The organism is Mesorhizobium sp. SARCC-RB16n (assembly GCF_008520305.1).
Lineage (GTDB): Bacteria > Pseudomonadota > Alphaproteobacteria > Rhizobiales > Rhizobiaceae > Mesorhizobium.
The window spans coordinates 165,060-217,074 of record NZ_ML703260.1; the positions used below are offsets into that span (position 1 = coordinate 165,060).

Genomic DNA, 52,015 nt, shown 5'->3' on the forward strand with positions numbered 1-52,015 from the left:
ATAGGGGAATAGGGGAATAGGGGAATAGGGGAAGTCTTCAGTAGCAGCAGACACGTTCAAACTGCATCATCAATGCTACTCCCCTACTCCCCTACTCCCCTATCCCTTCCTATTCCGCTGCCAGCCGATGTCGAGAAGGCCCAGCCGGCCGGTCTCGCGGTCCATGGCGCGGGCGATGTCCTTGCGGGCGGCGCCGATATCGCACAACTGGCGATCGGACAGATCCTCGACGTTCTCATGGGCAAGATTGACCGCGACCCGGGCCTGCCGCAGCCAATCACGGACAGCCGACAGCCAACCCGGCCGGGCGATATATGCGGGGTGAAGAGCGATGTGAGACATGGTGTGATCCGTATTCTCCGGACATCAAATCCGGTTTGATGGTGTTTTGATGCTGCAATCATGCCGGATTGAAAAACAAACGGGAAACGAGTAGTTCTTTTCTCATCGTCAAGTTTTATTTGAGGATTGAGGCTCCATGCATTGCTTCGATCGGGCCGTGCGCTGATGGCAGCCCTCTTGCCGGGAACGCGGGCGCTCAGGACGCTGGAGGCGGCGGCCCGGCACCTCAATTTCACCCGGGCCGCCGACGAGCTCGGCCTGACGCCTGCCGCCGTCAGCCACCAGATCAAGGAAATCGAGGATCAACTCGGCATTGTGCTGTTCACACGCACCAGCCGCACCATCCGGCTGACGGAGGCGGGCACGGTGCTGTACGAGGCGGCGGCCGACACGCTCGACCTGCTTGGCCGGGCGGTGATGCGAGCGCGCAAGTTGGCGCGCGGCACCGAATTCCTGAAGGTGACGCTGGACGCCCAGTTCGCGGCGAAATGGCTGATGCGGCGCGTTGAGAATTTCCGCAAGCAGCGGCCAGGCATCGAACTCAGGTTCGACATCGCCTACGGCTTGCGCGATTTCGATCTCGACGACGTCGATGTCGGCATCCGCTTCGGCGCCGGCAAATATCCGGGGCTCCGCGCGCATCGCCTGTTCGACAACATCATCATTCCCGTGTGCAGTCCGGGCCTCCTGGCGTCGGGACCGCCCCTGCGCGAGCCGCGCGACCTGTTCAACCACACGCTTGCCCATATCGAGTGGGCCCGCCAGGGCGTGACATGGCCGAACTGGCGCATGTGGATGGCGGCGGCCGGCATCAACGATTTCGACGACAGCCGCACCGTCGTCTTCGGCACGTCCACCGATGCTGTCCAGGCCGCGCTCGACGGCAATGCCGTCGCGCTCGCCGATTTCGCCATGGTGGCAAACGACCTGTCCGAGGGCCGGCTGGTGCGGCCCTTCGAACTCAGCATCAGGGTTGCGCCGGAATTCGCCTATTTCCTGGTCTATCCCCAGGCAATGGCCGAGGATCCCCGCATCGTCGCCTTTCGCGAATGGATCCTCGAGGAAGTTGCCAGGACGCGAACGACGGACAAGGTCTGATCTCTTGTTTCATTCTGAACGGAAAACCCCGACGCACCTCTCCTGGCTCTGCGCTCAGGACCGGGCGTTGTGGCCGAAGACCATCCTTGTGTATTTCTTCCACTTCCATTTCAGCTTCTTGTAGAGAAGCGGCTGCTTCTTGCCGGCGACGGAAGTCTGGAAAGCGCCGTTTTCGCTGCCTTGCTCGACAATCGGCCGCTCGAACCACAGCATCTCAACGCCCAGTTTTTCGTCCATCTGCTCGATCTGGTGGTCGATCACGGTGTATATCTTGTGCTGATCGATCCAGGCGCAACGGGCTTCGGCGACCGGACGGGTGATGAGATAGGAATCCGCGCACCTGGCATGCAGTGCCGGGTAGAGCCTCTGACCCCTGCGCAATTTCCAGCTCGGCGTGTAATAGTTGCTGCCATTGCCGAGATAGATGACGGCCTTGCGCGCCGGATTGCCGAGCTCGGCCAGCCCTTGCCGGAATTTGGCGACGAAGTCGCGCGCGAGGAAGACGTCATCCTCGAAGACCAGGCAATAGGGCAGGTCGGTTTCGAGGAAGTCGCGCCAGATGCCGACATGCTTCAGCGCAAGCGAGACCTGCGCAGGGTGGACAAAATCGGGAGCGACCAATTCAGCACGAATCTCCGGGGTGATATCCGTCCGGTCCCAGTCCGTGTAAAAGTAGACCGGTACGCCGCGCCGCTCGAACTCACGCACGATGTGCCGGCGCCGGTCGTCATAGCCCTGCTTGACGTGACAAATCCGACTGAACACCAGGTCGCGTGGAAATCCGGACTCGTCCGCCATCGTCAACGCACCGTCTCAGCTCGCCGCGGCGCCGAACCAGCCGATCACCGCGCCGATGATCAGCAGCACGCCAAGCCAATGGCCACCGTCAATGAGGGTCAGGTCCCAGCCGAAATTCTCGTAGCGATGGTTGACCGACAGCGTCGTGGCCACGAAACCCAGCCAAAGCACGAAGCCGAAGATCAGCCCGGCCAGCCAGGTCGGCTCACCACCCGTCATCGCGCCGACGACCAGGGCCATGATGTAGGCCATCAGCAGCTCGGCGATGAAGGAGATGACGAAGGGCAACGGCGATTTCTTCATCGTCGCCGGATCGAGTTTCGCGGCCTTCAGCCAGGGCTTGCTCAACGCCATGTACCAGGCGGCACCGAACAGCCATGCGACGACGGCGGCGGCAACCACCGCCACCCAGTTCACTGCTGAAAAATCCATGAGTTCCCCCTCTTGTGCGGGTTTTATGCAAACGCCTGTTCGGCGATGGCGTCAAGCAGCCGCCACACGGTCGTACGCTTGACCTCGGCATCCTCGAGCGCCCTCGTCACCGGCACCTGGTAGACACCAAGCGGCTCCAGCCCCGATCGCGGCAGATAGGACCGGCCGGGATCGCCGACCAGGATGTCGGCGCCACGCCGTTTGAGCGCCGAAAACCACGGCATCAGCCGGTCGGCGAAGGGCTTGTCGTAGAAGACGTCGCCAGCCAGGATCACATCCCAACCCGCGTCGGTGCCGATACAGTCCGTACCGAGGAATTCGATCCCGACGCCATTGGCCTCGCTGTTGAGGCGAATCGCAGTGGCGCAGAACGGGTCGATGTCGGCTGCCGTCACGTCCGCGGCACCGGCCTTAGCGGCGGCGATGGCGACGAGGCCGGAGCCCGAGGCGAAGTCGAGCACGCGCCTGCCTCGCACCGTGTCGGGATTGTCGATGACATGACGGGCGAGGCCCTGGCCGCCGGCCCAGGCGAAAGCCCAGAAGGGTGGAGGCAGGCCGATCTCGACCAGTTCGTCCTCCGTCCGCTGCCAGAGATCATGCGCTTCGTCGGCAAGGTGGAGAAGAATCTCAGGCACATGCGGCGGCGCCATCAGCGCCGTGTTGTCGAGGATGAACTGCCTGGCGCTGTTGGGGGTGAGCGCCGTCACGGAGCAGGCGTCAGGCCGCCCATACGGCAGACTTCCTTCCATTCGGCCGGGGTCACCGGCTGCACGGAAAGCCGTCCGAGCCGCACCAGCGCCATCTCGGCAAGTTTTGGATTGGCCTTGACTTCTTCCAGCGTCGGCGGGTTCGGCACGTCCCTGACGGCGCGGACGTCGACGCACTCCCAGCGCGGGTCATCCGACGTGGTGTCGGGATGGGCCAGCGCGCAGACCTCGGCGATGCCGACCACGTTCAGCCCCTCGTTGGAATGATAGAAGAAGCCGAGATCGCCGATCTGCATGGCCTTCATGTTGTTGCGGGCGGCGTAATTGCGCACGCCGTCCCATTGGGTGCCGGCCTTGCCCTTGGCCTTCAGCGCCTCGAAGGAGAAAACCGAGGGTTCGGATTTGAACAGCCAGTAGTTCATTTTTTCTCCTCCTTGCGGCCCAGTCGTCGCGGACGCCCGGAATTAACTAGCCGCCGGCTTGTTGAACGTCCAGTTCCACGGGCGGATTTCGACGCTTTCAAACAGTCCGGCCTTGGCGTAGGGGTCGGCGGCCGACAAAGCCTGCGCGCCCGCCAAATCCGGCGCCTCGACGACCACGAGGCTGCCGTTGGGCTTGCCGTCGGCGTCGAGGAACGGACCGGCAAAGGCCAATTTCTTGTCGCCGTTCAGCCCTTCGAGAAAGGCGACGTGCTCGGGCCGTGCGTCGAGGCGCACCTGCAGGTTCCCCAGCTTGTCCTTGCAAATCAGAGCAAACAGCATGGCTTTTCTCCTGGGTGGTTGATGAGAGTGTGGGGATCAATCGTTGGTTTCGGTCTTCAGCGGCCGCGTCATCAGGGCCGTCACGGCCTGGCCGATGGTGATGGTGCCGTCCAGTATGGCGGCCACGGCGGCGATGATCGGCGCATCGATGTTGCGCTCGGCGGCGATGCGCGCGGCGATTGCCGCGGTCGGCACGCCCTCGGCCAGCGGTAGCCCGGAAAGCGCCTTGCCTTGCCCGAGCGCCAGCCCATAGGCGAAATTGCGTGACTGCGCCGACGAGCAGGTGAGCAGCAGGTCGCCGAGGCCGGAGAGCCCCATGAGCGTCTCGGGTCTGGCGCCGAAGGCGGCACCGATGCGGCGCAGTTCGACGAAGCCGCGCGTGACCATGGCGGCCTGGGCGCTGGCGCCGAGGCCGGCCCCGGTGACCGCGCCGGCGGCGATGGCGAAGACGTTCTTCAAGGCGCCGCCGATCTCGACGCCGATCAGATCGTTGCTCGAATAGCAGCGCAGATTCCCAGCCGAAAAACGGGCGGCAAGGTTGGCCGCAAGCGCCTCGTCGCCGGCAGCCACCACGACCGCCGTCGGCAGGCCGCGGGCGACATCGCTGGCGAAGCTCGGCCCGGACAAGGCGGCGACGGGGTTTAGCGGCAGGATCTCCTCGACGATTGCCGACAGCAAGGCGCCGGTGTCGCGCTCGATGCCCTTGGCGCAGAGCACGAGCGGAATGCCGTCCGGCATATGATCCTTCGCGGCCGCCAGCGTCGCGCGCAACGCTTGCGCCGGCGTCACCGCCAGCACGCAATCGGCCCCAGTGAGCGCTGCCTCGATGTCGCTCGTCGCCTCGATGCCGGGCGCGATGGCGATGCCTGGGAGGTAGCGTGGGTTCTGGCCTTGGGCAATCGAGGCGACGGTTTGCGGGTCGCGCGCGAGCAGCCGCACCGAATGCCCGGCGCGCAGCATGGCCAGCGCCAGCGCCGTGCCCCAGGCGCCGCCGCCGAGCACGGCGACACGCCAGCCGCTTTTGCCTGAACTGCTTGTGCCTTCGCTCTTCGTGGCTCGATCGGTCATGCCTTGGCTCCGCGCCGGCCTGAGCCGACCATTGGCGTCGAGATGCTGTCCAGCGGCCAGCGCGAGCGCGGCACGAAATCGAAGCCGTTCTCTTGCGCCATGCCCTCGCGCAGGCGCTCGATACCGGCCCAGGCGATCATCGCGGCATTGTCGGTGCACAGTTTCAGCGGCGGCGCGACGAAGGTGAAACCGGCGTCAGTGCAGAGCCGCTCCAGCGTCGCCTTGATGACGCGGTTGGCGGCGACGCCGCCGGCGACGACCAGCGCGGGCTTCTTCGTGCCGGGAAATGTTTGGCTGAATCGTGCGAGCGCGCGAGAAACGCGGTCGGCCAGCGCATCGGCGACCGCCGCCTGGAACGAGGCGCAGATGTCGGCAACATCCTGATCGCTCAAGGGCTCGATCGCGGTCGCCGCCTGGCGCACGGCGGTCTTCAAACCGGAAAAGGAAAAATCGGGCTGGGCCGAGCCCTTCATCGGCCGCGGGAAGGCAAAGCGCGATGCATTGCCCGACAGCGCCGCCTTCTCGACATTGGGCCCGCCGGGATAGGGCAGGCCGAGCATCTTGGCGGTCTTGTCGAAGGCTTCGCCGAGCGCGTCGTCGATGGTGGTGGCCCAGCGCTGGTAATCGCCGACACCGCGCACGGCGACGATCTGCGTGTGGCCGCCGGAGACCAGCAGCAAGAGATAGGGAAATTCGACTCCGTCGGTCAGCCGCGCCGTCAAGGCGTGGCCTTCGAGGTGGTTAACGGCGATCAGCGGCTTGCCGGCGGCCGCCGCGATCGCCTTGGCGGTCATCAGTCCGACGATCAGCCCACCGACGAGGCCCGGCCCGGCGGTGGCGGCGATGGCGTCGATATCGGCCAGCGCCACGCCCGAATCGGCGAGCGCAGCCTCAACGATGCCATCCAGCGCCTCGACATGGGCGCGCGCGGCGATCTCGGGCACGACACCGCCGAAGGCGGCATGTTCCTCGATCTGGGAGAGCACGATGTTGGACAGGATTTTCGGCGCGGCATCGCCCTCCAGCGCCACGACGCTGGCGGCGGTCTCGTCGCAACTCGTCTCAATGCCCAGAACGCGGATCAATTCGTCGCCATCTCCAGAGATTGTATGTCAAGGCGTTCCTCGCTAGGAGAGTGCCCGGAAACGCAAAGCCAGCCGGGGGGGTTATCACGGACCGCGCGCCATGCAAACAACCTTGAAAATCGGAACACGCGGCAGCCCGCTGGCATTGGCGCAGGCGCATGAAACACAGGCGCGGCTGACGGCCGCGCATGGCATGCCGGCGGAGGCATTCGAGGTCGTCGTCATCTCGACCAGTGGCGACCGTATCCAGGACCGGCCACTGTCGGAAGCCGGCGGCAAGGGCCTGTTCACCAAGGAAATCGAGGAAGCGCTGCTCGACGGGCGTATCGACATCGCCGTGCATTCGTCGAAGGACATGCCGACGCAATTGCCCGACGGCCTTGAGCTCTCCGCCTTCCTGCCGCGCGAGGACGCGCGCGACGCCTTTGTCGGCAGGGCGGCAAAGACGATCGCGGAACTGCCCAAAGGGGCAAAGGTCGGCTCCTCATCGCTGCGGCGGCAGGCACTGATCCGCCGCATGCGGCCGGATCTCGACGTGGTGATGTTCCGCGGCAACGTGCAGACACGGCTGCGCAAGCTCGACGAAGGCGTCGCCGCCGGCACCATCCTGGCCTATGCCGGGCTGAAGCGGCTGGGCCTGGAGCATGTTGCCACCGATCTGATGCCGCTCGACATCTTCCCGCCGGCGCCAGGCCAGGGGGCGATCGGCATCGAGACCCGTATCGGCAATCGTGACGTAGAGAAGATGCTGGTGGCGATCCACGATGTGGCGACCGGGCAGGCGCTCGCCTGCGAGCGCGCCTTCCTGGCGGCGCTCGACGGCTCCTGCCGCACGCCGATCGCCGGCTATGCCGCGATCGAGGACGGAAAGCTCTCTTTCGCCGGGCTGATTATCTCGCCCGACGGCAAGCAGTCACACACGGTCGAACTGCAAGGGCCGGCACACGATGCCGCCCGCATCGGCGCGGACGCCGCGGGGATGGTTCGCGCCAAGGCCGGTGAAAATTTCTTCGACGGCTGGGCCTGAAAATGCTCCGTGTCCTGGTCACCAGACCGGAACCGGGTGCGTCGCGCACGGCGCGAAAGCTGGAGGAGATGGGTTTTGAGCCTCTTCTCCTGCCCTTGACGGAGACGATGGCATTGCCGGTCGATGCCAAGGCAGTTCCGGACGACGTGGCAGCTGTTGCCATCACCAGCGCCAATGCCGTGCGCCATGCTCCTGGAGATCTGGTAGCGGCGCTTTCCCATCTGCCTTGCCATGCTGTCGGCAAGAGGACCGCAGAGGCCGCGCGCAAAGCCGGTTTTCTGTCGGTGAGCGAGGGCCCCGGCGATGCCGAGGCGCTGGCCGAGGGCATGGCGATCGCGTTTTCCGGTAAAACGATCATCTATCTCTGTGGGCGCGTACGGTTTCCCGCCTTCGAACAGAAGCTGGAAGCAGCTCATGTCCATGTCCATGCCGTCGAGACTTACGACACGCTTGCAGTGAGCTATTCGGACGAAGCGATCCTTCCGCTGATATCGGGCCAAGCCGTCGATGCGGTGCTGCTCTATTCGGCCAAGGCGGCTGCCGCGATGCGGGTCCTGGCCAGCCGACCTGCCATGCAAAAGGCCTTTGAAAAGACGCAGGTTTTTGTCCTTTCCGCGCGCATCGCCACCGCCTTCGGCGCCAGCGCCGGCAAAGCAATCCGCGTCGCCGCACGACCCGACGAGGAGGCGCTGCTGGCGCTTTTGCCGGTGCTGCCCTGAGCCGCGTCATCACACCGCCCCTTTTCACCGCTTGGTGATGTGCTAGACCCTTTCTGAACCATCACGCGCCGCCAGGCGTTGAGACGAAGCGAATTTTGCGGAGCCCATGCATGGTCAAGACGCCGAAGATGCGACACTCGAAAAGCCGCCGCGAGCCGGTGACCATCGATCTCGATCCGGGCGCCGTCTCACGCATCGTCGACGAGGATGCCGCCAAGGATGCGGCCCGGACCGACGAGGCGAAGGCCGAGGAAGCCGCGAACGCCTCGCAGCCGGAGGCTCCGGAAGAGCCGGTGCATGCCGACCAGGCGGACCTTGAACCCTGGGAGCATGCCGATGCCGCCGCAGGGCAGGCCGGGACAGATGCGTCACTGCATGCCGAGGCCAAAGCCGCCGAACCGGAAATGCCTTATCCCGGTTCGGATACTCCACCCAGACAAGCCAAGGCTTCCGATTATAATTTTGAGGACGCAACCGCGAAAACCGCCGAGACCAAGGCGGCTGCCGGAAAAACCGACGCAAGGAGCGAACCGATGGCAGCGCAGCCGAAGCGCGGCGGCCTCAACGGCATTGCCGCCGGCATTATCGGCGGCGTCATCGCGCTGGTCGGCGCTGGTGGCCTGCAATTTGCCGGCCTGCTCGGCGCCCCGGGCTCCGCCCCGGGTGCCTCGCTCGATGGGGTCAATGGCGAGATTGCCTCGCTGAAAAGCGAAATCGCGGACATGAGGGAAGCCGGCAACAACAATGGTGCATCTGCCAAGGTCGATGGACTGTCGTCGGCGCTCGATCAGGTCAAGAGCGATGTCGCGGCGCTGAAATCCGCGGTCGAAAAGGGCGGCGCCGGCGACAATGCCGGGCTCGCCGCGTTGAGCGACAAGGTCAAGCAGATCGAAGCCACGGTGGCGGCGCTCGGCAAGGCCGGCAACGCGGCGCCCGTCGATCTTGGCCGGCTCAATGAAAAAATGGCGGGCCTCGATGCGCTGGTGAAGTCGACGGGCGAGGCCGCGAAGGCGCAGGAGGGCCGGCTCAGCGCGCTGGAGCAGTCGGTGTCGCAGCTTTCCGGCAAGGTCGATGCACAGGCATCGCAGCCGAAGATCGCGCTCGCCATCGCGGCTTCGGCGCTGAAGTCCGCGCTCGACCGCGGTGCGCCGTTTTCGGCCGAACTCGATACGCTGGCCGCGATTTCGCCTGATGCGCCGCAGCTCGCGACATTGCGCCCCTATGCCGAAAAGGGCGTGCCGACCCGCACCGAGATCGCTTCGCAGATGGATGCGGCCGCCAATGCCATGGTCGCCGCCGCCACGCCGGTCGACCAGAATGCCGGCTTCCTGCAGAACCTGATGTCGAGCGCCGAATCGCTGGTCAAGGTCCGGCCAATCGGTGCCGTCGAAGGCGCCGGCGCACCGGAAACCGTGGCGCGCATGGAGGTTGCGGTCACTCAGGGCGATTACGCCAAGGCAATCAGCGAATACAACACATTGCCGGAAGCCGCGAAGGCCGCGGGCGCCGACTTTGCCGGCAAACTGAAGGCGCGCATCGAGGTCGAAACCCAGGTCGACGCGCTGATCTCCGGCGCGATGAAGGCATGAGGGCAACACGATGATCCGCCTGCTCGCCTTCCTCATCGTCGTCTTCTCGCTCGGACTGGGCTTTGCCTGGCTGGCCGACAGGCCCGGCGACATGGTCGTCACCTTCAACGGCTACCAGTACCAGGTGAGCCTGATGGTGGCGGCGGTGGCCGTCGTTGCCGTCGTTGCCGGGGTGATGATCGTCTGGTGGCTCATCAAGTCGCTGTGGAACAGCCCCTACACCATCTCGCGCTATTTCCGCGTGCGCCGCCGCGACCGGGGCTATCAGGCGCTGTCGACCGGCATGATCGCCGCCGGCGCCGGCGACGGAGCGCTGGCCCGCAAGAAGACCAAGGAAGCAGCCAAGCTGATCCGCTCCGACCAGGAGCCGCTGATCCATCTGCTCGAGGCGCAGGCATCGCTGCTCGAAGGCGATCATGAAGGCGCGCGTCAAAAGTTCGAGAGCATGCTAGACGACCCCGAAATGCGGCTGCTCGGCCTGCGCGGGCTTTACCTGGAAGCTGAGCGGCTGGGCGACCGCAATGCCGCCCGGCACTATGCCGGCCGCGCCGCCGCAGTGGCGCCGCAACTGGCCTGGGCGGCCGAATCGACGTTGGAGGAGCTGACCGAGCGCGGCGACTGGGACGGTGCGCTGAAACTGGTCGACGCGCAGAAGTCGACGCGGCAGATCGAGCGCGACGCCGCCAACCGCCGCCGTGCGGTGCTATTGACCGCCAAGGCGCAGTCGCTCGCCGACAGCGATCCCGCGGCTGCCAGGACAGCGGCGATCGAGGCCAACAGACTGCAGCCGGACTTCGCCCCTGCCGCCGTTGCCGCCGCCGCGGCGCTGTTCAAGCAGAACGACGTGCGCAAAGGTTCGAAGATCCTCGAAGCAGCGTGGAAGGCCGAGCCGCATCCCGAGATTGCCGAACTCTACACCCATGCAAGGCCGGGCGACGCCGTGCTTGATCGGCTCAACCGGGCAAAGAAGCTGCAGGAGATGAAGAAGAACCACGCCGAATCGTCGATGACGGTGGCACGTGCCGCGCTCGACGCGCAGGATTTGTCGACCGCTCGCCGCGAGGCCGAAGCCGCGATCCGCATGGACCGCCGCGAGGGCGCCTATCTGCTCCTGGCCGACATCGAGGAGGCCGAGACCGGCGACCAGGGCAAGGTGCGGCAGCTGCTCTCCAAGGCGGTGCGGGCGCCGCGCGATCCGGCCTGGGTCGCCGATGGCGTCATCTCCGAGCGCTGGGCGCCGGTATCGCCGGTCACAGGCAGGCTCGACGCCTTCGAATGGCGGGCGCCGATGGAGCGCCTTGGCCAGCTGATCGACAACCGCGATGAAGAGCCGGATGCCCCGGTGGTGGCCATCGAAGCGCCGGGCAGGCCGGAAAAGCCGGTCGAGGTGATCGACCATGCCGCCCCGGGCAATGAGGCAGCGGCCAAGGACGCCGAAAGCCGCGAGGATCATGTCACCCCGGTCACGGCCGCCGCCTTTGCCGCGGTGCCGGCCGATGCCGAGGCCGTCGAGCCGGCGGAAGAACTGGCGCGCCTGCCGGACGATCCCGGCGTCGATCCGGACGACGAGGCGGAAAAGTCGCCGCGCCGGTTCCGGCTGTTTTGATTTTGGCCATCGTGTGATTTGACTTGGCCATCGGGCCGTTTGGGAATGGATTGATGTTCGAGCGCGTTCTGTCGTTTCTCAGGGATTTGCCGGCCGGCTCCGGCAGCCGCACCAGCACGGACGATCCGCGCGTCGCGGCTTCGGCGCTGCTCTACCATGTGATGAATGCCGACGGCGTGCGCCAGGATGTCGAATGGGAGCGCTTCAAGGCGGTGCTGGCGCAGAGCTATTCGATCAGCGGTGCCGAACTCGAAGCGCTCGCCGCTGCCGGCGAGCGCGCCGACAACGAGGCGATCGACCTCTATGCCTTCACCAGCGTGCTCAAGCGCCATCTCGACGCGGAAGGGCGCAAGGCCTTCATCGGCCTGATGTGGGAGATCGTCTATGCCGATGGCGAGCTGCATGAGCTCGAGGACAATACGGTGTGGCGCGTCGCCGAGCTGATCGGCGTCGAGCGCCACGACCGGGTCGAGGCGCGCCGCAAGGCTGCGGCGCAGGCACCCGGCGCCACCGGAACATCGAGCGACGAGTAGGATTTTCGCCTTTCCATGCACCGCAGAACGAGCCCGAAGCCAAAGATCCTGATCATTCTACATCAGGAGAATTCGAGCCCCGGACGCGTCGGCCACATGCTGCTGGAAGAAGGCTTCGGTCTCGACATCCGCCGCCCGCCGCTTGGCGACGCCTTGCCGGAAACGCTGGATGATCATGCCGGGGCGGTGGTGTTCGGCGGGCCGATGAGCGCCAATGACGAGGACGAGTTCGTCCGCCGCGAGACCAACTGGCTGGAAATCCCGCTCAGGGAAAACCGGCCACTGCTCGGCATCTGCCTTGGCGCGCAGATGCTGGCCAATCATCTCGGCGGCAAGGTCGAGGGCCACGGCGAAGGGCTGGTCGAGATCGGCTGGTATCCGCTGAGGGCAACCGAGGCCGGCAAGAAACTGATGCACTGGCCCGAAATGGTCTACCAGTTCCATCGCGAGGGCTTTTCGCTGCCGGGCGACGCGATGCTGCTGGCCACGAACGAGACTTATCCCAACCAGGCCTTCCGCTATGGCGACAATGCCTGGGGCATCCAGTTCCATGGCGAACTGACCCGGGTGATGATGCAGCGCTGGGTGGTGCGCGGCGCCCACCGCTTCGAGCTGCCCGGGGCGCAGCCCGGCCGCGACCATCTCGGCGGCCGGCTGATCTGGGACATGCATCTGAAGCGCTGGCTCGACGAGTTCTTGCGCATGATTTTTGGCGGGCCGGTGGCGCGGTAAAGTCAAACAACTGCTCTGGACGGTCAAATCTGGCCGACCGGCGGCTTTCGGAGCGTGAAAATTAGTCCGAAAAGCTCACGCTCACGCCGCGCTGCCGAAAATAAGCCTGCATCAACTTGCGGCCCGAGCGGTTGCTCTGCGCCAATTTGGCAGGATCGAACACCGCCTGTTTTATCCCCTCTCGTATCAGCGCTGCCTTGAGCGTCGCAATATGTGCGTCGATGTCGGCATTGTCCGCCCGAAGCGACGCATAGATACTTTCGGTCGCCTCGGCCACAGTGGGTTCGCTCACAGGTGTCGTCCTTTGGTTGGTTGGGCGGGGGTTGGTTGGGCGGGCGGCTTAGCACAGATTCGCAGCTCCGCCGATACCGGTGAGACCGTCAGTTTCGCCCATTGAGGTGGCGAACCCTGCGCAGTTGCGGGAATAGATAGGCCCACAGGCCGGCAACCGCGACGGCGCCGACGCCGCCGACGACCACCGCCGGAACCGTGCCGATCAGCGCCGCCATGGTGCCGGCGCGGAATTCGCCGACCTCGTTGGAGGCGCCGACGAAAACCTGGTTGACGGCGTTGACGCGGCCGCGCACCTCGTCCGGCGTCCACAGCTGGATCAGCGTTTCCCTGATGTAGACGCTGAACATGTCGGTGGCGCCGAGGAAGACCAGAGCGACGATAGACAGCCAGGTGACGGTCGACAGGCCGAACAATACGGTGCAGGCACCGAATGCCGCGACGAAGCCGAGCATGATCTTGCCGGCATTGTCGCGGAGCGGGTGCCCCGCCAGCCAGACCGCAACGCAGATGGCGCCGATGCCGGGCGCCGACCGCAGCAGGCCCAGGCCCCAGGGGCCAAGTTCAAGAATATCGCGCGCATAGACCGGCAGCAGCGCCGAGGCGCCGGACAGGAGCACGGCGAAGAGATCCAGCGAGATGGCGCCAAGCACGATCTTTTCACTCCAGATGTAGCGGAAGCCGGCAAACAGTGTTTCCATCGTCGGCTTGTCGGTGGCGCTTTGCTGGGCGGGTTTGGGAATGGTGAAGATCAGCAGACCGGCCACCAGCATCAACACAGAGGCGACGGCGTATGCGGCTTCAGCCGAGACGCCATAGAGCAGGCCGCCTGCGACCGGGCCGATGATCGTTGCCGTTTGCCAGGCGGACGAGTTCCACGCAATCGCGTTGCCGAAATCTTCCGGCGGCACCAGATTGGCGAACAGTGACGACGAGGCCGGGCCGTAAAAGGCGCGCGCCATGCCGAACAGCGCCAGAACGAGGAAGATAGGCAGCGGACTGACGAGGCCGCGCAGCGTGAAGTACAGGAGAACGAGCGCACAGGTTGCCTCGACCACCGTTGCTAGCGCCATGATCAGGCGGCGGCCGAAGCGGTCGGCGACGACGCCGGTGACCAGCACCAGCAACAGCGAAGGCAGGAACTGGACGATGCCGACAATGCCGAGATCGAAGGGATCTCGCGTCAGATCATAGATCTGCCAGCCGACGGCGACGGAAACGATCATGGTCGCGAATGTGGTGAGAAAGCGCGCCGTCCAGTAGCTGAGGAAGGCTTTGTGCCGGAAAGCCGCGTAGCGCTGCTCCGGCGAGGTTTGTTCTGGTATCATGGAACATGGCCCCGTTGCGATGGCATCGGCTGGCGGGGCACTTCCCGGATGGGCGCTGGTCCGACCAATGGAACTTGGTAAAGTTCGGCGCGGATATGCTTTAAAATCAGGCCTGGATCAAGGGACTTTCGAGCCGCCCCGCTGTTCGCGCGCGGAATTTACCTGCGTAGCGCAGCCGAAATCGCGTCCAGTCCGCCTCTCAGCTCGGCCTCCGTCGGCCAGCCGAAGCCGACACGGAAGAAGCGCTTTTCCATCTCGAACCAGTGGCCGGGCCCGACATAGGTACCGTGGTCTTCCAGCAGCCTGACATAGAACCGGTCGAGGTCGAAGCCGGGCTCGACATTGAGGCGCGGGAAGCCGACGACACCGCCCTCGGGCCGCACCCAGTCGACCAACGGCTCGCGGTCGATCCAGGCCTGGACGATATCACGGCGCTTGCCATTTCGGGCAGCAGCTTTGCCAGAAACGCGTCCCGGCGCTCCAGCATGCCGCGCGCGATGCCTTCGTCGATGACGCTGCCACAGATGCCGATCTGCTCCTTGGCGACAAGGAATTTTTCCTGGAGGGCGGCATCCCTCGTGGTCAGCCAGCCGATGCGGATGCCGGGAATGCCGAAGGCTTTCGACAGCGAGGAGACGCTGATCGCCTTTTTGCTCAGCGAGGCCGCCGAGGGCAGGCGCCGTCCATAGGAGAGGTCGCGATAGGTCTCATCGACCAGCAAATGGCAGTCGCTGGCTTTGGCGAGCGCGACCAGTGCGTCCAATTCGGCACGGCTCATCATTGTGCCGGTCGGGTTGTGCGGGCAAGTGACGCTGATCAGTTTCGTGTTCGACCGCATCGCTGCCTTGACGCGCTCGACGTCGATGGCGAAGCCTTCGTCGAAGGCGAGGTCGACGAAGCTGATGGCGCAGCCGATTGCGCGCGGCGTCTCAATGTTGGTGGCGTAGTTGGGTCTGATGACGACGAGGTGATCGCCGGCTGACAGCAGCGAGGTCGAGATGATGAACAGCGCACCGGCCGCACCGGCGGTGACCAGCACATCGTCGGGCGAAATGCCGGCATCTTGTGCTGCGATCAGGTCGCGCAGCGCCTTGTCGCCGCGATGCTCGCCGTAGAAGAGCGTCAGGTCGGGCAGCGAGAGGCCGATGTCGGAGAGCTTCTGGTCGGCAATCGAGCTTTCGGAGAGATTGTAGCGGATACGGTCATAGCCGTATTCCTCCGGGGCCTCTTTCTCGATCACCATCCTGTTGTAGTTCATGGCTTCCCCCCAAAAAGCTTGTCTGGTTCATCCAAGCCACAAAAGCATGAAGCCTGCCAAGGCGGAATCGCCGGCAGGCTTCAGACAAACATTGGCTCAGATGAAATTGCTCAGGCCGAAACCTTGGCCTTCCTGCCCTTCGACTTGGCAGGCGCCGGGGCGACGGCCTTGCGGCCGAGGCCGATCGACTTTGCCAGTTCCGAGCGCGAAGCGGCGTAGTTGGGGGCAACCATCGGATAGTCCGACGGCAGGCCCCATTTGGCGCGGTAGGCGTCCGGCGTCAGGCCGAAATGCACGCCGAGGTGACGCTTCAGAGATTTGAACTTCTTGCCGTCCTCGAGGCAGATGATGAAATCCGGCGTCACCGACTTCTTCGGGTTGACGGCCGGGACCAGCGGTGCCGCCACCGGGGCGACCGGCTGGCCGAGCCCCCTGATCGAGGCGCTGACGCTGGCGATCAGCTCGGGAAGGCCGGACGCGGGCAGGCGATTCTTCTCGACATAGGCCGATACGATATGGGCTGTCAGTTCGAGAAGGTCGAGGGTCTTGCTGGCGTGGCTATTTTCGTCGGTCAATCTATTTCCTCCATCCATGGCGCATGACCTCGAAAATGGGGCCGTTTTCAAAAGGAATGATGCGCAAAATTAAAGTGCGTCGTCTTTGTGCATCGCGCGCGACGCGATGTAGTGGGGCTGACTTCCTAGTCGGCAAATCTGCACAATGCAATCTATCGGCACGGCATCACACGTCATTTTGAACGACTATACTAAACTGTAATAATATCAGACGATCAGCGCCTTGTCGCGCCATAGACGAAATCCGCCTTCGAAGGCGCGTGTGTTGTCACCGCGCCTGGAGTGGGCGGGCAATTCGTCGAGCTTGTCGACATTGCCGCCACCGATGACGACATAGTCTGGCTGCAGGGCGGCTCGTAGCCGGTTGACGACATCGAAGACATAGCCGCGCCACTTCTTCTTGCCGCGTTTTTCCAGGCCGCGTTCGCCGACATAATCCTCGAAACTCCGTCCTTTTCGGTAGGGAAGATGGGCGAGTTCCATCGGCTGACCGACATTGTCGAAGACCATCGCCGCACCGAGGCCGGTTCCGAGACCGAGGAACAGCATGCGCCCGCCCTCATAGCTGCCGATGGCCTGCATCAGCGCATCATTGACCACCTTGACCGGCTTGCCGAACTCGCCGGCGAAATCGAAGCCGGCCCAGCCCTTGCCGAGATTCATGGGGTCAAGCACCGGCTTGTTGTGACGCACCGGGCCCGGATAGCCCATCGAGATGACGTCATAGGACAGGCCCTCGGCGAGCTTCTTGACTTTGTCGATCATCTGCCGCGGCGTCAGGTCCGGTCCGGAATCGGTCCGACGTTCGGCGCCGCCAGCGCTGGTCAGGATCTTGACGTGCGACCCGCCAATGTCGATCGAAAGGACGACCTGCCCGGGGTCCAACGCAGCCCGCTTCACCGCCTTGGCCATCTTGTCCCCTCCGCTCATGCCACCGGGTCGATCCAGCCGTTGGGCGGACCGAAGCCGGCCATGGCGTCCGCCGGCCCCCATGTCTTCGGCTCGTAGAGATGCGGCGGCGTGGTATCGCCGAGCACCGGACCGACGATGCGCCAGGCCAGTTCGGCCGCGTCCTGACGGGTGAAGAGCTGGCCATTGCCGTTCATCGCGTCGCCGATCAGCCGTTCATAGGGAGGCATGTCGCCCTTGCTGTCGTCGAGCGCCGTCAGTTCCACCTGCTCGCCGATCATGTCGTCGCCGGGCGCCTTGCGCTGGGCGCCGATGGCGATCATCACCTGCGGGTCGATGCGGAAGCGGACGTAATTCTGATCGGCGGGCTTGATCGGATCGAACACGTCGAGTGGCGGCCGCTTCAGCCGCACCACCACCTCGGTGACATGCACCGGCATGTTCTTGCCGGCGCGGATGAAGAACGGCACGTCCTGCCAGCGCCAGGTGTCGACGAAAAAACGCACCGCCGCGAAGGTCTCGACCGGCGAGTTGGGCGCCACGCCGGGCTCGGCGAGATAGCCGGTGAACTGGCCGCGCACGACATCGTTCTTGGTCAAGGTGCGGATGGCGCGCAGGACCTGCACCTTCTCATCGATCAAATCGTCGGCGGAGCGGCCGACCGGCGGCTCCATGGCCAGGAGCAGCAGGATGTTGAGCAGATGGTTCTCGATGACGTCCCTGATACAGCCGACATCGTCATAGAAGCGGCCACGCCCTTCGACGCCGAAATCCTCGGCCATGGTGATCTGCACGCTCTCGACGTAATTGCGGTTCCAGATCGGCTCGAGCAAGGAGTTGGCGAAGCGAAAATAGAGCAGGTTCTGGATCGCTTCCTTGCCGAGATAGTGGTCGATGCGGAAGATCGACTGTTCGTCGAATACCAGGTGCAGCACCCGGTTCAGCCAGCGCGCCGACTGCAGATCGTGGCCGAAGGGCTTTTCCACCATCAGCCGCGCGCCGTGCGCGGTGCCCGATTGCTCCAGCCCTTGCACGACAGTCTCGAACATGGTCGGCGGCACCGCCATGTAGTGCAGCGGCCGCTGCGCGCTGCCGAGTGCCGTCTTCAGCTTCTCGAAGGTGGCCGGATCGCGATAGTCGCCGCTGACATAGCGCAGCAGCGAGGCGAACTTGGCGAACACCTTCTCGTCGATCTTGCCGAGCGCGTTGACGATGCCGTCGCGGGCACGGTCCTGCAATTGCTTCAAATCCCAGGCATCGAAGGCGACGCCGATCACCGGTTCTGTGAGCGTGCCCTTGGCGACCATCTGGTACAGCGCTGGAAATATCTTCTTGTGGGCGAGGTCGCCGGTCGCCCCGAAGAGCACCAGCGTGTCGGACCGTTCCTGGCTCATGCGTGCGTCTCCCCTGTCGCCGTCACTTGCCGTCCTTCGGCTTTTCGATGTGGCCGCCGAAGGCATAGCGCATGGCGGACAACAGCTTGTCGGCGAATTCGGATTCGCCTTGCGAGGAGAAGCGGTCGAACAGGGCGGAGGACAGGACCGGCGCCGGCACGCCAGTGTCGATCGCCGCCTTCAGCGTCCAGCGGCCCTCGCCGGAATCCGAGACCCGGCCGCCGAATTGCGCCAGGCCCGGATCGCTCTTCAGCGCGCCAGCGGTGAGATCGAGCAGCCAGGAGCCGATGACGCTGCCATGCCGCCAGACCTCGGCCACCTGCGGAAGGTCGACGTCGAACTGGTAGTATTGCGGGTTTTCCAGCGGGCTGGTCTCGGCGTCCGCGGTCCGCTGCCGCTTGCCGGCATTGGCCGACTTCAGGATGTTCATGCCTTCTGCATAGGCGGCCATGACGCCATATTCGATGCCGTTGTGCACCATCTTGACGAAGTGGCCGGCGCCGCTCGGTCCGCAATGCAGGTAGCCATAGGGCGCGGTGCCGGCGGTCTTGTCCGGGGCCGGCGCTCCGGTGTCGAGGCCAGGGGCCAACGTGGCAAAGACCGAATCGAGATGCTGCACCGCCACGTCGGGACCGCCGATCATCAGGCAGTAGCCGCGCTCCAGCCCCCAGACACCGCCACTGGTGCCGACATCGACTAGATGGATGCCCTTGCCGGCCAGCTTGGCGGCCTGGTCGACGGCGTCGTGATAGTAGGAATTGCCGCCGTCGATGACGATGTCGCCAGGTTCCATCAGCGCGGCGACCTGGTCGATGATCTTGCCGGTGATCGCCGCCGGCAGCATCAGCCACACGCAGCGCGGCTTGGCGAGCTTGCCGACGAATTCCTCCAGGGATGCCGCCCCCAAGGCGCCGTCGCTGACCAGTGCGGCAACGCTGGCCGGGTTGATGTCGTAGACGACGCATTCGTGGCCGTCGCGCATCAGGCGCCGCACCATGTTGGCGCCCATCCGGCCCAGTCCCATCATTCCGATCTGCATGGTTTCGTCCCTGTTTCCTAGAGATTTGCGGGGGTGTCGAGGAAGGATCTACTGGCTATCCCGATCGCCTGAGATGACGGAGAAGTCGACATTCTCCCAATCGCCGGTTCCGGGCCAGAAAAAAGTGAAGATGAGCGTGCTTCCCTTGGATGGGCTCGCCACAGGCAGGTCTGCAAGATGAATGCCGAAAGCATTTTCCGCTGTCCGGCTCTCATGGGCAGTTGCCCAGTTGTCGATGCTCCAATGGACAGTCGCGGCCGCCAGCAATTCGATACGCAGCGCCTTGCCGGGCGGCAGCGCGCGGATCTTGTTGTTGAAGCGCCAGGTCCTGAACGGCGATACGGTCTTGTCCTCGATGTAGCGCTTTACGCCTTGCGGCGGCATGTCGAAGACGGCGCCGTCGCGCAGCGAGCGCAACAGCTTGATATGTTCGGAATGCGCCCAGACCAGCGGCATGGCGCTGCCCGATGGCTTGCCATGCTGCAGCTCGCGCTCCGAAATATCGGCGCCGTCCCAGACCTGTTCCGGCAGCAGGCCGCCGGGTCCGGCCGACAGTTCAAGCGCATCGAGCAGGCTGGCCGCCATGTCCTTGCGCCCGGCCGCCAGCTCGTAGTGGGCCCGTTCGCCGGCGAGCAGCGGCCACGGCCGGCCTTGGCCGGTGCCGTCGAAGGGCGCGCCATCCTCGTGTTCGCCATAACCGTCGCTGTTATAGCGGTACCAGAGCGGCCCTTGCGCCAGTTCGCAACGCAATTGCGCGTCGATGACCGCGACGGTGTCGACGATGCGGGGATCGTCGGCGGCTCTCAGGCCAAAGCGCACCAGCGCCAGCGCGTCTGGGCTGACGATTTCCTCGGCTGGTCGGTCCGTATCGCCGGGCGGCCGGTTCTTGATCGGGACATAGCCGTCCTTCGGCGAGCCGGCATCGGGGTCGTCGGGCGGCGCGATGCGGACGTAATAGCCGCTGACGTCGGCGGCCTTGCAGATGGCGGTGCCGGTGACATAGGTCCAGCGCTCGACCTGGTCGTTCCAGCCGTCGGCGGTCTCGCGCAGATAGCTTGCCGCATCCTGCTTGCCGCAGGCGTCGAGCAGGTCGGCGCCGGCGAGCAGTGCCGCGATCTCGACGGCCAGCGTGAACGGGCTGTAGCCGGCGTCTTCTTCCCAGCGGTCCTCGCCGGTGACGGGACCATTGCGCACGACATAGGAAGCGGCGCGCTCGATCATCGGCAGGAAGGTCTTGAGCCTGGGGCGCGGCAAGTGGCCAGCGCGATGCAAGGCATCGGCCAGCAGCAAGGGAAAGGCGCATTCGTCCATCTGGATGCCGGGCCAATAGGCGGAGCCGTCGAGCCAGGCGTTCTGCGGCCAATGGCCGTCCGGCTGCTGGATGGAGCGGAGGTATTCCAGGATCTGCAGTGCCGAGGCGGCATCGCCGGCGGCGAGAAAGCCGCCCGCCGTCTCGACCAGGTCGCGCGGCCAGACCAGATGGTAGCCGCCGAGATCGTCGTCGCCCTTGTTGAAGCCCCAGGGGATGGACAGGCTGGCGACCGCCGCGCCCGGTATGGCCGACGACCTGTGGGTGGCCAGCACCGCGGTGGAGACGCGATAGCTGTTCACTCCGGGCGCTCCGGGCGTCCGGTGGCGGTCCAGTGGCAGCAGCCCGGCCTGCCATTTGCGCCATTTTTTGACATAGGATTTCGCCGCCGGTTCAAAACCGTGCTTCAGGCTGGCGAAGGCGTTTTCGGCGGCCTCGTCTGAAGTCGCCCCAAAACCCAGCGCCAGCACGGCCTTTGTGTCGGCGGCGGTGAAGCCGATCTCGCCGGTCAGCGCGACATTGCCGTCATCGGCGCGCCGGCAAGAGGGATCGAGCTTGCCAGTGTGGTTCAGTTGCTGCCAGCCGTCGGAAAAGCCGACATAGCCGGCCGAACAATCCCGCCAGGGCAGCGACGAGGCCAGCGCAAGGCAGGTGCCGCGCCCCGAGGCAAACAGGACCGGCTTTCCCTGGTACTCGCCGACCCAGGCGGTGTTGCCCATACCGGCATTGACCAGATGCGGCGCCAGAAGCGCGTAGACGCGGTAATCGGCCGCAACGCCTACGAGCGGGCTGAAGCAGGTCTCCTGCAGCAGGGTCGGACGCGCCGGATCGGCCACGATGCGCTTCTCGATCCGGTAGGCGCCGTCATCAGCCGTATTGACCAGCCTGTAGGCGGGTACGCCGACCTCGAACGGCTCGATGCCATGTCCGGCATCGCGTTTCTCCTCGGAGAAATATCCATCCTTGCCAGTGACGATCAGGCCGAGGTCGCGCGTGCAGGCGCTGTCGACGCGGGGATAATAGATCTCGTTCAGGATGCCGTGGCTGATCGTGAACCAGACGCGACTAGACGGCGAAAGCGCCGAGCCGACGCCGCTCTTGGCGCTAGAGGTCCAGCGCGCGGGAATTCCCGGTGCGCCGGGCGGCACAGTCGGCGTCACTGCCATGCTTGTTCGCTCTCCTGGCCCGCATGCCTAGCCATCAACCGAAGCCATTTCAACCGGCGCACCGCAAGTTGATCGCCGGCCCTTCGCGGATTGCAGTTGACAGCCCGCCGACCCTGCTGCACCTTTGTCTGATAATAGATAAAAAACAGGTACGCAATCGACGCTCATCAGCAGCAAACCAGCAACACTCGGGAGGAGTATGACATGAAGAAACTGTTCGTTCTGGGCACCCTCGCAGCGGTGCTAGCAGCCGGCACGGCACTCGCCGACACCAGCGGCAAGAAAATCGCATTCTCGAACAATTACGCCGGCAATTCGTGGCGCCAGGCGATGCTCGACAGCTATGGCATCGTCACCAAGAAGGCCGTCGACGACAAGATCGTCGCCGCGGCCGATGTCTTCACCACCGCCGACAAGGAGGTGCCGACGCAGGCCGCCCAGATACAGAACCTGATTCTGCAGGGATATGACGCCATCGTCATCAACGCCGCCTCGCCGGATGCGCTCAATGGTGCCATCAAGCAGGCCTGCGACGCCGGCATCACGGTCGTTTCCTTCGACGGCACGGTGACCGAGCCTTGCGCCTACCGCGTCGTCGTCGACTTCAAGGACATGGGCAAGCAGGAAGTCGAGCACATGGCCAAGTTCCAGCCCAAGGGCGGCAATCTGCTTGAAATCCGCGGCCTGGCCGGCACTTCAATCGACGACGCCATCCATGCCGGTATCCTCGAGGGCGTTGCCGCCCATCCAGAATTCAAGATCGTCGGCTCGGTCACCGGTGACTGGGACCAGACCACGGCGCAGAAGGCGGTGGCGACCATCCTGCCGTCGCTGCCCGACATCGTCGGCGTCGTCGACCAAGGCGGTGACGGCTATGGCGCCGCGCAAGCCTTCGCCGCCGCCAACAAGCCGCGCCCGACCATCATCATGGGCAACCGGCAGGACGAGCTGAAATGGTGGAAGGAACAGAAAGAGAAGGACGGCTACCAGACCTGGTCGGCCTCGATCGCCCCCGGCGTGTCGACGCTCGCTTTCTGGGTGGCACAGCAGGTGCTCGATGGCCGCAAGGACATTCCGCACGATCTGCTGGTGCCGTATCTCGCCTTCACCCAGGACGATTTCGAAGCAGCTCTGCCGAAGATCAAGGAAGGCGGTGTCGCCACCCACGAATATACGCAGGCAGATGCCATCGCGGCCATCAAAGCCAACATCAAGTGAACGTCGCGTTGCCCGGGCATCCCTGAGCGGATATCGTTGAGCATGGCCGCAGGCAACACGGACGTCATCAGACTGGGCGGCGCCGAAAAACAATTCGGCGCCGCCAATGTTGACATCGTAAGACTTGACGCTGCCGAAAAGCATTTCGGCGCCGTCAGGGCGCTGGGCGGGGTGGATTTCCATGTCGGACCCGGCGAATGCGTCGGCCTCGTCGGCCATAACGGCGCCGGCAAGTCGACGCTGATGCATATGGTGGCCGGCACCTTGAAGCCCGACAGTGGGGCGATCGGCGTGCATGGCGGCATCGAGGAGAACTACTCGGTGTCGCGGGCACAGCAGCTCGGCATACGCTGCGTGTTCCAGGAGCTGTCGCTGTGCCCCAATCTCAGCGTGGCCGAGAATACGCGCATCAACCATGCTTCGCTCTCCGGCTTCGGCTGGCGGCGCAAGGCGGCGGGGCTGATCGCCGCCAAGCTGGACGAGATCTTCCCGGACCACGGCATTTCGGCGTGGGATATCGTCGGCGACCTTTCGATCGGCCGCCGCCAGATGGTCGAGGTGGCGCGCGCCTTCACGGTGACACAGGACCGGCTCGACCTGGTCATCCTCGATGAGCCGACCTCTTCGCTCGACGCGCACACCGCCGGCCAGCTGCTGGCCTTCGTGCGCCGCTTCGTCGCCGGCGGCAAGAGCTGCATCCTGATCTCGCACGTGCTGGGTGAGGTGTTGCGGAACGCCGACCGCATCGTGGTGATGCGCGACGGCAAGATGGTGGCGTCGGATGCGGCTGCTGCCTTCGACCGCGACCGGCTGGTGACGGTGATGGGCGGAACAGAAGCGCGCGAGAAGACCGCCGCGAAAGCCGCTGCCGCCAAGCCGGGCAACAGCCCACTGCGCGTCCGGGCGCGGCCCGCCGGGCAGACCGACGGCAAGGACCTTGTCGCGCGCGCGGGCGAGATCATCGGCCTTGCCGGGCTGGCCGGTCACGGGCAGACCGACTTGCTGCTGCGGATATTCGATGCCGCCGCACGCGCCAAGACCGGCATCGAGGTCACTGCACCGGTGGCCCTGGTGGCGGGCGACCGCCAGTCGGATGGTATTTTCCCGCAATGGTCGATTGCGCAGAATATCGGCATCCGTTCGCTTGCGCGTCTGCGCAACGGGTTGCTGATCTCGCCGCGGCGCGAGGCGGAGCTCGCCGATATGTGGAAGAAGAAGATCGGCATCCGCACGCCCGACATGAACAACAACATCTTCTCGCTCTCGGGCGGCAATCAGCAGAAGGCCTTGTTTGCCCGCGCACTGGGCTCCGATGCCGAAATCGTGCTGATGGACGACCCGATGCGGGGCGTCGACATCGGCACCAAGCTGGAGGTCTACGACCTCGTGCGCGAGGAGGCGGGCCGCGGCCGCACCTTCCTCTGGTACACGACCGAAACCGAAGAGCTCGACAATTGCGACCACATCTATGTCTTCAAGAACGGCCGCATCGTCGCCAACCTGACGCGCGACGAGCTGACCGAAGAGAAGATCATCCAGTCCTCCTTCGGCGACGCGGCCTGAGATGACGGCGACGCCAATCGACAATGGCTTCAAGGGATCGGCGGCACGCAATGCGGCGGCGCGGGCGCGGCTGTTGCGCGGCCTGCTGCCGGCGCTATCGCTGGCGCTAGTGTTGCTCGCGATCGCCTGGCTCAACCCGCGCGCCATCAGCTATTTCGGCTTCAGTCTGATGCTGAACCTGGCGATTCCGATCGCGCTGGCGACCATCGCGCAGATGTTCGTCATCGCCGGCAACGAGCTCGACCTCTCGATCGGCACCTTCGTCGGTTTCGTCGGTTGCGTCACCGCGACGTGGCTGAAGGACGCGCCGCTGATCGGTGTCATCATTCTGCTCGGCTCGATCGGCGTCTATGCGCTGCTCGGCGCGCTGATCCATCTGCGCAACCTGCCCTCGATCGTGGTGACACTCGGCATGAGTTTCGTCTGGCAGGGGCTCGCCATCCTCTTCCTGCCCAAGCCGGGCGGCAAGGCGCCGGACTGGCTGCTGGCGATCATGGCGTTCAAGCCGCCCTTCATTCCATTTCCGATCATCGCAGCGCTGCTGATCGCGGCGACCGTGCATTTCGGCCTGATGCGCACCTCTTACGGCGTGATCCTGCGCGGCTCCGGCGGCAATCCGGCGGCGCTGCGGCGCGCCGGCTGGTCGGTGCTCAAGACTAAGATCGTGTTGTTTTCGCTGGCCGGCCTGTTCGGCGTGCTATCGGGCATGGCGCTGATCGGCATCACCACCTCGGCGGATGCCAATATCGGCAATGGCTACACGCTGCTGGCCATCGCCGGCGTCATCCTCGGCGGCGGCGAGTTCGTCGGCGGCCGGGTCTCGCCGATCGGCGCTGTCATCGGCGCGCTGACGCTGGCGCTGGCCGCCTCGCCGCTGCTCACCTTCATGCACATTCCGCCCGACTGGCAGGTGGCCGCCAACGGCGCCATCCTGATCATCGTGCTTGCGGCGCGGGTGCTGATCAGCCGTAGGGAAAGGTGAGCGATGGCTTCGCTGAGAACGCTGCTCACAAAACCCTGGATCTGGTCGTTTGTCGGCGCGCTGCTGGTGTGGCTGGCGACGATAGCCTTCACCGGCGGCTATGGCGCCGGCGGCATGGTCACGGCCGCATTGTCTCTTGCCGTGTTCACCGTCATCGTTGGCGTCGGCCAGATGTTCGTCATCACGCTCGGACCCGGCAATGTCGACCTGTCGCTGCCGGCCAATATCGGCTTGGCAAGCGCGGTTGCCATGAAGGTGATGGGCGGCAGCGATGCCATGATCGTCGTCGGATTGCTGGCGGCGCTCGCCTGTGGTGCCGCGATCGGCGCCATCAACTATCTGCTGATCTGGGCGCTGCGCATTCCGCCGATCATCGCCACGCTGTCGGCGAGCTTCATCATCCAGTCGGTCGACATCAGCTATGGGCGCGGGCTGCAGATCAAGCCGCCGCCGGGCTTCGCCGATTTCACCAACTGGCAGGTGCTGGGCATTCCCGTACTGGCGATCCTCACGGTGCTGTTCACCATCGGTGCTGCCATCGCCTTGCAGCGCATGATCTATGGCCGCTCGGTGCTTGCGATCGGACAGAACATCCGCGCCGCATGGCTTGCCGGCGTCAATGTCGGCCGCATCCGCTTCCTCACCTACACGCTGTCGGGCGCGCTCGGCGGCATCGACGGCGCGCTGCTCGCCGGCTATTTCCGCGGCGCCAATGTCGATATCGGCAATGAATATCTGCTGGCCTCGATCGCCGTCGTCGTCATCGGCGGCACGTCGGTGGCGGGCGGCAAGGCCAATGTGCCCGGCGTCTGGGGCGCGGCGCTGTTCCTGGTGCTGCTGCTCACCATGCTCAACACATTCGGCGTCAGCGCCGGCGTGCGGTTGCTTCTGACGGGGCTGATCATCGTTGGGGTGATTACTGCCGCGGGTGGGGAGAAGGCGCTACGCTGACCGCGACGTCTGCGGCGCGACCGCAGCCTGTCGGGCCAACCGTTGGACCAGCCGGTTCCCATTCGCGGCGTGGCCTTGTAAACCGGTCCGCGATCTCAGTCGGTCTCGGGAGGCTTCGCTTGTCCAGTTCTGTCAGTGTCGTGAACGAAGGTGGCGTCGCCATCGTCACCATCGACAATCCGCCGGTCAACGCGCTGAGTTTTCATGTCCGCGAGCCACTGATGCAGGCGCTGGTCGCTCTGCGCGATGACGCATCGGTCGCGGCAATCGTCATCGCTTGTGCCGGCCGTACCTTCGTTGCCGGCGCCGACATCACCGAGTTCGGCAAGCCGATGCAGCAGCCGGAATTGCGCGCCATCGTGGCGGCGCTTGAAGTCATCGCCAAGCCGACCGTTGCCGCCATCCACGGCACCGCGCTCGGCGGCGGGCTGGAACTGGTACTCGGCTGCCATTTCCGCGTCGCCGATCAAGGCGCGAAGCTCGGCCTGCCCGAGGTGAAGCTCGGCATCCTGCCCGGTGGCGGCGGAACGGTGCGGCTGCCGCGACTGGTGGGCGCCGTCAAGGCGCTCAAGATGATCGTTTCCGGCACACCGATCGGTGCTTCCGCGGCGCACGGCGCCGGCTTGGTGGATGCCGTCTTCGAGGGCGATCTGACCCCCCATGCCGTGAACTTCGCCCGCGAAATGGCCCGCAAGGGTGGTCCCTTCACGCCGGTGCGCGATCGCGACGAGCTGCTTCGCGGAACCGACCTTGCCAGCTTCGATGCCGAGGCCGCGGATTTGGCTGGGAAGGCGCGGGGGCTGGAAGCGCCGATCGCTTGTGCGCAGGCGGTCCGCAATGCCGTCACGCTGCCCTTCGACGAGGCGCTGGCGGCGGAGCGGGCGCTGTTCGTGAAACTCGTCGCCAGCGACCAGTCGCGCGCCCAGCGGCACCTGTTTTTCGCCGAACGCGAGGCGGCAAAACTTCCCGGCAAGGATGTCGTCAAGCGCAGGGTCGCCCGCGTCGGCGTCATCGGCGCCGGCACGATGGGCGGCGGCATCGCCATGGCTTTCGCCAATGGCGGCTTTCCCGTCACCTTGCTGGAAACCAGCCATGAAGCGCTGCAGCGGGGGCTGGCGACGATCGAGAAGAATTACGCCGTCTCGGTCACACGCGGCTCCTTGAGCGAGGACGCCAAGCGGCAGCGGCTTGCCCAGTTCAAAGGCTCCACCGACTATGCCGACCTCGCCGATTGCGACCTGGTCGTCGAGGCGGCGTTCGAGGACATGGCGGTCAAGAAAGAAATCTTCGGCAAGCTCGACGCGGTGGCCAGGCCGGACGCGATCCTCGCTACCAACACCTCCTATCTCGACATCGACGAGATCGCCGCCTCGATATCGCGGCCGCAGGATGTGCTCGGCCTGCATTTCTTCTCGCCGGCCAATGTCATGAAGCTGCTGGAGATTGTGCGCGCCGAAAAGACGGCGCCGGATGCGCTGGCGACCGTGGTCGACCTGGCACACAGGATCGGCAAAGTGGCTGTCGTCGTCGGCGTCTGCCACGGCTTCGTCGGCAACCGCATGCTAGCCGCCCGTGGCTCGGAATCGGAAGCTCTGCTGCTGGAGGGCGCGACACCCCGCCAGATCGACGAGGCGTTCACCGATTTCGGCTGGCCGATGGGGCCGTTCCAGATGGGCGATCTTGCCGGCCTCGACATCGGCTGGCGCAACCGCAAGGCGCGGGGCCTGACGGCCGTCATCGCCGACACGCTGTGCGAACAGGGCCGTTTCGGCCAGAAGACCGGCCGCGGCTTCTATCTCTACGAGGCCGGCGCGCGGGCGGGTGTTCCTGATCCGGAGGTCGAGGCACTGATCCGCGACAAGGCGGCGCAGATGGGCATCGTGCCGCGCACGATAGGCGCGGAAGAAATCATCGAGCGCACACTCTATCCCCTGGTCAATGAGGGGGCGAAGATCCTGGAGGAAAGGATCGCCGCCCGCGCCTCCGACATCGACGTCGTCTGGGTCAATGGCTACGGTTTTCCCGTCGGCAAGGGCGGCCCGATGTTCTGGGCCGGCCTCGAAGGGGCGGCCAGGATCATCGAGCGGCTCGAGCATTGGTATCGGCAGACCGGCAAGGATGTCTTCCAGCCGGGCCCGCTGCTTCGGCGCATGGCCGAAACGGGCTCGTGGGCGACCGACGCGACGGGCTGACCGAGCTATCCCCGATTTCGTTCGAGCATGCAGTCGGCGCAACGCCCGTTGACCTCTATGCTCGTCGCCTCGATGTCGAAGCGCTCGCGCGCGGCCCATTCGGCGAGCCGGCGATCAGTGATGTCGTCGCTGAATTCGGTGACCCGGCCGCATTGTTCACAGACCGCCAGGATCGTGGTTCTCGGACCATGGGCATGCTGACCGGCGCAGGGTACGAAAGCATTGAGGCTTTCGACCTTGTGAACCGCGCCATTCTCGATGAGTTTCTTGACCGCCCGGTAGACCTGTACCGGTGATTTGATGCCATGCGGCCTGATCTCGCTTAGAATGTCGTAGGCGCTGACCGGCCTGCCGGCGCGTGAAATGGCCGCCAGCACCAGCTTCTGGTTCCTGGTGAGTTCAGGTTCTGCCATCGGCGACCGGGCGTCGGGCCATCGAACGTTGCACGATGCCGCTGACCAGATAGGCCGATGTACCCAGCGCGGTGATCCAGAAACTCGTCGGCCAGTCGGTCTGGTAGGCAAGCGACAGGCTGATCCAGGCAATGGTGACGGCCAAGACCATCGAGACCGTTATGCCGGCGAGTACCCCTTGCGTCAGCCGAAGCGCGGTCGCCGCGGGAGCCACCATCAACGCGAAAACGAGCAGCACGCCGACGATCTGTACGGCCTCCGAAGTGGCGAAGGCGACGAGCACCATGAACAGGGTCGAGACGAGGTTGAGGGGCACGCCCCTTGCCTCGGCGAGTTCCGGCTGCAGGCTGGCGAACAGCAGCGGCCGGGCGATCAGCCCGAGAGCAACAAGGATGGCCACCGCAAGTATCGCGAGCACGATGACGGTGCGCAGGCTGATTCCGAGCACATTTCCGAACAGCACGTTCGTCGCCTGCGACGCGAAGGCGGTATAGAAATGCAGGAACAGAAGGCCGAGGCCGAGCGACAGCGTCAGCACGATGCCGATGGCGACGTCGCGATGCGCGCGCTCGCCAAGCAGGCCGATACCGATGCCGGCGATAACGGTGAACACGGTCAGGCCAAAGAACGGCGACAGACCGATGAGGCCGGCGCCGGTTGCGCCGGGAAAACCGACATGGGAAAGCGCATGGCCGGCGAAGGTCTGTCCCCTCAGCACCAGGAAATAGCCGACCGCGCCGGCGACGATGCCGACCACCGTGCAGGCGTAGAAGGCGTTGCGCATGAATTCATAGTCAAACATCGTGGACATGCGCCTCGCCTTCCAGTTCCACATCGTCGGCCATCACGAAGATGCGCCCGGCGACCCGCACGACATTGATCGACGTGCCGTAGAGTTCCGACAGCACCGGCCCGCTGATGACCTCGTCGACACTGCCGATCGCGGCCTTGCCGTTGCCGAGATAGAGTACGCGATCGACGGCGCGCAGCAGCGGGTTGATCTCGTGCGAGCAGAACAGCACCGAGATGCCGAGCCGCTCGCCGATCTCATGCACGAGGTCGATGATCGTCCGCTGGTGCGCCGCGTCGAGGCTGATCAGCGGCTCGTCGAGCAGCAGGAGCTTGGGGTCACCGATCAGCGCCTGGGCGATCAGGATGCGCTGGCGCTCGCCGCCGGAAAGCTCTGCCAGCGGACGCCGGGCGAGGTCGCTCGCTCCGACGGCTTCGAGCGCTTTCCAGGCGGCTTCCTTCTCGATGGCGGAAGCAACCGGCCATCCCCAGCGGTGGCCGCCGGCCGCGATGAGGACGAAATCGAGGCCGCTGATCCCCGTCTGGGTCGGGGCGCGCCGCGCCTGCGGCATGTAGCCGATATCAGCGTTGCCGCGCGTCGGCGGTTTGCCGAGCACCGAAATGGCGCCGCCGGCCGGCTTGATGAGGCCGAGGATGGCGCGCAGCATCGTCGTCTTGCCGGCGCCATTGGCGCCGAGCAAGCCGACGAAGGCGCCTTGTGGAATCGAAAAGGAGACGTCGGATAGAACCCGACGTCCCCCATAGGTCAGCGTGACCTTGGCGAACTCAATTGCATTCATTCGGTCACGTTCATTGTGTGCGGGCTGCGAGCGCCTTCTGGACCGCGTCGACTTGGCCGCCGAACCAGCTCTGGATCGTCTTGCCGGCGGGCTCGGTCTCGGTGACGCCGATGACGGTGACCTTGTTCTGCTTGGCGAGGTCGAGAAGCCGGGTCGTCGCCGGATCGGTCACCTGCGAATTGTAGAACAGGATCTTGGCCGAACCGTCCTTCAGGCTGCTCTCGAATGCCGCGACCTGTGTCGCGCTTGGCTCGGCGTTGTTCATCACCGTGACCTGGAAATCATAGTTCAACATCTTGAGGCCGAGCGCCTCGGCCATGTAGCCGAACACAGGTTCGGTGGCGGTCACCTCGGTGCCGGCATAGGCTTTCTTGACGGCTGCGATTTCCTTGTCGATGCCGTCGAGCGAGGCCTGGAATTGCTTGAGATTGGCCTCGTAATGCACTGCGTTGGCGGGATCGCGCTTCGACAGCTCGGCGGCGAGCGCCTTGGCGACCGCCGGCAGCGTCGCCGGGTTGTACCAGAGATGCGGGTTGTCGCCTGACTTCTTGCCGATCAGGTCGGCGGCAACGATGGTCGTGCGGTCCGGCTTGCTCGATGCGGCGAGCAACTTGTCCATCCACGGATCGTAGTCGGCGCCGTTGTAGATGATGACCTTGGCATCGGCGATGGTGCGCGCCGTCGACGGGCTGGTCTCGAAGAGATGCGGATCGTCGTCGGGATTGGACAGGATGCTGGTAACGGCGACATGGCTGCCGCCGATCTGATGGGCGAGATCGCCATAGAAATTCTCGGCGGCAACTATGTTCAGCTTGTCTTCTGCCCGGGCGACGGTGCCGGTCAGCAGCGGCGCCGCAACCAGCAGCGCGGCCAGAAAGGGAAGGGAACGCATCCTTGGTCTCCTTTGGAAAGTCGGGGCGGACTCAATACACCGCCATGCGTGTCACGTTGTGGGCATAGCCGTTACAGTATAACGTTTACGGTAGAAATCCGAGACGATCAATGGAACTTTCCAATGCAGCCACGTCTGGCGGACACAAAATTGTGACCTCGGTCAGCATGGCAAAGCCATTCGGGATTTGGCCGAAGCGATTGATGTCTCCCGCCCAGCGCCGAAGCATGCGGTCCGTCAGCACGGACGCATCCGACCATTCAACTCCTTATTCGCGCGCCGATGATCTCGACGAAGCGGGCGAAAAGACCGGCCTGCGACTTGATCTTGAGCTTGCGGTAGATGTTGCGGCGATGGACCTTCACGGTTCCCGGCACGATTCGCATCGCCCTGGCGATCGATTCCGTCGAATGGCCCTGCAGCACCAGGTCGACGACATGCTTTTCGCGCGGCGTCAGCGACAGGCTTTTCCAGATATGGGCGCGGTCGAATTCGTTGACCGCGGCTATTTCCTCGTCCTGCTTCGTCTCGGCCGATTCGTCGGCGGGGAGAGCAGGCCAGCGCAATCGGATGAAGCTGATCACCGCCGGCGCCATGTCGCGCAGCAGCCTGGCATCGGCGGTGCCGAACGGGCCGGAAGCGCTGAGCCGCATCAGCGACAGCACCAGTGCGTCCTTGCCCGGCAGCGGCACGAAGAAGCCGACCTCCTCGGCCAGCCTGGTCTGGCTGTAATAGGAGCGAAAATATTCGCTGGCGTAGAAACGATCGGGCGCGAGTTCCCGCATGCGCCAGAAGCCTTCCTTGCGCTCCAACGCCGCGTGATGGAACGGGTCGAGCAGGTAGGGTCCTTCCTGATAGAGCGCGACGAAGACGTGGCTTTCGGCCGGCGTGAACGTCTCGAACAGCAATGGCGGTCGTGAGGCGCCGCGATAGCCGAAGATCACGCAATGGTCGAAGCCGACATGCTGCCGCAGCCAATCGACCATCGCTTGGCCGAACAGGTCGCCACTCGTCTCCCGCGTCGCCGCGACAAGTGTGGCAAGCCGGCTGTATTCGTCGCTGCGGGAAGCGCCCAATTCCTACCCCCTCAAACGATAAAATAGATCAGATATACCACCTGGGAGGTATATACTAGCTGCCATTGGCTCTGGTAGCGTCCTGAAATCGCATTGTCCTGGAGCCAGCACCTTGACCGCAGTGCCCGACATCGAGTTTCGCGGCGTCACCAAGCGCTATGGCGCGGTGACCGCGGTCAGCGGCATCGATCTGGCCGTGCCGCCCTCCGCCTTCGTTGCCTTGCTCGGACCGTCCGGCTGCGGCAAGACGACCTGCCTGCGCATGATCGGCGGCTTCGAGCAGCCGAGCGAGGGCCAGGTGTTCATCCGCGGCCAGGACATGGCCGGCACCCCGCCTTACCGGCGGCCGGTCAACATGGTGTTCCAGCAATACGCGCTGTTTCCGCATCTCGACGTGGAAGCCAACGTTTCCTATGGCCTGCGCCAGGCAAGGCCACGGCTATCGTCGCGCGAGATCGGCCAACGGGCTGGCGAAGCGCTCGAAATGGTGCGGCTTGCCGGCTATGGCGGCCGCAAGATCCACGAACTGTCCGGTGGCCAGCAGCAGCGTGTCGCGCTGGCGCGCGCGCTGGTCAACAAGCCGGCGGTGCTGTTGCTCGACGAGCCGCTGGCGGCGCTCGACAAGAAGCTGCGCACCGACATGCAGATCGAGCTGCAGAACCTGCAGCGCGAAATCGGCATCACCTTCGTGCTGGTCACGCACGACCAGGAAGAAGCGTTGTCGATGAGCGATTTCGTCTGCGTCATGAATGGCGGCCGCATCGTCCAGCTCGGCCAGCCGAGCGAAATCTATGACGAGCCGGCGGATCTGTTCGTCGCCGATTTTGTCGGCAAGACCAATCTGCTTGCCGGCAAGGTTGCCGGGCACGCCGGTGATCTCGTCAGCGTGGCGCTGGCGGACGGTACCGTCATCGCGGCGCGCAAACGTACTGCCTTGCAGCAAGGCGAGACCGTCTCGGTCAGCCTGCGTCCCGAATCCCTTAGCCTCGGTGCTCCGACAAGCGGCCAACTCAAGGGTGTCGTCCGCAACCGGATTTTCCTGGGCTCGACGGCGGAATACGCGATCGAGGTCCAGGGCATCGGAACATTGCTCGCCAAGGCCGACCATCTGATCGGCCAAGGCAATCTCTTCAAGCCGGGTGAACCCGTCGCCATCGGCTTTGCCACCGGGACGCCGCTGGCGTTTCCGGAAACCAAGAACAACGGGACCAACCAGAGGGTAAACAAACATGTCGAAATCATATCGTGACGGACTGCCGATAAGCCCCGAGAATTTCGTCGACCAGCTGATGCGCCTGAAACGTGGCTCGATCGGCCGCCGCGATTTCCTTGGCCTCACCGGTCTCGGCATCGCCACGGCGGTGATGGCGCGCGAGATCGGCATCATGCCGACACCGGCCTTCGCCGCCGAAAGCCTTGGCGACCGCATGTCGATCGCCACCTGGCCGAACTATCACGACCCGCAGACCTTCGAGAACTTCAAGAAGGACACCGGCGTCGCCGTCGAGGTCAACGTGTTCGGCTCCAACGAGGAGATGCTGGCCAAGCTGCAGGCCGGCGCCTCGGGCTGGAGCCTGTTCGTGCCGACCAATTACACGATTTCGACCTACAAGAAGCTCGGCATCATCGAGCCGCTGGAGATGGCGAAGCTGTCGAATTTCGACGGCACGCAGGAAGATCCGCGCTTCACCTCCGAAGGCACGATCGACAAGGTGATCTACGCCGTGCCGAAGAACTGGGGCACGACAGGCTTTGCCGTCAACACCAAGAAGCTGACCAAGCCGATGACGAGCTGGAAGGAGTTCTGGGACACCGCCATGGCCGAAGGCGACGGCCGCACCATGGTGCACGACTACCAGCTGACCACCATCGGCAATGCGCTGAAATATTACGGCTATTCGTTCAATTCGCTCAAGCAGGACGAGCTCGCCAAGGCGGAGGAATTGCTGCTGAAGGTCAAGCCGCATCTATTTGCCGTCTCGTCCGACTACCAGCCGGGCATGCGGGCGGGCGACGCCTGGATGACCATGTGCTGGACCAATGACGGCGCGCAGCTCCACCGCGACATTCCCGAGATCGCCTATGTACTGGGCAAGGAAGGCGGCGAGATCTGGACCGATTTTTATGCCATCCCGAAGGACGCGCCGAACAAGCCCGCCGGCTATGCCTTGCTCAACTATCTGATGAACCCGCAGGTCGCGGTGAAGGAGCACCTTGCCAATGGCGCGCCTTCGACCGATGCGCGCGTCAACAAGCTGCTGCCCAAGGAAGTGCTCGACAATCCGATCCTCTACCCGGCGGCGGACCTGTTGACGCCGCTCGAATTCGGCGCTGCGGCAACGCTGACCGATCCGGGCCGTGCCGAACTGATGGCGCGCTTCAAATCGGCTTGAGACTGGCCTCGACACAGACAATCGACCGGCGGGCCCATGTCCGCCGGTATCGGGGCGGATTCAATGCACGGCAACAGATTTCGGCATAATTTCCTGACCGCCTTGCTGCTCGCGCCGGCGACAGTATGGCTGGTGGTGTTCCTGGTGCTGCCGTTCATCGCCATCGCCGTGTTCAGCGTCGGCGAGCGTGCGCCGGAGGGCGGTTATCAGGCGGCTTTCACGCTGGCGCAATATGCCAATCTTCCGGCACGGGCGACGGCATTCTGGAACACCATGGTGCTGGCGCCGGTGGGTGCTCTCGCCTGCCTGATCGTTGCCTATCCGGTCGCCTATTATCTTGCCTTGCAGGTGCCGCAGCGCTGGCGGCTGATCCTGCTCGCGCTGGTCGTCATTCCGTTCTGGACCAGCCTTCTGATGCGCACCTATGCCTGGATGTACATTTTGGGCGGACGCGGCATCCCGGCGCTGCTCGCCTTTGTCGGCATCGAGGATGTCAGGCTGATCAATACGCCGGGCGCCGTCCTGCTCGGCATCGTCTACGGCTATCTGCCGCTGATGATCCTGCCGATCTATGTCAGCCTCGAACGGCTCGACCGAAGGCTGCTGGAGGCCTCCGCCGATCTCGGTGCGACGCCATTGTCAACCTTTCTGGGCGTGACCCTCAAACTGTCGCTGCCGGGCGTGATGACCGGCTTCTCGCTGGTCATGATCCTGCTGCTTGGCGAATACCTCATCCCGACGCTGCTTGGCGGCGGCAAGGTGTTCTTCATCGGCAATGCGCTGGTCGATCTGTTCCTGCAGTCGCGCAACTGGCCGTTCGGATCGGCCATCGCGATCACGCTGGTGCTGGTCTCGGTGGTGGTGCTGATTGTCGCCAATCGCATTTCGAACCGGGTTGCGGGCGCCCGCCGGGTGGACCTGATCTGATGCGCGCCTTCGTCATCGCTGTCTTCGCCTTCCTTTATCTGCCCATCGTGCTGGTCGTGCTGTTCTCCTTCAACGCCGGCCACCATGCCAGCGAGTTCACCGGCTTCTCGGTGCAATGGTATGGGAAGGCGCTGTCCAACCCGTTCCTGGTCGAGGCGCTGAAGAACAGCCTGTTCATTGCCACCACCAGCGCCCTGCTGGCGGCGGTGTTCGGCACCGCGGCGGCCCTTGGCCTGGCGCGTGTCGGTGCCAGAACCCGCGCCGTTTTCGACGCGCTGCTTGGCGCGGCAATCGTCGTTCCCGGCGTCGTCATCGGCATCTCGACGCTTGTCGCGCTCGTCCAGCTGTTTGCCGTCGTCAATCCGTTCCTCGCCTCGATCTGGCCCGGCGGCCAGCCGCCGCGCCTGTCGCTCGGCTATGGCTCGATCATCGCCGCGCATGGCCTGTTCTCGATGGCGCTGGTGACGATGATCGTCGGCACGCGGCTGGGCAGCCTCGACCGCAATCTGGTCGAGGCCTCAAGCGACCTCTACGCCACACCGCTGACGACGTTCCGCTCGATCGTCCTGCCGCAGATCATGCCGGCGGTGGTCGCCGGCTTCCTGCTCGCCTTCACCTTCTCCTTCGACGACTTCATCATCGCCTTCTTCGTCGCCGGCGCGCAGACGACGCTGCCGATCTACGTCTTCGCCTCCATCCGGCGCGGCGTGACGCCGGAGATCAACGCCATCGCCACGATCGTGCTCGTCGCCTCCGTCCTGCTCGTGGTGCTTGCCCAATGGCAGCTGCGCCAGCGCAAGCCATCAAACTGAAAGCCGCATCATGATCCTCAAAGACCGCATCGCCGTGGTGACGGGCGCCGGCTCTGGCATCGGGCGCGCCGGCGCCATGATCATGGGCAGGGAAGGGGCCGTGGTCGTCATCGCCGACAGGGATGAGGCCGCAGGCGAAGCAACGGCCGCGGACATCCGCGCCACAGGTGGCCGGGCCGAGGCGATCGTGACTGACGTCTCCGACGACAGTGCGATCGACCAGCTGATCGTCGGCACGCTCGACAGACATCAGCGCATCGACATCCTGCACAATCATGCCGGCATTCAGGTCGGCGGCACGCTGACCGAGGTCGAGACCGCCGGCATGGATGCCTCCTGGCGGGTCAATGTGCGGGCGCAGTTCCTGGCGGCGAGGATCGTCATGCCGTCGATGATCGCGCAAGGCGGTGGCGTCATCCTCAACACGGCTTCGAATTCGGGCGTCTTCTACGACCGCGAGATGATCGCCTATGCGACGTCGAAACATGCCGTGGTGGCGATGACCAGGCAGATGTCGCTCGACTACGCCAGGCACAATGTGCGCGTCAACGCGCTCTGCCCGGGCTGGGTCGACACGCCCTTCAACGAACCGTTCATCGCCCAGATGGGCGGACGCGAAGCGATCGAAACCTATGTCCGCACCAAGATCCCGATGGGCCGCTGGGCCGTGGCCGAAGAGATCGCCGAGGCGATCCTGTTTCTCGTCTCGGACCGATCGTCCTTCATGACCGGCCAGGCGCTGGTGATCGATGGTGGCGAAAGCATCGGCTGAGACCGCTGCTTTCATCTATCGACCTTCCTGTTTCAGCCCCTTTTCCTGCGGTTTCGCGGGACGCCGGACGGCACCGGACCATGGTCTGGCTGGCATGGGACTTCAGTGCCATGGCAGGCCAAAGGCGCGGGTTTCTTTTGATTTTCAATAAGTTACGATTTCGAGGCGAGGCCCGCTCTCGGATTGAGACCGCATTTGTCTAAAGTTTACCAGGTGTGATTAGCGATTTCTCATACGCAGATGGTTCAGCGGTGGGCGAGAGCGCAATTCTCGAGGAGATCACCATGACAAACCGGAAAACTCTGTTGGCGGCGCTGGCCGCATTGGCGCTTCTGGCGTCTCCGGCGCTCGCCGGCAACGGGCATGGCAATGGCGGGGGCAACGGCGGCGGCAACGGCAATAGTGGCGGCAACGGAAATGGTAAGGGCAACGCGAGCAGCAACGGCAACAGCGATGCTTCGCATGGCAAGTCGTCGTCGGCACCCGGACAGGCAGCCAAGGCGGAGACGGAGACGACGGCCAGCACCACGGTCGATGCGACCACAACCGTATCGTCTGTACCGAACGACAAGAACATTCACGCCAAACTCGGCCGGCTGAACTCGCTGCAACGCAACGTCAACGCCTATATGAACTCCAAAAGCAAGAAGTTCGCCGCCATCCAGGCATTCGTGACCCAATCGGCGAAAGCCAAGAATGCGCAGGTAGCGGCTGCCGCGGCCGCCGCAACGGCCGCCGCCGCCCAGGCTCAACTGGATGCGCTGAATGCGCAATTGAGCGCGCTGACGTCGCTGACACCGGATCAGATCGCCGCCATGACGCCCGCGGACCAGGCGGCCCTGCCGGGACAGATATCGGCGCTGCAAGCCGATGTCACCGCCCAGCAGGCAGTGGTCGCCGCCGACAATGCGGCTGCCGATCAAGCCGCGGCCGCGGCAACCGCGGCAGCGGTCGGCACCGACGACGCATCGCTCGGCGCGGCGCTGACAGACATGGCAAATAAGCCGGTCGACGCCGAGGTCACGGCCTGGGCCCAAGGTGTCCTTGCCGGCAAGATCGACCAGACGGCGACCAAGCTTCAAGCGGGAACGACGCCGTAGCGGATCGGCCCTGAAAAGGCAGTAGCCTGTCGAAGAAGATGCCGCCGGCCCTTCCCCGGCGGCATCGCTTTTCCTGCTCGCGCCCCTGGTCGAACGATTGAGAAACAACAGGCGCGGTGTTGCCGCGCGCCATTCTTCATACGTGTTTGCGGCCGCCGGCCTCGCGAAACCAGCTGTCGGGATAGGGATACCACCAGTCCTGGATGGCCGGCCTGTGGTCGATGATGACCATCTTCGAGCGGCGGAAGGCATCGAGACCCTGGCGCCCAAGTTCGCGGCCAAGGCCGGAAGCCTTCCAGCCGCCGAAGGGTAAAGCGTCATTGTCGATCAAGTGATTGTTGACCCAGACCATGCCGGCCTCCAGCCGTTCGGCCGCGTCGTGCGCCTCGGCCAGATCCGTGGTGAAGACCGAAGCGCCGAGCCCGAAGGGGCTGTCGTTGGCGAGCCGGATCGCCTCGTCGAAATCCTTGACCCGGCAGATGGCTGCGACCGGCCGAAACACTCTTCGCGCACGATCGCCATGTCAGGACTGACGCTGGTCAGGATCGTCGGCTCGTAGAACCAGCCGGTGTTGTGCGCCGGCGGAATGCGGCCGCCGGTGATGGCCTTGGCGCCGTTGGCAATGGCGTCGTCGACCAGCCGCATGACCTTGGCTCGTGCCGCCTCGCTGACCAGCGGACCGATCTCGGTCTTGTCCATGCCGTCGCCGATGCGCAGCGCGCGCGTCCTTTCGGCAAACAGTTCGACGAAGCGATCATGCACGGCGTCGACGACGAAGAAGCGCTCGGCCGACGTACAGACCTGGCCGGTGAGGTGGAAGGCAGCGGTGACGCTGCCGGCCGCCGCGACGTCGAGCGGGGCGTGTTGGCTGATGATCAGCGGATCGCTGCCGCCGGCCTCGATGACGCAAGGCTTCATGCGCTCGGCGCAGGCCACCGCAACCATCTTGCCGGCTGCGACCGAGCCGGTGAAGGCAACGGCGTGGGTGCGGTCGGAGGCGATCAGCGCCTGCGCGGTGGCGGCACCTCCCGGCAGGCAGGACACCAACCCTTCTGGCAACGAGCGGAAAACCGTCATGTAGTCCAGCGTTGAGAGTGTCGTCACCTCGGCCGGCTTGATGATGCAGGCATTTCCGGCGGCAAGCGATGCGGCCACCGTCCAGCACATCAGCAGGATCGGAAAATTGTAGGGCATGATGTGGACGGAGACGCCATAGGGTTCATAGCGCGCATACTGGAACGAGCCGGCCTGCGTCGTGCCGGCGACCTTACCGGCATCGTCGCGCGCCATCTCGGCATAGTAGCGGAAGATCGGCGCGCAATTGGCGATCTCGCCTATGGCCTCGGGATAGGGCTTGCCCATTTCGCGCACCATCAGCTCGGCGCAATGCGTGAAGTTGGCCGCCTCGATGGCGTTGGCGACGGCGTGCAGATGCTTTGCCCGGCTCTTGGCGTCGAGTTTCTTCCAGGCAAGCTGCGCCTTGGTCGCGGCAGTGAGGACAGCGTCGATCTCGCCATCGCTGGCCGCCGCGATCGCGCCGACCGTTTCCAGTGTGGCCGGATCGATCACCGGTTTGCTCGCGCCAACCATCGGCAGGTAGTCCGGGTTGACGAAGAAGGTTGGCCGGTCGGGTGAAAAATGCATAGTCGCTCCCCTGTGATCAGAGCCTTCTTGAGAATTCGTCCTGCGGAGTCAGATGGCGTGGTTTTCGAGAACCGGAGCGCAGAGGACATTCGGGTCCGTGAGCACGGGAAGCGGAGAAAACCGCGTCAGGTGACCGGCAGGTAGAATTATCGGGAAGGCTCAGCGGATCATGTAGACCTTCTTGATGGTCTCATGGACCGTGCAGACGCCCTTCCAGTCCTGCGGGAAGAAGGCTGCCGTGTCCGGCTCGATCTCGATGACCTCGCCGGACTCATGCACATAGGTGCAGCGCCCTTCGAGGAAGTGGCAGAACTCGTCATGGGTGACGTGGCAGTGCCACTTGCCCGGGGTACAGACCCAGAGGCCGCATTCCGAACGGCCTTCCTGTCCCTTGTAGAGCAGCTTGCCCGACGTGTGGGACTGACCCTCGATCATAGTGGAGATCACGCCCCAGTCGACGAGGTCCGTGATGGCAAGAGGCGATTGCATGATCGGCGTGGTCATATCGAATTCCCTGGTAAAGTGCTCACCGGCACATGAAGGCCTTGGTCAGCGTTTGCGTGACGATGGAGATGCCGGTCCAACCGGCGGGAAAGAAGACGAGCGTACCGGCCTCGACCGGGATGTCCTCGCCATCGTCCCTGACATAACTGCCGCGCCCCGACAGGAAGTGGCAGAATTCGTCGGCGGCAAAGCTGACTTTACGGGTGCCCGGCGTGCACGACCACAGGCCGCACTCGCTCGATCCGTCCGGATTCCTGGAAAGGATCTTGCCTGAGGCCCGCGGCGCGCCCGCGAGCGTGTTGGCGCCCGCGCCCCAATCCTCCAGGTCCACGGTCGAGGCATCAGGCCAATGCGGTGTCGACATGTCTTGCTCCTATGCGGTGGATTCTTGCTTGAGCATGATCTTGTCCGAAAAACCGGTTTCCACTTTTCGGGATCATGCTCTCAGGCCAGCATGTAGACGTTGCGCATGGTCTCATGCACGGTGCATTCGCCCGTCCAGCCGGCGGGGAACATGACCACGGTTCCAGTGGAGACTTCTATCACCTCGCCGACATCCGATCGGTAGGTCGCACGGCCGGAAACGAAATGGCACAATTCGTCGCGCGGGATCGAGAGCCGCCAGCGGCCCGGCGTGCAGACCCATACGCCGGATTCCGGCTGATTGTCAGGGCCTTTGTGCACGAGTTTGCCGGTGGAGTGCGAGGTGCCTTCGAGCGCCTCGGGCTGGGCACCCCAGTCGACGAGGTCGGTGCGGGTGGAGGCCTGATGGAGGTGCGGGGCGGAGGAGGTCATGGGCGTGTTCCCGCGCCGATGGCTCGGCATGTCAAATATCTCGCTCACAGCAGCCCCTCCAGCAAACCCGCCGCCTTCTCCGGCCCGTTCTGCGCATGCATCTGTGCCGACGTCTTCGCCAGCTTCGCCTTCATCTTCGGATCGGTCAGGCAGGCTTCGATCTTTGTGATCAACTCGGCATCGGTCCAATCGTAGCGTGGCATGCGAAAGCCGTGGCCGGTTTCCTCCACGCGGGTGGCGTTGTCGTGGCCGTCCCAGACATAGGGCATGATGATGGCCGGCTTGCCGAAATAGAGGCACTCGGTGAACGAGTTGTTGCCGCCGTGGTGGATGACGGCATCGACCTGGGGAATGACCGAAGGCTGCGGGAACCAGCTGTCGACGATGACGTTGGCAGGCACGTCGGTGTACTGGTCCTTGTAGCCGCCGACGTTGACCAGCGCGCGGTAGCGGGTCGTTCCCAGCGTCGCGATGATGCGCTTCAAGAGATCTACATCGCCGGCGCCCAGGCTGCCGAAGGAGACATAGAGCAGCGGCCCGTCATTGTTCTCAGTGAAAGTCGGCACCGTGTAGGGCTTTTCCTGCCGCACGCAGCCTTCGAGGTACTGGAATTTTGTCGAGTCGAGCGGGTGGCGGCGCTTGAACTTTGCCGCCTCGGGGTAAAGCAGCAGATTCAAGTATGGCGACGCCTCGAAGAACTGGCCGACCGGATAGGCTGCCTCATTGTTGGCTGTGAGGAACGCGTTGAAGTCGTCATGGATCGGCTTGATCACCGCGTTGAAATGGTCGCGGTAGCGCTGGTGTCCGGCGTGGTCGTTTTCGCCGCAGCCGGAGAGATGCGGGGGGATGCCCTCGTCCTCGATCTCGTTTTCCGAGCAGGAGATGACGCGCACCCAGGGCTTGCCGTACTGCTTGATCGCCGGGAACAGGATGACGTTGTCGACGCAGATGACATCCGGCTTGATGGCGGCCAGAACGCGCGGCAAATCCTTCTGCGCCCATTTGGCGCTGTCGACGATCGCCGTCCAGCAGTCCTTCACGTAATTGTCGACCTGGTCGTAGGGCGATTTGCGGAAGTTCGGGATGTGGCCGTTGATGAAATCCTCCCAGAATTTCGCCATCTGCTCGGGTGGCATCGGTTCGGAGAGGTTCACCGGATGCGCCTCGAAGCCATAGCCCTTGTAGACATCGACAAAGCCGGGGTCGGACAGGAACACCGCCTTGTGGCCGCGCGCCTCGACGGCTTGCGCGATGCCGACGGAATTGAGCGCCGGGCCGTAGGCGGCTTCGGGAAAAAACGCGATCGTCTTTTGCGCCATCAGGCTATTCCTCCACTCACTCTGCGAAAATTCTGACATCGGCGGCGTCCCAGCCGAGTTCGACATGGTCGCCCGATGCAACCGGCCGCCGGTCGGCGGCGTCGGCGGTGACACGCACCAGGAACGGTTTTGGCGATCGCGGCGTGCGGACATGCAGCTGCAGGTCGAGCCCCTGATAGGCCAGCGCCTCGACCACGCCCGTGGTGCGGTTGGCGGATTCCGCCTCTGGGAACAGCCGGACGCGTTCGGGCCGCACCGACGCCACTGCCGATGCTCCCGGCGTGAGCGCTGTGGGAACCCTGCCGGCGATGCGCGCCCCATTCACCGCCACAACGCCATCGGGTGACGCCTTGCCCGAGACAAAGTTCATCACGCCGATGAAGTCGGCGACAAAACGGTCGGCCGGATGTTCGTAGACCGCGTGCGGCGTGTCGCATTGCAAGAGCTTGCCATCCCTGAGCACCGCCATGCGGTCGGCCATGACCAGCGATTCCTCCTGGTCATGGGTGACGATGACGAAGGTGATGCCGACCTCGTGCTGCAGGCGCTTCAATTCCAGTTGCATGGCGCCGCGCAGCTTCTTGTCGAGCGCGCCAAGCGGCTCGTCGAGCAGCAGCAGGCGGGGGCGCTTGACCAGCGCGCGGGCCAGCGCGACGCGCTGCTTCTGGCCGCCCGACAATTGCTCGGGCTTGCGGTCGGCGAAGGGGACGAGTTCCGTGGTCGCCAGGATGGCGTCGACGCGGGAGCGGATCTCGGCTGAAGGCAAACGCTCCATCTCCAGCCCATAGGAGACATTGGCCCGGACGCTCATATGGGGGAACAGCGCGTAGGACTGAAACATCAGATTGACCGGCCGCTTGTTGGGCGGCGTCCTGGCGATATCGTTGCCGTCGAGCAGGATGCGCCCGTCGCTCGGCGTCTCGAAGCCGGCGAGCATGCGCAAGAGCGTGGTCTTGCCGCAGCCCGATGGACCGAGCAGCGCGAAGAACTCGTTTTCCCTGATGTCGAGCGAGATGCCGTCGACGGCGGTGACGCGGCCGAAATTCTTCGACACATGATCGATGGCCAGCAGCGTGCGTGGTTCGCTCATTGGCCGATCATTCCCCGGTTGAGCCGCTGCGACAGGGTCAGCGCGGTGATCGAGACCGCCATGACGATGGTTGCCAGCGCATTGATCTCCGGCGTGATGCCAAAGCGGATCATGGCGTAGATCTGCATCGGCAACGTGGTCGAGGCGCGGCCGGCGCCTGCGGTGAAGAAGGCGATGATGAACTCGTCGACCGAAAGCGTGAAGGCGAGCAGCGCGCCGGCGATGACAGCCGGCAGGATGACGGGCAATGTCACGCGCCGGAAGGTGGTCATGGCTGAGGCACCGAGATCGGCGGAAGCCTCGACGATCGACCAGTCGAAGCTCTTCAACCGGGCACGCACCACCGAACAGACGAAGGCCAGGTTGAACACGACATGGGCGAGGATGATGGTGTGCAGGCCCATGGTGAGGTTGAGCATCGAAAAGAACGACAAGAGCGCGATCGCCAACACGATGTCGGGGATGATCATCGGCGCGAAGATCAGCGCTTCGAGCCCCTTGCCATATTGCCGGCGCATCTCGATGCCGATCGCCAGCAAGGTGCCGAGCAAGGTGGCGATGGTTGTCGAGACCAGCGCCACGATCAGCGTGTTGAGGGCGGCCGAGAGAATGGCGGAATTACCGGCCAGCGAGGCATACCATTTCAGCGAAAAGCCAGACCACGCCGTCGGCAGCCCGCCTTCGTTGAAGGACAGCGCCACCAGCACTGCGATCGGGATATAGAGGAAGGCGAACACGAGGCTCAACACGAGCCAAAGCGTGCGCCGCGCGGCTGGTGAGCGTTCAGCCATTCGCGTTGCCCTCGGCTGCTTCCACACGGCCAGAGGCGCGATTGGCGGCAATCGCCTGCGCCGTCAGCACTAGCAGCATGATGGCGATCAGCGCCATCGCCAGTGCGGCACCAAACGGCCAGTCATTGGCGGTCAGGAACTGGTCGTAGACGAGATTGCCGATCATCTGGAAACGGCCGCCGCCGAGCAGTGCCGGGGTGACGAAATTGCCGATCGACAGTACGAAGACGAAGACGGCACCGGCGGCGATACCGGGCACGGTCAGCGGCAGGATGACGCGACGAAACGTCGTCATGGCCGAAGCGCCGAGATCGCGCGAGGCTTCGGCGAGTTCCGGATTGAGCCGCGACAGCGGTGCGTAGCAGGCGAGGATGACGAAGGGCAGATAGTTGTACACGAGGCCAGCGATGACAGCGCCCTCGGTGTAGAGCATCGACGGCGGCTCGCCGGTATAGCCCAGCCAGCGCAGGAGCTGGGTGATAAGCCCTTGGCGGTTGAGCAGTACGATCCAGGCATAGGTGCGGATCAGATAGTTGGACCAGAACGGCAGCACCGCGAAGAACAGGAATACCGATTGCCAGCGGCGCGGGGCGGCCGCGATCGCATAGGCGGCGGCATAGCCGATCACCACTGCGATCAGCGTGGCGGTGCCGGCAATGCGCGCGGATTTCAGGAAAATGCCGGCATAGAGCGGGTCGAAGACCAGCCCGAAATTCTCCAGCGTGAAGGTGTAGTCGATGCCGCCATAGATGCCGCGCCGGAAGAAAGCCAGCGCCAGCACCAGCACGCATGGCACCACCATTAGCGCGATCAACCAGACCAGCGCCGGGGCCATCAGCAGGGAGGAGCGGGAGGGCGTGAAGGAACGCAAGCTTGCTTCCAGGACAGTGATTGCCAGAAACTGACGCCGCTTACTGCGCGGCCTTGATCTCGCTGACGATCTTGGAATAATCGCGCTGGGCTTCGCCGACGTCACGCAACTGCTCGAATTTGACGAGGTCGGCGACCGGCATCGCCATGTTGGGGAATTTTGCCAGGAAGTCGGCCGGCAGGCTTTCCATGGCCGGCTTGTTCGGCACTTTGTAGTCGATGTTCTGGGCCGCCCAGGCGTGGTTCTTGGCGTCGAGCATGAAGTTGACGAACTGGAAGGCGGCGTCCTTGTGCTCGGAAGCCTTCATCACCACCATCGTGTCGACCCAGAGATCCGAACCTTCCTTCGGGATGACGTATTTGATCTCCGGCTTATCGGCGATGCCGTAATTGCACCAGCCGTCCCAAGCCTGCACCATCAGCGCTTCGCCCGAAACCAGCTTCGAATAGAAGGTGGTATCATCATAGGCGAGCAGGGTTTTCTTGGCCGAGATTAGCAAATCCTTGACCTCGGCCATCTTGGCCGGGTCGGTCTCGTTGACGGAGAAACCCTTGTCGAGCTGGCCGGCGGCGAGCAGCCAGCGGTCGGTCGCCAGCATGGTGGTCTTGCCCTTCAGCTCGTCGGACGGCGCGAGCAGATCGCTCCAGCTTGTCGGCGCGGTCTTGACCAGATCCGAGCGATAGCAGAGGCCGGTCGTGCCCCAGGTATAAGGCACGGAGAAAGTGTTGCCGACATCGTGCGGCAGCTTGGTCGCTTCGGGATAGAGATTGGCCAGGTTGGGGATCTTGGCGTGGTCCATCGGCTCGGTCAGGCCGAGCTTGTTCAGCACCTCGGCGAAAGGCGAAGAGACGAAGACCACGTCATAACCCTTGCCGCCGGCGGCAATCAGCTTGCCCATGATCTCTTCATTGGTGGCGTGCACCACGACTTCTCCGGAGACGCCCGTCGCCGTCTTGAAAGACGCCATGGCGTCGGGCGCCATGTAGCCGTCCCAGTTGGAGATGACGAGGTCGGTGGCCATTGCCGGCGCGGACAGCGCCACGGCAAGGCCGAGAGCGATTGGGGGCATTCTCAGCGCACGGCGCCGCAGGCTGGTCGCAGTCATGGCGGACTCCCATTCCGGTTGGTTCGTCGAATTCGTTTTGGACCCGCGCAACAGCGCCGCTGCATCGATCCCGTTCCCTCGGTCTTTTTATCGCCGATTGTCCTGACAGTACTATTGCAGAAAAAAGTACGTCAATCCATAATTTGTCAACCGGCCGAGGAATCTGGCCGATTGCGTCCACGGGGCCGATCGGTCAAACCAGTCCGGCTACGTCCGTTCCCGAGAGCAGTCATGCAAGCCTTAGCCCGAAGACCTCGCACCAACCATCTCGACCTGGCCCAGCGCATCCTCGATGTGGCGCGGCAGCGTGGGTTTGCGCCTGGCACGCGCCTGCCCGAGCAGCAGATCGCCTCGCTCTGCAGTGTCTCACGCACCCCGGTGCGTGCTGCGCTCAGCTTGCTCGCGGAACAGGGTGTCGTGCGCTGGGAAGCCGACACTGGTTATCTCCTGGCGATCGACCTCGCCGCCCAGCCGGCGATAGCAGCCGAATTGCCCGCCGCCGAGGAAGACGAGCTTGCCGAAGCCATCCTGCGCGACCGGTCGGCCCGGCGTCTGGACCAGACAGTCACCGTCGCCGGGCTGATGCGGCGGTACAGCGCTGAGCGAAAGACGGTACTAAAATCCCTGAACAGACTGACGGAAGAGAACTTGCTCGATCGTGCGCCGGGCCAGTCCTGGCTGTTCCGCCGCGCACCGGACGATCCGGAGGCGCAGGGCGAAAGCTACGAGTTCCGGCTTTTGCTGGAGCCAGCGGCGATCCTGACGCCGGGCTTCAGGCTGGACGGCGCGCGCGCCGCGATGTTGCGGCAGGGCATGGAGGCGCTGTCGGCACTGCCCGACTCTGCGTTCGATACTCGCGAGTTCCAAAGGCTCGACATCGATTTTCACGGCATGATCGCCGAAGGCTCCGCCAACCGCTTCGTCGCCGACGCGCTGGCCGGTCATCTCCGGCTGAGGCGGCTTCCCGGCATCTATGCCGGCGTCAACGTGTTCCGGCTGAAGCAATCGCTGCGTGAGCACCTGAACATACTCGACCATCTCGAAAGCCGGCAGTATGAGGTTGCTGCCGATCTGCTTCGCGTCCACCTGCGGCTTTCCCGCAGCCAGCGACCGCTGGCGGCCAGCCGCGGCGCGCCCGCGCTGTTCGGCATGTTCAGCCGGCCGGAATGAAGAGGATTAATTGACGCGTAGAGCGAGCCCGACCATCGCGCTGTTTCCCGAAGCCAGTTTCGGGGCGGCGTTGAATTGCGTCGGCATCGCACAGGCGCTGCGCGCGAAGGGTGCGCGGCCGGTGTTCATCTGCCATGCCGGCTTCTCCGGCGTCTTTGCCGACTATGGTTTCCAGGAATACCAGCTGCCGACCGAGGAGCCGCTGAGCGTCAGCGAGCGCCAAAGCTACTGGCAGGCCTTCGTGCGCCGGCATCTGCCACATTTCCGGCTGAGCCCGATCGACCAGCTCGAAACCTATGTCGCGCCGACCTGGCAAGCGATCGTCGACACGGCGCTCAACTCCGAGGCGCCGCTGCGCCAATTGCTGGCGCGGCTGAAGCCCGACGCGGTGGTGCTCGACAATGTCATCATGTTCCCGGCGATCGCCGCAGCCGGCTGTCCCTGGGTGCGCGTCGTCTCCTGCGCCGAGACGGAGCTGCCCGACGCCCAAGTGCCGCCCTATCTGTCCGGGCTTGCCTCGGATGACCCGCAACGCGGGGCGTTCGAAACCCGCTATCTCGCGGCTTCGGCTCCGGCGCATGATCGCTTCAACCATTTTCGCGCGGATTGCGGGCTGGCGCCACTTCCGAAAGGCCTGTTTCTCGAAGCCTCGCCCGACCTCAATCTGCTCCTGACGCCTTCGATCGTGCGCCGCGAACGCGCCGCGCCGCTCGACCCCGAGCGCTTCGTCTATCTCGAAGGCTGCGTGCGCTCGGAAGGACCGTTCGAGGTGCCGGTTTTTCCCCGCAATGGCGGGCCGCTGGTCTATGTCAGCTTCGGCAGCCTCGGCGCCATGGATGTCGGGCTGATCGAGCGCATGCTCGCCGTCTTCGACAGGCTGCCGGCCCGCTTCATCGTCAATGTCGGCGGCCTCCGCGACGCCTACCGCGCGGTGCCCGACAATGTCTATCTCGACGCCTGGTTTCCGCAGCCCTCGGTGGTGGCGAAGTCGGACCTGTTCATCCACCACGGCGGCAACAACAGCTTTTGCGAGGCGCTGCGCTTCGGCGTGCCGTCGCTGATCATGCCCTATTGCTGGGACGGACACGACAATGCGCAACGCGCCGGCGAAACCGGCGTCGGCGACCATATCGGCCGTGACGGCTGGACCGAAGGGGGACTGGAGAAGGCTATTCTCGGCTTGCTGGCCGATGACGCCATGCGCGCCCGCCTTAGGGACAATGCAGCCGAGATGGCGCTGAAACCCGGAACGGATGTGGCCGCGCAAGCCATTCTCTCCCTGATACGGACATGAACGAAATGCTTGACAAGAACACCAACACCTCGCTCTCCAGCGGCAACGATCCCAAGGCTTGGCTCACGCAGCACGGCATCACCGAAGTCGAATGCCTGGTGCCAGACATGAACGGCGTGCTGCGCGGCAAGGCGCTGCCGACCGCCAAATTCCTCAAGGCGCTGGAAGACCGCGCACTCTATCTGCCGAGTAGCGCCTTCCTGGTCAGCATCGACGGCCGTTATTCCGGCTCGATCGACGAGGGTTTTGCCTATTCGGACCCCGACATGCGCATGGTGCCCGATGTCTCGACGCTGTGCCTGGCGCCCGGGGCGGTGGCTGGTAAGGCCTATGTCTTCGCCGACGCCTTCCACATGGATGGCAGGCCGTGGATGGCTTCGCCCCGCCAAGTGCTGCGCGCCGTGCTCGATCTCTATCGCCGGCGCGGCTGGCGCGCGGTGGTGGCGCCGGAACTCGAATTCTATCTCACCGCGCCCAATCCCGATCCGGACAGACCGCTGACCGCACCGGTCGGCGCCAACGGTCGCACTGAAACCGTACAGCATCCCTATGACATGGCCGCGCTGGAAGAATTCGAGCCGGTGATCCGGCGCGTCTACGACTATGCCGCCGCCGCCGGCGTGCCGCTCGACACGTTGATCCATGAATCGGGCACGGCTCAGCTGGAGATCAACCTGCTGCATGGCGACGCGCTGCCGCTGGCCGACCAGGTGCTTTTGTTCAAGCGGTTTACGCGCCAGGCCGCGCAGCAATGCGGCATGCATGCGACCTTCATGGCCAAGCCGATCGCGGCCCAGGCCGGCAGCTCGATGCATCTGCACATGTCCGTCGTCGACGAGACCGGCAACGCGCTGTTCGCCAGTACTGACGACGCCGACACCGAGATGTTCGGCCATTTCATCGGCGGCCTGCAGAAGTACATTCCCGAAATCATGCCGCTGTTCGCGCCCAACGTGAACTCGTTCCGCCGCATCCGGCCCAACCACAGCGCGCCGGCCAACATCGAGTGGTCGCACGACAACCGCTCCTGCGGCCTGCGCGTTCCGGCGGGAGGGCGGGCGGCGCGACGGGTCGAAAACCGGTTGCCGGGTGCGGATTCCAATCCTTATCTGGCGATCGCCGGTTCGCTGCTTGCCGGCTATCTCGGCGTCGAGCAGAAGCTGGCGCGCTCGGCCGAAGCGTCGGGCAACGCCTACAAGATCAGGAGCACGCTGCCGAAGACAATGGAGGAAGCGCTCGACCGCTTCACCGCCTGCGACCCGGTGCGGGAACTGCTCGGCGAGGACTTCTTCCAGACCTATCTGCGCGTCAAGAGCGTCGAGCTCGACCTGTTCCAGAGCGTGGTGACGAGCTGGGAACGCGACCATCTGCTGCTGAAGGTGTGACCATGGCATCTTCAACGGGTTTCAATTCCGGTCTCGATATCGGCAAATCCTACTATGTCGCCACCGCCAATCCGGCGCCGGACCATCCGGCGCTTGCCGGCGATGTCGATGCCGACCTGGTTGTCGTCGGTGGCGGCTGCACCGGCCTGTCGGCCGCCCTTCACGCGGCTGAGCGCGGCCTCAAGGTGGTGCTCTTGGAAGGCGGCAGGATCGGCTGGGGAGCGTCGGGGCGCAATGGCGGCCAGATGATCCCCGGTCTGCGCAAGGGGGCCAAGGGTTTGGTCAAGCTCTATGGGGCCGAGCGCGCCAAGGTGCTGTTCGACCTTGCTTTCGAAGCGCGCGGCCTGGTGCTCGACATCATCGAGCGCCATGCCATCGATTGTGATCTCAGGCTCACCGGCCATCTGGTCGGCGCGGTCAATGGCTCCGACCTCAGGGATTTGGAAGAAGAGGCCAAATGCCTCGAGAGCGTGATGAAATTCCGCGATGTCGAGATACTCTCGGCGGCGGAGGCCCGGGCCAAGGTCGACACGCCCTATCACGGCGCGATGTATGAACCGCTCGGCGGCCACATGCACCCGCTGAACTATACGCTCGGACTTGCCCGCGCGGCTGTCGCGGCCGGCGTCACCATCCACGAGAATTCAGTGGCCGTGAAGCTGGAGCGGGAGCCGTCGATCCGGGTCTCGACGGCAAAGGGATCGGTGCGGGCCAGACATGTCGTGCTGGCGGGCGACGCGTTGCTCAACGGGCTGGAGCCGCGCGTCAACAGCCGCATCATGCCGGTCGGCAACTATATCGTCGCCACCGAGCCGCTGGAGGGCGCGCGCAACGTCATCCCGGCCAACGTCGCGGTGTCCGACACGCGCTTCGTCGTCAACTACTACCGCATGTCGGCGGATGGACGGCTGCTGTTCGGCGGCGGCGAGCGCTATACGCCGTCACCCCCGGCCGACATCGCCGGCTTCGTGCGACCGCACATGGAGGCCACCTTCCCGCAGCTCAAGGGCTGCCGCATCGATCATGCCTGGGGCGGGCTGGTGTCGGTGACGACGTCGCGGCTGCCGCATGTCGGGCACTATGGCGAGGTCTATTTCGCGCATGGCTATTCCGGCAAGGGCGTCATCCTGTCAACGCTGTCGGGCAAGCTACTGGCGGAAGCCATTACCGGCGACGCATCGAGGCTCGACCTGTTCTCGACACTGACCCCGATGCCGTTCCCGGGTGGGACGGCCCTGCGCGGGCCGCTCTATGTGCTGGGGATGCTGTGGTACGCGATGCGGGACCGCATCAAGCATTGAGGGTGCTTATTTAGACGCTGGCGGGCCAGCGCCCCCCTCTGTCCTGCCGGACATCTCCCCCTCAAGGGGCCTGTTGCACAATTCTGGCATTGTGATTCAC

At 64.5% G+C, this 52,015-nt stretch carries 51 protein-coding genes and 1 pseudogene; 22 read left to right on the plus strand and 30 right to left on the minus strand.

Annotated elements, in window-relative coordinates:
- Positions 1 to 99: 99 nt before the first annotated feature.
- The gene (locus tag C7I87_RS07740) at positions 100 to 342 is read right to left on the minus strand and encodes a hypothetical protein (RefSeq protein ID WP_149903639.1); all 243 of its coding nucleotides are present in this window, start codon (positions 340 to 342) and stop codon (positions 100 to 102) included.
- A 165-nt stretch (positions 343 to 507) separates the two neighbouring features.
- Between C7I87_RS07740 and gcvA the strand changes: the two genes are divergently transcribed.
- Positions 508 to 1,440 carry a transcriptional regulator GcvA gene (gene gcvA, locus C7I87_RS07745; protein WP_149903640.1) on the plus strand — a complete coding sequence of 311 codons (933 nt, stop codon included), beginning with the start codon at positions 508 to 510 and terminating at the stop codon, positions 1,438 to 1,440.
- 54 nt (positions 1,441 to 1,494) lie between these two features.
- On the opposite strand, the gene C7I87_RS07750 is transcribed toward gcvA, so the two are convergent.
- The 7 genes from C7I87_RS07750 to tsaD are packed head-to-tail and all read right to left on the minus strand — an operon-like array spanning position 1,495 to position 6,288.
- Positions 1,495 to 2,238 carry a glycosyltransferase family 25 protein gene (locus C7I87_RS07750; RefSeq protein WP_149903641.1) on the minus strand — a complete coding sequence of 248 codons (744 nt, stop codon included), beginning with the start codon at positions 2,236 to 2,238 and terminating at the stop codon, positions 1,495 to 1,497.
- Positions 2,239 to 2,253: 15 nt separating this feature from the next.
- A complete protein-coding gene (locus tag C7I87_RS07755; RefSeq protein ID WP_149903642.1) occupies positions 2,254 to 2,670 on the minus strand; it encodes a DUF1761 domain-containing protein in 417 nt (138 codons plus the stop codon).
- A gap of 23 nt (positions 2,671 to 2,693) precedes the next feature.
- On the minus strand, positions 2,694 to 3,377 hold the full coding sequence (locus C7I87_RS07760) for a class I SAM-dependent methyltransferase (protein ID WP_149903643.1): 684 nt from the start codon (positions 3,375 to 3,377) through the stop codon (positions 2,694 to 2,696).
- A complete protein-coding gene (locus C7I87_RS07765; RefSeq protein WP_149903644.1) occupies positions 3,374 to 3,799 on the minus strand; it encodes an EVE domain-containing protein in 426 nt (141 codons plus the stop codon). Before C7I87_RS07765 ends, C7I87_RS07760 begins: the two co-directional genes overlap by 4 nt.
- Before the next feature lie 42 nt (positions 3,800 to 3,841).
- A complete protein-coding gene (locus C7I87_RS07770; protein WP_149903645.1) occupies positions 3,842 to 4,138 on the minus strand; it encodes a YciI-like protein in 297 nt (98 codons plus the stop codon).
- Between the two features lie 36 nt (positions 4,139 to 4,174).
- Positions 4,175 to 5,206, minus strand: a complete 1,032-nt coding sequence (locus C7I87_RS07775) for an NAD(P)H-dependent glycerol-3-phosphate dehydrogenase (RefSeq protein ID WP_149903646.1) — start codon at positions 5,204 to 5,206, stop codon at positions 4,175 to 4,177.
- Entirely contained in the window at positions 5,203 to 6,288 is a 1,086-nt protein-coding gene (gene tsaD / locus C7I87_RS07780) for a tRNA (adenosine(37)-N6)-threonylcarbamoyltransferase complex transferase subunit TsaD (RefSeq protein WP_188393774.1), read from the minus strand. The genes C7I87_RS07775 and tsaD overlap by 4 nt, the downstream gene beginning before the upstream one ends.
- Before the next feature lie 103 nt (positions 6,289 to 6,391).
- On the opposite strand from tsaD, the gene hemC reads away from it, so the two are divergent.
- The 6 genes from hemC to C7I87_RS07810 all read left to right on the plus strand — a co-directional run bounded on the left by hemC (position 6,392) and on the right by C7I87_RS07810 (position 12,497).
- Positions 6,392 to 7,318 (plus strand): hydroxymethylbilane synthase, encoded by a 927-nt coding sequence (gene hemC / locus C7I87_RS07785; protein ID WP_149903648.1) that lies wholly within the window; start codon positions 6,392 to 6,394, stop codon positions 7,316 to 7,318.
- 2 nt (positions 7,319 to 7,320) lie between these two features.
- The gene (locus C7I87_RS07790) at positions 7,321 to 8,037 is read left to right on the plus strand and encodes a uroporphyrinogen-III synthase (RefSeq protein WP_149903649.1); all 717 of its coding nucleotides are present in this window, start codon (positions 7,321 to 7,323) and stop codon (positions 8,035 to 8,037) included.
- Positions 8,038 to 8,147: 110 nt separating this feature from the next.
- Entirely contained in the window at positions 8,148 to 9,626 is a 1,479-nt protein-coding gene (locus C7I87_RS07795) for a COG4223 family protein (protein ID WP_149903650.1), read from the plus strand.
- 10 nt (positions 9,627 to 9,636) lie between these two features.
- Positions 9,637 to 11,232 (plus strand): heme biosynthesis protein HemY, encoded by a 1,596-nt coding sequence (locus C7I87_RS07800; RefSeq protein ID WP_149903651.1) that lies wholly within the window; start codon positions 9,637 to 9,639, stop codon positions 11,230 to 11,232.
- 53 nt (positions 11,233 to 11,285) lie between these two features.
- Positions 11,286 to 11,765 carry a tellurite resistance TerB family protein gene (locus tag C7I87_RS07805; protein ID WP_149903652.1) on the plus strand — a complete coding sequence of 160 codons (480 nt, stop codon included), beginning with the start codon at positions 11,286 to 11,288 and terminating at the stop codon, positions 11,763 to 11,765.
- A 15-nt stretch (positions 11,766 to 11,780) separates the two neighbouring features.
- Entirely contained in the window at positions 11,781 to 12,497 is a 717-nt protein-coding gene (locus tag C7I87_RS07810) for a glutamine amidotransferase (protein WP_149903653.1), read from the plus strand.
- Between the two features lie 61 nt (positions 12,498 to 12,558).
- Here C7I87_RS07810 and C7I87_RS07815 read toward each other — a convergent pair whose 3' ends face one another.
- The 8 genes from C7I87_RS07815 to C7I87_RS07850 form a co-directional block, all read right to left on the minus strand.
- Positions 12,559 to 12,789 (minus strand): hypothetical protein, encoded by a 231-nt coding sequence (locus tag C7I87_RS07815; protein WP_149903654.1) that lies wholly within the window; start codon positions 12,787 to 12,789, stop codon positions 12,559 to 12,561.
- Between the two features lie 88 nt (positions 12,790 to 12,877).
- A complete protein-coding gene (locus C7I87_RS07820; RefSeq protein WP_149903655.1) occupies positions 12,878 to 14,116 on the minus strand; it encodes an MFS transporter in 1,239 nt (412 codons plus the stop codon).
- A 199-nt stretch (positions 14,117 to 14,315) separates the two neighbouring features.
- Entirely contained in the window at positions 14,316 to 15,374 is a 1,059-nt protein-coding gene (locus tag C7I87_RS07825; RefSeq protein WP_246696226.1) for a pyridoxal phosphate-dependent aminotransferase, read from the minus strand.
- Positions 15,375 to 15,484: 110 nt separating this feature from the next.
- The gene (locus C7I87_RS07830; RefSeq protein WP_188393770.1) at positions 15,485 to 15,967 is read right to left on the minus strand and encodes a Ros/MucR family transcriptional regulator; all 483 of its coding nucleotides are present in this window, start codon (positions 15,965 to 15,967) and stop codon (positions 15,485 to 15,487) included.
- 189 nt (positions 15,968 to 16,156) lie between these two features.
- On the minus strand, positions 16,157 to 16,861 hold the full coding sequence (locus C7I87_RS07835; RefSeq protein WP_149903689.1) for an ROK family protein: 705 nt from the start codon (positions 16,859 to 16,861) through the stop codon (positions 16,157 to 16,159).
- A gap of 14 nt (positions 16,862 to 16,875) precedes the next feature.
- Positions 16,876 to 18,252: a glucose-6-phosphate dehydrogenase gene (gene zwf / locus C7I87_RS07840; protein WP_149903657.1), complete on the minus strand. Its 1,377-nt coding sequence runs from the start codon at positions 18,250 to 18,252 to the stop codon at positions 16,876 to 16,878.
- Between the two features lie 22 nt (positions 18,253 to 18,274).
- On the minus strand, positions 18,275 to 19,291 hold the full coding sequence (gene gnd / locus C7I87_RS07845; protein WP_149903658.1) for a phosphogluconate dehydrogenase (NAD(+)-dependent, decarboxylating): 1,017 nt from the start codon (positions 19,289 to 19,291) through the stop codon (positions 18,275 to 18,277).
- Positions 19,292 to 19,339: 48 nt separating this feature from the next.
- Complete coding sequence (locus tag C7I87_RS07850; RefSeq protein ID WP_149903659.1) at positions 19,340 to 21,766, minus strand: glucan 1,4-alpha-glucosidase; 2,427 nt, start codon at positions 21,764 to 21,766, stop codon at positions 19,340 to 19,342.
- 204 nt (positions 21,767 to 21,970) lie between these two features.
- Between C7I87_RS07850 and C7I87_RS07855 the strand changes: the two genes are divergently transcribed.
- From C7I87_RS07855 to C7I87_RS07875, 5 genes are all read left to right on the plus strand, one after another.
- A complete protein-coding gene (locus C7I87_RS07855) occupies positions 21,971 to 22,984 on the plus strand; it encodes an ABC transporter substrate-binding protein (RefSeq protein ID WP_149903660.1) in 1,014 nt (337 codons plus the stop codon).
- 42 nt (positions 22,985 to 23,026) lie between these two features.
- Positions 23,027 to 24,547: a sugar ABC transporter ATP-binding protein gene (locus C7I87_RS07860; protein ID WP_246696227.1), complete on the plus strand. Its 1,521-nt coding sequence runs from the start codon at positions 23,027 to 23,029 to the stop codon at positions 24,545 to 24,547.
- Position 24,548: 1 nt separating this feature from the next.
- The gene (locus C7I87_RS07865) at positions 24,549 to 25,529 is read left to right on the plus strand and encodes an ABC transporter permease (protein ID WP_149903661.1); all 981 of its coding nucleotides are present in this window, start codon (positions 24,549 to 24,551) and stop codon (positions 25,527 to 25,529) included.
- A gap of 3 nt (positions 25,530 to 25,532) precedes the next feature.
- Positions 25,533 to 26,480, plus strand: coding sequence for an ABC transporter permease (locus C7I87_RS07870; protein ID WP_149903662.1), 948 nt, complete (start codon positions 25,533 to 25,535; stop codon positions 26,478 to 26,480).
- Positions 26,481 to 26,599: 119 nt separating this feature from the next.
- Entirely contained in the window at positions 26,600 to 28,672 is a 2,073-nt protein-coding gene (locus C7I87_RS07875) for a 3-hydroxyacyl-CoA dehydrogenase NAD-binding domain-containing protein (RefSeq protein ID WP_149903663.1), read from the plus strand.
- 5 nt (positions 28,673 to 28,677) lie between these two features.
- Here C7I87_RS07875 and C7I87_RS07880 read toward each other — a convergent pair whose 3' ends face one another.
- The 5 genes from C7I87_RS07880 to C7I87_RS07900 form a co-directional block, all read right to left on the minus strand.
- Entirely contained in the window at positions 28,678 to 29,085 is a 408-nt protein-coding gene (locus C7I87_RS07880; protein WP_149903664.1) for a Fur family transcriptional regulator, read from the minus strand.
- Positions 29,072 to 29,896, minus strand: coding sequence for a metal ABC transporter permease (locus C7I87_RS07885; protein ID WP_210250622.1), 825 nt, complete (start codon positions 29,894 to 29,896; stop codon positions 29,072 to 29,074). Before C7I87_RS07885 ends, C7I87_RS07880 begins: the two co-directional genes overlap by 14 nt.
- Positions 29,880 to 30,674, minus strand: coding sequence for a metal ABC transporter ATP-binding protein (locus tag C7I87_RS07890; protein ID WP_149903665.1), 795 nt, complete (start codon positions 30,672 to 30,674; stop codon positions 29,880 to 29,882). The genes C7I87_RS07885 and C7I87_RS07890 overlap by 17 nt, the downstream gene beginning before the upstream one ends.
- Positions 30,675 to 30,684: 10 nt before the next feature.
- Positions 30,685 to 31,566, minus strand: a complete 882-nt coding sequence (locus tag C7I87_RS07895) for a metal ABC transporter solute-binding protein, Zn/Mn family (protein WP_149903666.1) — start codon at positions 31,564 to 31,566, stop codon at positions 30,685 to 30,687.
- A 260-nt stretch (positions 31,567 to 31,826) separates the two neighbouring features.
- Positions 31,827 to 32,642, minus strand: a complete 816-nt coding sequence (locus tag C7I87_RS07900) for a response regulator transcription factor (protein ID WP_149903667.1) — start codon at positions 32,640 to 32,642, stop codon at positions 31,827 to 31,829.
- 112 nt (positions 32,643 to 32,754) lie between these two features.
- On the opposite strand from C7I87_RS07900, the gene C7I87_RS07905 reads away from it, so the two are divergent.
- From C7I87_RS07905 to C7I87_RS07930, 6 genes are all read left to right on the plus strand, one after another.
- On the plus strand, positions 32,755 to 33,891 hold the full coding sequence (locus tag C7I87_RS07905) for an ABC transporter ATP-binding protein (RefSeq protein ID WP_149903668.1): 1,137 nt from the start codon (positions 32,755 to 32,757) through the stop codon (positions 33,889 to 33,891).
- The gene (locus C7I87_RS07910; RefSeq protein WP_149903669.1) at positions 33,872 to 35,035 is read left to right on the plus strand and encodes an ABC transporter substrate-binding protein; all 1,164 of its coding nucleotides are present in this window, start codon (positions 33,872 to 33,874) and stop codon (positions 35,033 to 35,035) included. The genes C7I87_RS07905 and C7I87_RS07910 overlap by 20 nt, the downstream gene beginning before the upstream one ends.
- 63 nt (positions 35,036 to 35,098) lie before the next feature.
- Positions 35,099 to 35,962: an ABC transporter permease gene (locus tag C7I87_RS07915; RefSeq protein ID WP_149903670.1), complete on the plus strand. Its 864-nt coding sequence runs from the start codon at positions 35,099 to 35,101 to the stop codon at positions 35,960 to 35,962.
- Positions 35,962 to 36,774, plus strand: coding sequence for an ABC transporter permease (locus tag C7I87_RS07920; RefSeq protein WP_149903671.1), 813 nt, complete (start codon positions 35,962 to 35,964; stop codon positions 36,772 to 36,774). The genes C7I87_RS07915 and C7I87_RS07920 overlap by 1 nt, the downstream gene beginning before the upstream one ends.
- A 10-nt stretch (positions 36,775 to 36,784) precedes the next feature.
- The gene (locus C7I87_RS07925; RefSeq protein ID WP_149903672.1) at positions 36,785 to 37,546 is read left to right on the plus strand and encodes an SDR family NAD(P)-dependent oxidoreductase; all 762 of its coding nucleotides are present in this window, start codon (positions 36,785 to 36,787) and stop codon (positions 37,544 to 37,546) included.
- 284 nt (positions 37,547 to 37,830) lie between these two features.
- A complete protein-coding gene (locus tag C7I87_RS07930; protein ID WP_149903673.1) occupies positions 37,831 to 38,646 on the plus strand; it encodes a hypothetical protein in 816 nt (271 codons plus the stop codon).
- Between the two features lie 136 nt (positions 38,647 to 38,782).
- Here the strand turns inward: C7I87_RS07930 and C7I87_RS07935 are convergent.
- The 9 genes and pseudogenes from C7I87_RS07935 to C7I87_RS07975 all read right to left on the minus strand — a co-directional run bounded on the left by C7I87_RS07935 (position 38,783) and on the right by C7I87_RS07975 (position 46,765).
- Positions 38,783 to 40,290: pseudogene (locus C7I87_RS07935) on the minus strand (aldehyde dehydrogenase).
- A 159-nt stretch (positions 40,291 to 40,449) separates the two neighbouring features.
- Positions 40,450 to 40,794: a cupin domain-containing protein gene (locus tag C7I87_RS07940; RefSeq protein ID WP_149903674.1), complete on the minus strand. Its 345-nt coding sequence runs from the start codon at positions 40,792 to 40,794 to the stop codon at positions 40,450 to 40,452.
- A gap of 22 nt (positions 40,795 to 40,816) precedes the next feature.
- The gene (locus C7I87_RS07945; protein WP_149903675.1) at positions 40,817 to 41,158 is read right to left on the minus strand and encodes a cupin domain-containing protein; all 342 of its coding nucleotides are present in this window, start codon (positions 41,156 to 41,158) and stop codon (positions 40,817 to 40,819) included.
- Between the two features lie 80 nt (positions 41,159 to 41,238).
- Positions 41,239 to 41,589: a cupin domain-containing protein gene (locus C7I87_RS07950; protein WP_149903676.1), complete on the minus strand. Its 351-nt coding sequence runs from the start codon at positions 41,587 to 41,589 to the stop codon at positions 41,239 to 41,241.
- Positions 41,590 to 41,633: 44 nt separating this feature from the next.
- Entirely contained in the window at positions 41,634 to 42,908 is a 1,275-nt protein-coding gene (locus C7I87_RS07955) for a glycosyltransferase (RefSeq protein ID WP_149903677.1), read from the minus strand.
- A 16-nt stretch (positions 42,909 to 42,924) separates the two neighbouring features.
- Positions 42,925 to 43,998 carry an ABC transporter ATP-binding protein gene (locus C7I87_RS07960; RefSeq protein WP_149903678.1) on the minus strand — a complete coding sequence of 358 codons (1,074 nt, stop codon included), beginning with the start codon at positions 43,996 to 43,998 and terminating at the stop codon, positions 42,925 to 42,927.
- The gene (locus C7I87_RS07965) at positions 43,995 to 44,789 is read right to left on the minus strand and encodes an ABC transporter permease (RefSeq protein ID WP_149903679.1); all 795 of its coding nucleotides are present in this window, start codon (positions 44,787 to 44,789) and stop codon (positions 43,995 to 43,997) included. Before C7I87_RS07965 ends, C7I87_RS07960 begins: the two co-directional genes overlap by 4 nt.
- Complete coding sequence (locus C7I87_RS07970) at positions 44,782 to 45,624, minus strand: ABC transporter permease (protein ID WP_149903692.1); 843 nt, start codon at positions 45,622 to 45,624, stop codon at positions 44,782 to 44,784. Before C7I87_RS07970 ends, C7I87_RS07965 begins: the two co-directional genes overlap by 8 nt.
- A gap of 76 nt (positions 45,625 to 45,700) precedes the next feature.
- Positions 45,701 to 46,765 carry a polyamine ABC transporter substrate-binding protein gene (locus C7I87_RS07975; RefSeq protein ID WP_149903680.1) on the minus strand — a complete coding sequence of 355 codons (1,065 nt, stop codon included), beginning with the start codon at positions 46,763 to 46,765 and terminating at the stop codon, positions 45,701 to 45,703.
- A 231-nt stretch (positions 46,766 to 46,996) separates the two neighbouring features.
- Here C7I87_RS07975 and C7I87_RS07980 point away from each other — a divergent pair, with 231 nt between their 5' ends.
- Genes C7I87_RS07980 through C7I87_RS07995 form a run of 4 tightly spaced genes read left to right on the plus strand, consistent with a single transcriptional unit; the run spans position 46,997 to position 51,915 of the window.
- A complete protein-coding gene (locus C7I87_RS07980; protein WP_149903681.1) occupies positions 46,997 to 47,935 on the plus strand; it encodes a GntR family transcriptional regulator in 939 nt (312 codons plus the stop codon).
- A gap of 10 nt (positions 47,936 to 47,945) precedes the next feature.
- The gene (locus tag C7I87_RS07985; RefSeq protein ID WP_149903682.1) at positions 47,946 to 49,229 is read left to right on the plus strand and encodes a nucleotide disphospho-sugar-binding domain-containing protein; all 1,284 of its coding nucleotides are present in this window, start codon (positions 47,946 to 47,948) and stop codon (positions 49,227 to 49,229) included.
- Positions 49,230 to 49,234: 5 nt separating this feature from the next.
- Complete coding sequence (locus C7I87_RS07990; protein WP_149903693.1) at positions 49,235 to 50,614, plus strand: glutamine synthetase family protein; 1,380 nt, start codon at positions 49,235 to 49,237, stop codon at positions 50,612 to 50,614.
- 2 nt (positions 50,615 to 50,616) lie between these two features.
- Positions 50,617 to 51,915: an NAD(P)/FAD-dependent oxidoreductase gene (locus C7I87_RS07995; RefSeq protein WP_149903683.1), complete on the plus strand. Its 1,299-nt coding sequence runs from the start codon at positions 50,617 to 50,619 to the stop codon at positions 51,913 to 51,915.
- The last annotated feature ends 100 nt before the right edge of the window (positions 51,916 to 52,015 follow it).

Bases quoted from the DNA above. Each gene is read 5' to 3' on its own strand.
- C7I87_RS07915 (WP_149903670.1), top strand. From the start codon at position 35,099: ATGCACGGCAACAGATTTCGGCATAATTTCCTGACCGCCTTGCTGCTC.
- C7I87_RS07740 (WP_149903639.1), bottom strand. From the start codon at position 342: ATGTCTCACATCGCTCTTCACCCCGCATATATCGCCCGGCCGGGTTGG.
- C7I87_RS07965 (WP_149903679.1), bottom strand. From the start codon at position 44,789: ATGGCTGAACGCTCACCAGCCGCGCGGCGCACGCTTTGGCTCGTGTTG.
- C7I87_RS07950 (WP_149903676.1), bottom strand. From the start codon at position 41,589: ATGACCTCCTCCGCCCCGCACCTCCATCAGGCCTCCACCCGCACCGAC.
- C7I87_RS07865 (WP_149903661.1), top strand. From the start codon at position 24,549: ATGACGGCGACGCCAATCGACAATGGCTTCAAGGGATCGGCGGCACGC.
- C7I87_RS07880 (WP_149903664.1), bottom strand. From the start codon at position 29,085: ATGGCAGAACCTGAACTCACCAGGAACCAGAAGCTGGTGCTGGCGGCC.
- C7I87_RS07890 (WP_149903665.1), bottom strand. From the start codon at position 30,674: ATGAATGCAATTGAGTTCGCCAAGGTCACGCTGACCTATGGGGGACGT.
- C7I87_RS07755 (WP_149903642.1), bottom strand. From the start codon at position 2,670: ATGGATTTTTCAGCAGTGAACTGGGTGGCGGTGGTTGCCGCCGCCGTC.
- C7I87_RS07870 (WP_149903662.1), top strand. From the start codon at position 25,533: ATGGCTTCGCTGAGAACGCTGCTCACAAAACCCTGGATCTGGTCGTTT.
- C7I87_RS07980 (WP_149903681.1), top strand. From the start codon at position 46,997: ATGCAAGCCTTAGCCCGAAGACCTCGCACCAACCATCTCGACCTGGCC.
- C7I87_RS07925 (WP_149903672.1), top strand. From the start codon at position 36,785: ATGATCCTCAAAGACCGCATCGCCGTGGTGACGGGCGCCGGCTCTGGC.
- C7I87_RS07920 (WP_149903671.1), top strand. From the start codon at position 35,962: ATGCGCGCCTTCGTCATCGCTGTCTTCGCCTTCCTTTATCTGCCCATC.
- C7I87_RS07990 (WP_149903693.1), top strand. From the start codon at position 49,235: ATGCTTGACAAGAACACCAACACCTCGCTCTCCAGCGGCAACGATCCC.
- gcvA (WP_149903640.1), top strand. From the start codon at position 508: ATGGCAGCCCTCTTGCCGGGAACGCGGGCGCTCAGGACGCTGGAGGCG.
- C7I87_RS07795 (WP_149903650.1), top strand. From the start codon at position 8,148: ATGGTCAAGACGCCGAAGATGCGACACTCGAAAAGCCGCCGCGAGCCG.
- C7I87_RS07835 (WP_149903689.1), bottom strand. From the start codon at position 16,861: ATGGCCAAGGCGGTGAAGCGGGCTGCGTTGGACCCCGGGCAGGTCGTC.
- C7I87_RS07750 (WP_149903641.1), bottom strand. From the start codon at position 2,238: ATGGCGGACGAGTCCGGATTTCCACGCGACCTGGTGTTCAGTCGGATT.
- C7I87_RS07860 (WP_246696227.1), top strand. From the start codon at position 23,027: ATGGCCGCAGGCAACACGGACGTCATCAGACTGGGCGGCGCCGAAAAA.
- C7I87_RS07800 (WP_149903651.1), top strand. From the start codon at position 9,637: ATGATCCGCCTGCTCGCCTTCCTCATCGTCGTCTTCTCGCTCGGACTG.
- C7I87_RS07855 (WP_149903660.1), top strand. From the start codon at position 21,971: ATGAAGAAACTGTTCGTTCTGGGCACCCTCGCAGCGGTGCTAGCAGCC.
- C7I87_RS07930 (WP_149903673.1), top strand. From the start codon at position 37,831: ATGACAAACCGGAAAACTCTGTTGGCGGCGCTGGCCGCATTGGCGCTT.
- C7I87_RS07830 (WP_188393770.1), bottom strand. From the start codon at position 15,967: ATGGATGGAGGAAATAGATTGACCGACGAAAATAGCCACGCCAGCAAG.
- C7I87_RS07945 (WP_149903675.1), bottom strand. From the start codon at position 41,158: ATGTCGACACCGCATTGGCCTGATGCCTCGACCGTGGACCTGGAGGAT.
- C7I87_RS07805 (WP_149903652.1), top strand. From the start codon at position 11,286: ATGTTCGAGCGCGTTCTGTCGTTTCTCAGGGATTTGCCGGCCGGCTCC.
- C7I87_RS07770 (WP_149903645.1), bottom strand. From the start codon at position 4,138: ATGCTGTTTGCTCTGATTTGCAAGGACAAGCTGGGGAACCTGCAGGTG.
- C7I87_RS07810 (WP_149903653.1), top strand. From the start codon at position 11,781: ATGCACCGCAGAACGAGCCCGAAGCCAAAGATCCTGATCATTCTACAT.
- hemC (WP_149903648.1), top strand. From the start codon at position 6,392: ATGCAAACAACCTTGAAAATCGGAACACGCGGCAGCCCGCTGGCATTG.
- C7I87_RS07765 (WP_149903644.1), bottom strand. From the start codon at position 3,799: ATGAACTACTGGCTGTTCAAATCCGAACCCTCGGTTTTCTCCTTCGAG.
- C7I87_RS07940 (WP_149903674.1), bottom strand. From the start codon at position 40,794: ATGACCACGCCGATCATGCAATCGCCTCTTGCCATCACGGACCTCGTC.
- C7I87_RS07995 (WP_149903683.1), top strand. From the start codon at position 50,617: ATGGCATCTTCAACGGGTTTCAATTCCGGTCTCGATATCGGCAAATCC.
- C7I87_RS07775 (WP_149903646.1), bottom strand. From the start codon at position 5,206: ATGACCGATCGAGCCACGAAGAGCGAAGGCACAAGCAGTTCAGGCAAA.
- zwf (WP_149903657.1), bottom strand. From the start codon at position 18,252: ATGAGCCAGGAACGGTCCGACACGCTGGTGCTCTTCGGGGCGACCGGC.
- C7I87_RS07895 (WP_149903666.1), bottom strand. From the start codon at position 31,566: ATGCGTTCCCTTCCCTTTCTGGCCGCGCTGCTGGTTGCGGCGCCGCTG.
- C7I87_RS07825 (WP_246696226.1), bottom strand. From the start codon at position 15,374: ATGAACTACAACAGGATGGTGATCGAGAAAGAGGCCCCGGAGGAATAC.
- C7I87_RS07960 (WP_149903678.1), bottom strand. From the start codon at position 43,998: ATGAGCGAACCACGCACGCTGCTGGCCATCGATCATGTGTCGAAGAAT.
- C7I87_RS07885 (WP_210250622.1), bottom strand. From the start codon at position 29,896: ATGTCCACGATGTTTGACTATGAATTCATGCGCAACGCCTTCTACGCC.
- C7I87_RS07790 (WP_149903649.1), top strand. From the start codon at position 7,321: ATGCTCCGTGTCCTGGTCACCAGACCGGAACCGGGTGCGTCGCGCACG.
- C7I87_RS07970 (WP_149903692.1), bottom strand. From the start codon at position 45,624: ATGGCCCCGGCGCTGGTCTGGTTGATCGCGCTAATGGTGGTGCCATGC.
- C7I87_RS07850 (WP_149903659.1), bottom strand. From the start codon at position 21,766: ATGGCAGTGACGCCGACTGTGCCGCCCGGCGCACCGGGAATTCCCGCG.
- C7I87_RS07820 (WP_149903655.1), bottom strand. From the start codon at position 14,116: ATGATACCAGAACAAACCTCGCCGGAGCAGCGCTACGCGGCTTTCCGG.
- C7I87_RS07955 (WP_149903677.1), bottom strand. From the start codon at position 42,908: ATGGCGCAAAAGACGATCGCGTTTTTTCCCGAAGCCGCCTACGGCCCG.
- C7I87_RS07975 (WP_149903680.1), bottom strand. From the start codon at position 46,765: ATGACTGCGACCAGCCTGCGGCGCCGTGCGCTGAGAATGCCCCCAATC.
- gnd (WP_149903658.1), bottom strand. From the start codon at position 19,291: ATGCAGATCGGAATGATGGGACTGGGCCGGATGGGCGCCAACATGGTG.
- C7I87_RS07910 (WP_149903669.1), top strand. From the start codon at position 33,872: ATGTCGAAATCATATCGTGACGGACTGCCGATAAGCCCCGAGAATTTC.